A 57,671-nucleotide genomic window follows, 5' to 3' on the forward strand; every position below is an offset into this window, starting at 1 on the left:
GTTTTTGCTGAAATCGTTCTTGTGCTGTTTTCATGGTTTTTTATTTTTTACTCGATGCGTGCCTTTTTGGAAGCGCGGTCTAAAGAGTTTGCGATTTTGCTTCATCTTGGCATGGACCGGAATCAGTTAGGAAAACTGGTGATCATCGAAACAATGACAATCGGGATTTTTTCCTGTATTTCCGGTATTGTTTTCGGGTTCGCGTTTTCGAAGTTTTTCTTTATGATTGTCCGTGAAATTTTAAATTTAAATGCGTTGCCGCTCTATTTGTCATGGGAGCCGTTTGTACTGACTTTATTCGTTTATTTAAGCGCATTTGTTGTCATCTCGACGTTGAGCATTCTGTTTACGCCGGACATTAAAATACGGAACTTCATAAGAGGACCAAAGTTTGTGGATGCTGCAGCGACCTATTCAAAGCGAAATGCCATTTTAGGAATCATCCTCATTTTATGTGGATACGGTCTTGCACTTATTACAACGAAGTCATCTATTTTTTCGTATACGTTACTGATCCCTGTTTTTGTGACATTGGGGACGTACTATTTCTTTTCAGATACGACACTTTATATTATTGACCGGTTGAAGGGGCATAAGCAGTTTTACTGGAAACGGGCACGTATGCTGGCGATCGCTGAACAGGTGCAGATTTTACGTTTTAATTCACGCATGTTTTTCATTGTGACACTCGTCTCGACACTTGCCTTTTTAACGGTCGGTGTTTTATCGGCGATGTCTTCCTATACATCACAGTATGACAAAATCAACCCAATCGGTCTTATGTATAAAGGGGAAATGGATAACCCTTATGAAATTGAACATATTTTATCCATAATCGATGAGCTTGAGTATAATGACATCAGTTATCATATGACGCGCTTTACTGTTATGCGTCAAACATCATCGTATACATCGAATCCGGTGGAAGTTTTCCGGGAAACGGATATTAACCATCTGCTGTTTTCATATAAATATCCTCTAGTGGATTTAAAAAGCGGGGAAGCAATGTTCATCCCATATTCGGAAGATTCGATTGAAAAGCTGGAGAAGACGGAAGTAAAGACGGTGCTGAAGGAAAATAATGTGGACCTGATGATTAACAGTGTGTACCCGAAAATGTTTTTCCCGACAGCTATTATTAGCAGTAACTCCATCATTATTAGTGATGAAGACTTTGAAAAACTGACAAATGAGTTTGAAATGGCACCATATGTCGAGCCTGGCTATCACTTATTTACGTTTGATATTCCTAACTGGACCGAAACGGAAAATGTCGGAATTGATATTCAGCAGATGGTCGCCCGCGATTATCTGATTAACAGTGAATATACGTTGCCGTTTTACTTTGAGAATGCAGGATTAAATTATTCTTATATATTAGCTACGTATTCTTTATTAACACTCATCGGTATATTAGTAGTAGCTGTGTTTCTACTTGCGTCGGGAAGTTTTGTTTATTTTAAAATATATGCAAACTTGGACCGAGAGAAGAAGCAGTTCGATATGCTCATTAAAGTAGGGTTAAGCGGTAAAGAACTGAAGCGCCTTATTACGAGAAATTTAATGATTCAATTTTTCCTGCCATGGGGATTAGCCTTTGTACATAGTGCATTTGCGTTCTACGTTGTGCAAGCTGTACTGAACGATGTCATGAATTTATCAATCGTAAAAGAAGTTGTATTTTCGTTTACAATGTTTGCCCTAATCCAAATTGTCTACTTTTTCCTAATCCGCTGGCGTTATATTTCACATGTGCGCGTGTGAGTTCGAAATAGAGAAAAAATGATTTTAGTACAATATTTGTGAATAAACGAGATTTTCATATTGTTTTATTAATATACTTATTCTATAATGCTAATAGAGTGAATATTTTTTCATTTTACGCATAGGGGGATGGGTGTATTGAATTTAGTTGAAAAGGTAAGACAACAAGCTTTCGAACAACCAGAAAAAACAGCGTACTACTTTTTAGGTAAAGGCACATCTTACGGTGAATTGGAGCAATCGGTTGCACGGTTTGCAGCTGCTTTGGAAGATTTAGGTGTAAAAAAAGGCGACCATATCGCGTTTTTATTAGGCAATACACCGCATTTCATCATCAGTTTATACGCATCAATGCGTATTGGTGCTGTGGCAATTCCGATTAATCCAATCTATACAGCAGATGAAATTTCATACATTATCCAAAATGGTGATGTAAAGGTTGTCATCGCACTTGATTTATTATTACCGCTTGTGGAAGCAGGGGTGCATAGATTCCCACAAGTAGAACAATATATCATTTGCGAAACAACAGAAGACATCGGCGAAAAATATGCCGCGCTTTCAGATGGTGCAAAAGAAAAGACGAAGCTGTTTTCACAAGTATTAGCAACAACAGCACGTACAACGGATCCAGTAGAAGTAGCGCCGGATGATACGGCCATTATTCTATATACTTCCGGTACGACAGGTCATCCGAAAGGTGCCATGCTGACACATAACAATTTATTCTCAAATGCCAGAGATATTGGCGATTACTTAAAAATGACATCAGAAGACCGTATCGTAGCGACATTGCCGGTTTTCCACGTCTTTGCTTTAACGGTAGTTGTCAATTCACCGTTAACACGCGGAGCAACGATCTTATTAGCGCCACGCTTTAGTCCGGGAGAAATTTTCGAGATGATTTCAACTTATAAAGCAACAGTATTTGCCGGCGTTCCGACGATGTACAATTTCCTTTATCAATATGAGAAAGCGGATGTTGCCGCATTCTCGACAATTCGTTTAGCAATTTCAGGTGGTGCTTCATTACCAGTATCATTGCTGCATAACTTTGAGCAAAAGTTCAATGTACGAATTTCTGAAGGATATGGCTTATCTGAAGCTTCACCTGTTACTTGTTTCAACCCAACAGACCGTGAGCGTAAACCAGGCTCAATCGGACAGTCGATCAGCAATGTGGAAAATAAAGTGGTCGACGAAAATGGTGATGAAGTGGGCATTGGGGAAGTAGGAGAGCTGATCGTGCGCGGACCGAATGTCATGAAAGGCTATTACAACATGCCGGAAGAAACAGCCGTTACGATTCGCGATGGCTGGTTATATACAGGTGACTTAGCAAGAAAAGACGAGGAAGGTTACTTCTATATCGTTGACCGCAAAAAGGATATGATAATTGTAGGCGGTTACAATGTTTATCCTCGTGAAGTAGAAGAAGTATTGTTCTCACATGAAGGCATTGTCGAAGCGGCAGTCGTTGGCTTCCCGGATCCGGATTTTGGTGAGGCGGTACATGCTTACGTTGTGTTAAAGGATCCGACTTTAACTATAGAAGCGATTCGCGAATTTTGTGCAGACCGTATTGTGAAATACAAAGTGCCGACTGTTATTGAAATTTTGGACGAGCTGCCAAAAAACACAACAGGCAAAATTCTGCGCCGTTCTTTAAAAGAAATCGCAAGAACATAACATTCCAACACCTGCCATACTTTGTGGCGGGTGTTTTTTGAAAATTGGAAAATAAAAGGGTGCCGGTTGAGGGATTGTCCTCATAAAGCTTCTTATAATGTTCCGGTGGTTATTGGCGGGCTAAGCACAAAAGTCACCAAGCCATGTTGCACATGTCTTTGCGACTTTTCTGCGTGCTTTTTAAGACGCCCGCCAATCATAAAGTACCGTTGTTTCAATCGTTGCTTATATAGGGAGGCGCTGTGCATTCGCAAGGCGCCTACTTTCTCATAAAGTATCTCCTTTTTTAGAAAGGAGAAATATTTTTTGTAACAAGGGCTATCATTTTTTTATAAAGAAAGATTAACTTTGTGCGTAGAACCGGCGCCTACCACTGTAAGCGCCGACTAAAGGGCGTTACGGTTTAGAGCCGGACACTATTGATTTGGCGGGAGTCCCAAGCCGCAATAATAGCAGCAGTAAAGGTTCGACGTTTACGGCGTGCCTTTACTGCTGCTATGCGGCTCCCGCCAAAGAAAACCGGAACTAAATAAGAAGCTCTATGAGAAGAGGATTTAAACTTATATCTTATATATTTATATTTTGAAATTTCAAATAAAAGATGGTACATTATTATTACGGGAATCGAAATAAATGAAGAGGTGTTTTAATGACGAAGTATATTACAAAAGAAAGCTTATTCGAAATTCAATCCATTACAAATCCGGTACTTGCGCCAAATGAGCAAGAGGCGGTATTTATCAGAACAGAGATCAATAAAGAAGAAAATAATTACAATGCCCATTTGTTCCATATCGACTTGGAATCTGAGGAAACAACGCAATGGACTTACGGCAATGAACGTGTGACGAGTCCCGAGTGGTCACCAGATGGCAAACAAGTCGCATTTTTAGCGAAACGCAATGAAAAACAGCAACTATACATATTAAACCGCCGTGGCGGGGAAGCACAGGAAATGACGACACTACCAAACGGCGTCAATTCATTTTTATGGAGTCCATGTGGTGAAAAGGTTTGGATTACGAGCACTATTAAAAAAGGGCTGGATATTACGAAAGAGGAAGAAAAGGAAGACACGAAATTCCCGAAAGCCTATGTCGTGGATAAAATGAAATACAAAGCAGACAGTGTAGGTTTATTAAAACAGAACCGCTATACACAAATTGCTGCTGTTGATTTAGCGACGAAAGAAGTAAGTACATTTACAGAAGGCGATTTTTCACATAGCTTACAAGGCATTTCACATGACGGGAAAACATTGGTGATCGGTGTGAACCGTGAAGAAAATACGGATAATGTATTCCGTACACCGCTATACCTTGTTGATGTAGATACGAAAGCAGAAACAGTTCTAATAGATGAAGATGGCTACTTTGGCGGTGCTGAGTTTTCATTTGATGACCGCTACATTGCATTTGGCGGTTCGGATCATTCATTCAGAAATGCTACACATGGCCATGTTTATATTTATGATACAGAAACGAAAACAACACAAAAGCTGACGGAAATGCTGGACTTGCCGGTTGGCGACTATGCGGTTGCGGATATTCAGCAAGATGTATCAGCTCCATCTGTAGTATGGACGGAAAACGATGATTTGTATTTCCAAGTATCTTCTGAAGGGGATATCCGCTTATATTATGCAACATTGGAGGGCGCACTTTACCCTGCGTCACCGGAAAATGAGCATGTATACGGCTATGCAATCTTTAAAAACGGCAACCGTGCATTATTGACGGTATCCAATGGGACATTCCCTGGGGAGCTGTTTGACTTTGATATTACAACAGGTGAGCGCAAGCAGTTAACAACATTTAACGAAAAGTTTTTAAATGAGACTACGCTGTCAGAACCGGAAGCGATTTCGTATACATCAAAAGATGGTTTGACTGTACATGGCTGGATTATGAAGCCTGCACAGTATACAGAAGGAGAAAAATATCCATTAATTGTTGAAGTACACGGCGGACCGCATACTTTATATGCGAATACGTTTTTCCATGAGATGCAGCTATTGGCGGCGAAAGGGTATGGTGTGCTTTATGTGAACCCACGAGGCAGTCATGGCTACAGCCAGGAATTTGTTGATGGTGTACGCGGTAATTATGGTGATGGGGACTATGAAGATATTATGGCTGGTGTTGATTATGCACTGGAAAACTATGCATGGATCGATGAGTCACGTTTAGGGATTACTGGCGGAAGCTATGGCGGCTTTATGACGAACTGGGTTGTTGGTCATACGAATCGCTTTAAAGCAGCTGTTACCCAACGTTCGATCTCAAACTGGATCAGCTTCTACGGCGTATCGGATATCGGTTATTATTTCTCGGAGTGGCAAATGCTCGCAGATATGAATGATGTGGAAAAACTGTGGCACCATTCACCATTAAAATATGCGGCTAATGTGGAAACACCACTACTTATTTTGCACAGTGAACGTGATTTCCGCTGCCCGATTGAGCAGGCAGAGCAACTTTATATTACGCTTAAGAAAATGGGCAAAGAGGTCGGTTTCGTCCGTTTCCCTGAATGTGACCATAACTTATCACGTACAGGTATCCCGAACTTGCGATTAGAGCGACTTGAGCAAATTACAGGATGGTTTGAGAAGTATTTATAAAATACAAACAGGGTGTCCCATTGGCGGGCACCCTATTTATATGAGTGGGTTTATCTACCTTTAAACTGAGGTGGCCTTTTTTCAGCAAAGGCATTCAGTGCTTCAATGCGGTCTTCAGTAGGGATTGTCAGTTCGTATGCTTTTCGTTCGATTTGAAGACCTGTTTGAATATCTGTTTTCATCCCTTGTTTTACAGCAAATTTAGCTTGCTGTATCGCAATTGGCGCATTGCGTAAAATAAGTGCGGCAAAGTCGGCTGTCACTTCATGTAAACTTTCGACCGGTGCCACTTTCGTAACGACACCATAGTCAAGTGCTTCATGTGCAGTCATCCGTTTTGCAGTCAAAATGAGCTCCAATGCTTTCGCTTCACCGATTAAGCGCGGCAATCGCTGTGTTCCGCCAGCTCCCGGAATAATGCCTAAGCCTGTTTCCGTTAAGCCTAGTGAAACGGTTTCGGCAGCAATACGGAAATCGCAAGCAAGTGCAAGCTCAAGTCCGCCACCAAAGGCATATCCGTTTAATACACAAATCGTCGGTTGCGGTAATTGCTCAATGAGGGAAAATACTTCCCCGAACCGGTTTAAGTTGCGTTTCACAAGTGTATCCGGCAACGTTTTACGTTCTTTTAAGTCCGCACCAACCGAAAAGGCTTTATCACCAGATCCTGTAATGATGACAAGACGAATATCTGGGTGGATTTGAATGGATTCAATAACATTGCGTAATTGTTCCAACATTTCATAATTAAAAGCGTTTAACATATCGGGGCGATCAAGTGTTACATATGCAATAAAGTCTTTTTGCTCGTATTTTACAGTGTTCACATTTACTGCCTCCTTGAATTTTGTTAATCTAGTTTTATAGTACATTGGAAAATTGCAAAATAACAGCTATTTCCATAATAAATAGAGAGAAAATAAACGAGTATTGGGGAATTTACAAAATGGAAGTATTTGTTGGGCGACAACCTATATTTAACAAACATGAAAAAATCGTAGCATATGAGTTGTTGTATCGAAATAATTACACCAACCAGTTTCCGAATATTGATGCAGATAAAGCAACCGTTGAGCTGATCATCAATTCATTTCTTTCGATTGGCATTAAAGAAATAGCGAATGGAAAGCCGTTATTCATTAATTTTACGGAAAACCTGATTATGCAGGAATCCTTGGATATTATTGAGGAGGAACAAATTGTCATTGAAATATTGGAAGATATTCCGATTACAATCGCGTTAATCGAACGGCTCAAACAATTAAAGAACGCGGGAAATAAAATTGCACTTGATGATTTTGTTATGAATAAAGAAGTGCTGATTTATGATGAGCTCTTTCGGTACATTGATTATATTAAAATCGATTTTTTACATACAGGTGAAAATGAGAGAGTGGCAATTGAAAATACGATAAAAACGAAATTTCCTCATATTAAACTATTGGCAGAAAAAGTTGAAACGCGTGAGCAGTATGAAATGGCCAAAGAATCCGGTTATTTTTTATTTCAGGGCTATTTCTTTGAAAAACCGCAAATACTGACGGCTACCGATATACCGGCAAACCTGTTTCAGTATTTCCAGATCATCTCGTTGTTGCGGGATGATGAAGCAAATATTGATGTATTGGCGAACAATATCGAACGGGAAATTTCATTATCCTACCGGTTGCTCAAATTAATCAATGGTTCGTCAAGACGTTCGAAAACGAAAGTTCGCTCGATTAAGCAGGCCATTTTATTACTAGGGTTAACGGAGTTGCGAAGATGGATATATTTACTGGCGATGCGTGAATCCGACGTGAATCGAAATAAAGACGTATTTCAGGAGTTAATGTATGCATCCTTGTTCAGAGCGAAAGTGTGTGAAAAAATTGCCCGCCTGAATTACAAAAAGAATTTCTCGGAGTATTTTTTAGTCGGTCTGTTTTCATTGATTGATTCTTTACTGAAACGGCCGATGAGTGCAATCGTTACGCAGTTGCCGCTATCGGAAACGATTTTGGAAACAATCTCAGGTGAACATACGGAGATGACGCCGTATTTACAGTTTGCTACCGCTTTAAGTAAGTTGGACTGGGAAGGCATTATTCCATTATCCCGGCAATTAAACATACCTGTCGACGGGCTTTTGCCGATGTATGAAGAAGTGACAGTATGGGTTGACGAGGCATTAATAATCCAATAAAAAGCAGAAGAGAATGCGTCCTTTTATGGGGCGCTTTTCCTTTAGTTAGATGAAGTTCTCATTTAATGTAGGATTTGTTATAATTCAATGGAATTTACAAAAGAAGCGAGGATTTGTATGACATATAGCTCACAGAGTTCAGTGAAAAGCAGTGTAATGGAATATGTATTTGTCATTGTCGGCGCAGCAGTCATTGCGTTCGGCTTTAATGTGTTTTTATTTCCAAACCAGGTCGCATCCGGCGGAGTAAGCGGGATCAGTACAATTTTGCATGGTATGTTCGGGTGGAATGCCGGGATTGTTCAGTATGCGTTTAATATTCCTTTGTTTATAGCAGGCGTGCTTGTACTAGGGAAAAAATTCGGGATTAAATCCTTTATTGGTACGATTGCTCTTCCTTTCTTCGTTATATTAACTGAGAGCTGGGATCCTTGGACACTGAACCCGTTATTAGGGGCTATCTTTGGCGGGATTGTAGTCGGTTTAGGGATAGGACTTGTTTTTAAAGGGAATGCTTCAACTGGCGGTACGGATTTACTTGCTCAAATTATTACGAAATATACAGGCTTAACATTAGGGACAAGTGTACTGTTCATCGATGGCCTGATCGCGGTTAGTGCGGCAATTGTATTTGACCTGGAAAAAGGACTGTATGCGTTAATTGGTCTATATGTCACGACAAAAACGATTGATATTGTACAGCTTGGTTTTAGCCAATCAAAAATGGTTTACATTATTACACAAAAAGAAACGGATGTGCGCGATGCGATTTATAAAGAGATTAATCGCGGGATTACTAGGCTTCCGGCATTTGGCGGGTATACAGGTGAGGAGCGCCCGGTATTAATGGTCGTTGTTTATCAAACAGAGTTCACAAGGTTGAAACAAGTATTGAAAACCGTTGATCCTCAAGCATTTGTCATCGTTTCGGACGCCTATGAAGTGCTAGGCGAAGGTTTCAAAAAAGTATAAGTTTGTTATAATCAGTAGTGGAATAAAAGTTCATTTTTGGAGGGGTTCAGAATGAAAAAGAGTTTACTTACATTAGTTTTCGGTTCAGCAATTTTCCTTGCTGCATGCGGTGGAGATGATTCGGCTTCAAACGGCGAAACAGCTGAAATCGACGGGAAAAGTGTTGTTCAGCAATCATGCGCAACATGCCATGGCGGTCAATTACAAGGCGGCAATGCGCCAGCGTTGAATCAATTAGGGGCTAAATATTCGGAAGAAGAGATTTTGGATATTATTTTAAATGGTAAAGACCGTATGCCTGGTGGAATTGTTAAAGGCGAAAAGGCGGAAGCAGCTGCAGAATATTTATCCACATTAAAGTAATTTATACATAAAAAAGATGGAGCTTTATTTGCTTCATCTTTTTTTACCTTTTCAGCGAATGACCAGTTAATGTGATTGATAATTTAAAAAACTAAGCGCGTTATATATTGGAAATGTTATAGACATGATAAAATACAGTGGAGATGCTAGAAGATAGGAGCGTACCAAATTTATGATTCAAGTAATTGCGAAAGATGTTATGGAAAAGTTTAATTTGGAGCTAGTCAGTGGGGAAGCCGGAGTTGGACGATACATAACGACGAGTGATATATCCCGCCCAGGTTTGGAAATGGCCGGCTATTTTACACATTATCCAGCTGACCGTGTTCAGCTGTTAGGTAAAACAGAGCTCTCATTTTTTGAAATGTTGCCTGAAAAGGAAAAAAGAAGCCGGATGAAGCAGCTTTGTTCGGATGAAACACCGGCGATTATTATTTCGCGCGGTTTGGACGTGCCTCAGGAACTGATCGATGCATCGAATGAAAATCATGTCCCGGTGCTCGTTACGAAGCTGACGACTACTAGATTTTCGAGCCGACTGACGAACTTTTTGGAGAGTAAGCTTGCTCCGACAACGGCCATTCATGGGGTGCTCGTTGATGTATATGGCATTGGGGTTCTTATTGTTGGGAAAAGTGGTGTCGGTAAAAGTGAGACGGCACTTGAGCTTGTAAAAAAAGGGCATCGGTTGGTTGCAGATGACAGTGTGGAAATTCGTCAGGAAGGCGAAAACATGCTAGTTGGATTCCCGCCACCATTATTGGAACATCTGCTGGAGATTCGCGGTATTGGAATCATCGATATTATGACACTGTTCGGTGCAAGTGCAGTGCGTCCCTACAAGCGTATTACATTAATAATAGAGCTTGAAACATGGGATCCGGATAAGTTTTATGATCGTCTAGGGCTGGATGAGGAGAAGATGAAAATTATTGATTCAGAGGTAACGAAGCTGACAATTCCAGTACAGCCAGGACGAAATGTATCCGTAATTATTGAAGTAGCTGCGATGAACTACCGTCTGAAGAAAATGGGCGTCAATGCAGCGGAAGAATTTTCACGTCGTCTGGACGATATGCTTGTTTCGAATGATGAAATAGACGATTATTAATAGGTAGTTGAAGGGAGAAGTTTATGGTTACAAATTTATTAGCAATAAATCCGGTAGCATTCCACTTAGGACCAATACCGGTGAACTGGTACGGAATCATTATCGGGGTCGGGATTCTCGTTGCCTACTTCCTGGCACAAAAAGAATCGGTCCGCCGTGGATTAGATCCTGAATTTTTTGCCGACCTGCTCATTTGGGCAATTCCGATTTCAATCTTGTCAGCCCGCGTGTATTACGTTGTGATGAAGTGGGACTACTATAGTCAGCATCCGGGCAGTATCATTCAAATTTGGAATGGCGGTATTGCGATTCATGGTGCATTAATCGGTGCGTTTATTACAGCATACATATTTACGAAAAAACGCAAAGTGAGCTTCTTAAAACTGGCCGATATTGCAGCACCGAGTATTCTCGTTGGTCAAATTATTGGACGATGGGGCAACTTCATGAACCAGGAAGCTTATGGCGGCCCTGTAACACGAGAATTTTTGGAAGGTCTGTTCTTACCGAACTGGCTGATCGAACAAATGTATATACGTGAAGACGGAAACTATGTACACCCGACTTTCTTATATGAGTCATTATGGAATGTAGTCGGTTTAGTCATTTTGCTGTTTGCCCGCAAGTTAAACTGGCGACGCGGCGAAATGTTTTTCTTCTATTTAATCTGGTATTCAATCGGACGTTTCTACATCGAGGGCTTACGTACAGATAGCTTATACTTAGTAGGAGATTTGCGCTCAGCTCAAGTCGTTTCAATCATCGGTATCACAGTCGGCATTATTGCCATTGTTTATCGCCGCATGAAAGTAAAACCGGTTATCCACTATTTAGATGAGGAAAAACCTGCTGCGACGAAAAATAATAATAAAAATAAGAAGAGCAAGAAGAAATAAGCTTTGATATAAAAATTACCCCCATTTGGGGAAATAATAGTTAACACCGTTTGCATTAGTGCGAACGGTTTTTTAAAAGGGAGCATTCTTCAGTATGAAAACAAAAGCATTGCTGTTTGATTTTGATGGCACATTATTAAATACAAATGATTTAATCATCCAGACATTCATGTATATTTTTGACGAAAAATTTCCCGGGCAATATTCGACAGAAGACTGCCTGAGATTCATCGGTCCGTCATTAAAACAGACGTTTGACGAATTAACACCTGGCGAAACCGATGTAATGATCGGGAAATATAAAGAGTGGAACGCAATCAACCATGACCGTTTAGTAACAAGCTATGATGCAGTAGTCGAAACGTTGGAAGAGCTCCACAATTTAGGCATCAAAATGGCGATTGTTTCAACGAAAGCAAGAGAAAGTCTTGCCCGCGGTTTAAAAGTACTTTGTGCGGAACAGTTTTTCGATGTCATTGTCGGTTTTGATGATGTGGAGCATGTGAAGCCACATCCAGAACCAGTTCTATTAGCACTTGAAAAGCTAGGTGTCGGGAAAGAGGAAGCGATCATGATTGGCGACAACTCGCATGATATTGAAGGCGGGAAAAATGCAGGTGTCCGAACAGCGGGTGTTGCTTGGTCTGCTAAAGGAGTCGACTATTTAATGTCCTATGAGCCGACTTATATGCTTCATCATATGCATGATTTATTGGATATTGTGAAAGGGGAGTAGGCATGCGCAGAACAGAACGCTACAAAGTTCAGGGTGCGAATTCATTATGGAAAGTTTATAATACCGTTTCCTTTTGGAAAGTGATGAAATGCTTTATTGTCATCCAAATTGGACGGGTTACCCCGGTTATGGCATGGAAAAACTGGCTGTACCGCTCGTTTTTAAAAATGAAAATCGGCAAAGAGGCATCATTGGCATTGATGGTCATGCCTGATTCCATGTTTCCGGAGCGTATTACAGTCGGCGATAATTCGATCATCGGCTTTAATACGACAATTTTAGCGCATGAATATTTAATCGAAGAATATCGTCTCGGTGATGTCGAAATTGGCAGCAATGTTATGGTTGGCGCAAACTCGACGATTTTACCGGGTGTGAAAATTGGAGATGGGGCAATCGTTTCTGCGGCGACATTGGTGCATAAGGACGTACCGGCAGGCGCAATGGCAGGCGGCAACCCGATGCGCATTATTTTCACTGCAGAACAAATGGCAGAACGGAAAAAGAATGACAAGCCGGTTTGGCAAAATTAAATGTAGAATATCCATTTCCAACTAACGCGGAGATGGGTATTTTTTCATGTCTTTTCCTCCACATAACTGAATTTGGTAAAAGATGATGTATAATATAAAAATATATCAGAAAATTAAATTAACTAAATATTTGTATGAATCCATTGACTACGACCATAAGTAGCAGTAAAATACTTTCATACACTAGTGATTTAACACTCTAGTATACTAAAGTGCAGTATGCAGAATTTAACCAAGTATAAAAATTAGGATGTGTGAAAATGTCATCGATTAAAATGTTTGAAAAGCCACTTGGAATGCGTGACACATTACCGGAAATTTATGAAAAACTTGAATTAATCCGCTCAACTGGACGAACATTGCTACGTGAGCGCGGTTATGAATTTATAAAAACACCATCTGTTGAATATTACGATACGATCGGGAAAGCATCTGCAATTTCCGACGCACGACTTTTTAAATTGGTTGATAGCCAAGGAAATACCCTTGTACTACGACCTGATATGACAACACCGATTGCCCGTGTTGCGACATCGAAATTACTGAAAGAGAAAATTCCACAACGCCTTGCCTATTTTGCAAATGTGTTCCGTGCGCAACAGCGTGAAGGAGGGCGCCCAGCTGAATTTGATCAAATGGGAATTGAACTGATTGGTGACAATTCCGTATATGCCGATGCAGAAGTGATCATGACGGCCATCGATTTAGTAAAGTCCTATCAAATTACAGATTTCAAAGTAACAATCGGACATGCAGGGGTTTTAAGCTGCATTTTAAAGGATTATACAGAAAGTGATGCACAGGCAGATGATTTAAATGAGCTACTTGTACAACGAAATTTTGTCGGGTTTGAAGAAGCGGTACTGGCATTTGATCTGCCGAAAACAAAATCCGATGCCCTGTTAGCCTATATTGAAGATGCAATCAGCCTTCCTTCAATTGAAGCAATCGAAAAATATGTGCGCAAAAATGATGCGCTGGAATATATGCGAAACTTGGGGAGAATTTTGGATGCTGCAGGTTATGAAAAGTACATCGCATTCGATTTCACATTATCAAGTCATATGAGTTATTACACAGGGATGTTATTTGAAGTGTTTGCTTCAGGCAGCGGATTCCCGTTAGGAAATGGCGGACGTTATGACGGCTTAATGCAGCATTTTGGTTCGCAAGTCGGTGCAACCGGTTTTGGTTTACGTGTTGACCGTGTATTTGAAGCAATGCCGAAAATCAACGTCGACAAAGAGGAAGTGCTTGTATTGTTCGCAGCTGAGCGTTTTGCAGAAGCACTGGAGGCAGTACAACTGCTACGTGAACAAGGAAAGCAAGTAACTTTCCAATCATACGAAGGCATCGAAAATATCGAGGCATTAAAAGCTCACTTTAAAATCGTTAATGAATACAATAGCAGGGAGGCGTAAACAAATGACACAGCTAACAATTGCGATGCCAAAAGGCCGTATTTTTGAAGAAGCTTATGAAATGCTGCTGGAGGCTGGCTTTAACCTTCCTGAAGAAGTGGAAATGTCGCGTAAACTTATGATTGAAATACCTGAGGAAAACATTCGCTTTATTTTAGCGAAACCTATGGACGTACCGGTTTATGTCGAGCATGGGGTTGCGGATATCGGAATTGCGGGTAAAGATGTTTTACTTGAGCAGCGCCGAACTGTCCATGAGCTGCTTGATTTGAAAATCAGCGAATGCTATATCGCTTCAGCAGGTTTACCAAATACAACAATTAACGAAATTGCGCCGCGTATTGCGACGAAGTATCCGAATATCGCGATGAAGTATTATAAAGGAATCGGCGAACAGGTTGAGATTATTGAGCTGAACGGATCGATTGAACTGGCACCGATGATTGGTTTGGCCGATCGCATTGTCGATATCGTTTCAACGGGTCGTACACTGAAGGAAAACGGCTTAGTGGAATATGAACATATTGCCGAAGTTTCATCCCGTTTAATCGCGAATCCTGTAAGCTATCGCATGAAGAGTGACCGCATTCAAGATTTAGTTACACGCTTGAAAAAATGTGTGAAATAAGAGGGGCCAACGAGATGAAAATAACAATTTTGGATAACGATATTTCTTTAAAACGCCAACTCGAGCAAGGCAATGAACAGCAGCTGCTAACGGTACGTGAAGTCATTCAGGATGTGCGTACAAAAGGTGATGCGGCGATTAAATATTACAGTGAAAAGTGGGATGGCTTTGCACCGGAAAACTTACGCGTAGCCGAAAGTGAAATCGTTGAAGCGGTTAAAAATTTTGATCCGCAATTATACGGCGATTTACAGGAAGCAGCAGATAATATTTATCGCTATCATAAAGAACAAAAACGTACGGGATTCCAGTTGCCGTTAGAAGACGGATCGTATTTAGGGCAACGAATTACACCGCTTGATGCAGTTGGATTGTATGTGCCAGGCGGATCTGCAGCCTATCCTTCTTCTGTGTTAATGAATGTTATTCCGGCGCAAGTGGCGGGAGTAAAACGCATTGTCATTACATCACCTGCAGGAAATGACGGGAAATTGCCGGAAGCTGTACTCGTTGCAGCACATATTTTAGGTGTGACGGAAATTTATAAAGTAGGCGGCGCACAAGCGATTGCTGCATTAGCATACGGTACGGAAACGATTGCTCCGGTAGATAAAATTACAGGTCCGGGCAATATATTCGTTGCATTGGCGAAGCGTGAAGTATTCGGTGAAGTGGCGATTGATATGATTGCAGGCCCGTCTGAAATTTGTATTTTAGCGGATGAAAGTGCGTATGCCGATGAAATTGCTGCTGACCTGCTATCACAGGCAGAGCATGATACATTAGCATGTGCTGTCCTGATTACAACAAGCGATGACTTGGCGGATGCAGTGGCAGATCAAGTCGAGATTCAATTATCAAAACTGCCGCGACAATCGATTGCACGAAAATCGATTGAAAACTTCGGTCACATTTACGTAGCAGAATCCATTAAAGATGCGGTACGTGCTGTCAATTCATTGGCGCCTGAACATTTGGAAGTCATTACGGATAATGCTGAAAAGGTTTCGGAAATGATTACACATGCTGGTGCAATTTTTATCGGCCGCTATAGCTCGGAGCCGGTAGGGGATTACTTTGCAGGCACGAATCACGTATTACCGACGAACTCAACAGCGCGCTTTGCAAGTGGCTTGAATGTCGATGATTTTATTAAGCGCACGAGCGTTGTTTATTATAGCGAAAAAACTTGGCAACAAAATGCGCCGAAGATTGCGCGTCTTGCACGACTTGAAGGGTTGGAAGGACATGCAAGAGCGGTAGAATCGCGCGGTTGGGATAAAGGAGAAGAATAAATGACACGTTTTGCAAAAATCGATCGCGATACAAATGAAACAAAAATTAAAATAGAGCTCAACTTGGACGGTACAGGTCAAGCCGACATTAAAACAGGTGTTGGCTTTATGGACCATATGCTCGATCTATTTATCAAGCATGGATTATTTGACGGCAAAATATTGGCGGACGGGGATACATGGATTGATGATCACCATACGACAGAAGATATCGGAATTGTGTTAGGACAAGCATTCCGAGAAGCCTTAGGCGATAAAAAAGGAATCAAACGCTACGGTACTGCATTTGTACCGATGGATGACGCATTAGCGCAAGTTGTCGTTGACTGCTCAAACCGTCCGCATTTGGAATACCGCGTTACACCGGAACTCAATGCGAAAGTAGGGAACTTTGATACAGAGCTTGTCCATGAGTTTTTATGGAAGTTTGCACTGGAAGCGCGCATTAACCTGCATGTCATCGTTCCTTACGGCCATAATACACACCATATTATTGAAGCGATTTTTAAAGCTACGGCACGTGCATTGGATGCAGCGGTTGAAATCGATCCACGTGTAAAAGGTGTGCCATCAACAAAGGGGCTGTTAACGTGAAGATAGGTGTAATTGATTATGGAATGGGCAATCTGTTTAGTGTCGAACAGGCACTGAAGCGATTGGATGTACAAGTAATTGTTTCAAGTGATATGGAACAGTTGGAAGCGGCAGATGCTTATGTGCTGCCGGGTGTAGGCGCTTTTCCAGATGCGATGAAACGTCTGGAAGAAACGGGGCTCATCGACTTCATTAAAACGACGAAAAAGCCGTTGCTTGGCATTTGCCTTGGGATGCAGCTGATGTTTGAGGAAAGCGATGAAGTGGCCCAAACGAAAGGTCTTGGCATCTTCAAAGGCCGTATTCAGCGCTTTACTGATGTTACACGTATTCCACATATGGGCTGGAATGAGCTGAAATTAAACCAAACACCAGCATGGTTAAATAATGAAGACTTGCCGCAAGAACGTCATGTCTACTTTGTTCACTCATACTATGCGAGCGGCATCGATGAGATGGAGCTGATCGCCTCAGCTGATTATGAACACGTTCAAGTACCGGGCATTGTGGCAAAAGATAATTTTACAGGTATGCAGTTCCATCCAGAAAAGTCAGGGCCGTTTGGCGTGTATTTATTGACGGCTTGGACACAGGGAGTGAAAGAGGGCGTATGTTAACAAAACGAATTATTCCATGTCTTGATGTGAAAGAAGGACGTGTTGTAAAAGGGGTACAGTTTGTAGAATTGCGTGATGCAGGCGATCCTGTAGAGTTAGCTAAATTTTATGATGAGCAAGGCGCTGATGAGCTTGTATTTCTTGATATTTCCGCTTCGCATGAAGGTCGGGAAACGATGGTCGATGTTGTCCGTCAAACGGCAGCAACATTGGCGATTCCGTTTACAGTAGGCGGCGGAATCCGAACGATTGATGATATGAAGCGTATTTTACGTGCGGGTGCCGATAAAGTATCGGTCAACACATCTGCACTGGAACGCCCGCAGCTTATTAAAGAAGGTGCGGATTACTTCGGGGCTCAATGTATCGTTTGTGCAATCGATGCGAGATACAGTGAAGAAGACGGAACATGGATGGTATATACTCATGGCGGCCGCAATAAAACAGCGTGGACAGCAGTCGATTGGGCGAAAGAAGCGGTACGATTAGGTGCCGGAGAAATTCTTCTTACATCGATGAATCAGGACGGCGAAAAATCAGGCTTTGACCTGGCATTAACGAAAGCGGTACGTGACGCGGTAACAGTCCCTGTCATCGCAAGCGGCGGGGCAGGAAATGCCGAACACTTCCGTGAAATATTGCAGGATGTTGATACAGATGCGGCACTCGCAGCGAGTATTTTCCACTATAAAGAAACGAGCGTAGCAGAAGTGAAAAGCTACTTAAAAGAAAAAGGGGTTCGTGTACGATGAACGTAAAATTTAATGAACAAGGCTTAATTACAGCCGTAGTACAAGATGCACAGTCAAAAGAAGTATTAACAGTAGCTTATATGAACGAAGTATCACTCCAAAAAACGATTGAAACGAATGAAACTTGGTTTTATTCACGTTCTCGTCAGGAGCTTTGGCATAAAGGCGCAACGAGCGGCAACACGCAAAAAGTAGTTTCGATCAAAACAGACTGTGACAAGGATGCACTTGTGATTGAAGTCATTCCAGCTGGTCCGGCTTGTCATAACGGAACGACTTCATGCTTTACTGAAAGCTTGTTAGAAAATGAACGTCCAGGCTCTGTCGCAATTCTTCCGCAGCTTGTAGAAGTGATTAAACAACGTGAAATCGATATGCCTGAAGGGGCGTACACAACGTATTTATTCGATAAAGGAATCGATAAGATCTGTAAAAAAGTCGGCGAAGAGGCTACAGAAGTTGTTATCGGTGCAAAAAACCGCGATGCAGAAGAAGTGAAATGGGAATCGGCAGATCTTCTTTATCACTTATTAGTATTGCTTCAAGAGCAAAAAGTCGATGTTTATGAAGTACTGGATGTATTGCAAAAACGTCATGAAGGAAAGAAGCAGTAACAACCTGAAAATTAACACCGCTTTGTCAGACGTGTTTTTAGTACATATGTGCCGAATATGCTATAATAGTAAGAATTGATTAAGGGACCACACCTGTGCGTTCCTTATTTCTTTGTTTACAAACAAATGACCTGCGTATTTGATGATATAGAATGTATTGAACGGAATGACTCGGAGGAATATTATTGGAAAATAAACGTTTAAAACCAAAAGCTACTAATGTCGTGTCGTTTGTTCCGAATGGTGATTATTATTACAAGAAAGCTTTAAAGGCAATAGAACGAGACGAAATGGATAAAGCATATAAATTTATTAAGCGCGCGGCGGATTTAAGTCCGGATGATGCGCATGTGTTACTACAGTACGGGATACTTGAAATGGAACTGCAAAATTTTGAGCATGCATATGAGTTAATTCACACAGCCTATAGTTTAGAGCCGAATGAATCTGAAATCATTTTCATGCTGGCAGAAGTGTCGGGCTGTATCGGTCACATTGCTGATGCCCAAAAATACGCAGCACAATATTTAGAAATGGAACCTAATGGCGCATATACGGAAGACGCCTCTGAAATATTGGAGTTTGTCGACTATGTTGGCGAAGAAATGGATGACATGGACGAATTTGATGGAGCGAAGCATGTGGCACAAGAAAAGGCCCGCCGCCATATGGAGCAGGGAGATTTTAAGACGGCAATCGAAATGCTGGAGCAGCTCATTGAAGAGTATCCAGACCTATGGAATGCCTATAATAATCTGGCGTTGGCTTATTTTTATGTCGGAGATGCGGAACAGGCACGCGCACTTTTATATCGAGTGCTGCGTGAAAACAAAGGCAATCTTCATGCACTTTGCAACTTGGCCGTATTTGCGTATTACGAAAAGAGCAGTGAAGAGCTGAACGAACTGGTCGGTTTATTGAAGAAAATCCAACCGTTCGATTGGGAAAACCGTTATAAGCTCGGTGCAACATTTGCGTTAATCGGGCAATATGAAGAGGCCTATAAATGGCTGCGTTCTATGAGTAAAAAAGGCTATGACGGAGAGCCTGGCTTTTATTTCTGGCTTGCCCAGTCAGCCTACTTCTCAGGACATGAATCAATTGCAAAAGAATCATGGAAAATGCTCATTCAGTTGGATCCATCAAAAGAAGGAATGGAACCGTGGGCAAAGGGTGAAGGCTCTATTTTACGGAATTCCGCGGAGAACCATCGTGATTTCATCATTCGTCAACTAACAGATGAGCATCTGTCAAGCCGATTATTTGGCATGTTTTTATTGAAGCGGTCTGCACATAAACAAGAGATTGTTGCACACCCTTCTCTTATAAATGTCTCGGATTTTACGGCTATTGAAAAGCTTTGCATGGCGTACGCACTGGACTATGATTTCAGTAACGGCAGCAAGGAAGAGCAGCAATTCCTGCGTTTTATGGAAGTTGCTGAACTGATTACAGAAACGAATGATTCGATTTCATTGGAAGTGGCGCAAGTGTTAAGTACATGGTTTGCACTTGGGGAAATTGCATTCCAACAAGGCTATTCGTTTAAAAATCGCGCGGCGCTTGCTGCTGCTGTTGAATATTCGTTCCATACGGCACTGGAAAACAAAGTGACGAAAAAAGCAGTTGCGGGTAAATATAATATTTCGACTGCAACATTATCGAAATACAATGATGAATTATATGAATTTGTACCATCGGACTTTGAATAGGCAGTATATTTGTATTTACCCAAGCAATCTTATACGATAAAAATATATAAAAGGTATACGCAAGAGGAGGATCAACATGTCTGAAGAAAAAATTTATGATGTAGTCATTATCGGAGCAGGTCCAGCAGGTATGACTGCTGCGGTATATGCATCACGCGCTAACTTATCAACATTAATGATTGAACGTGGGATTCCCGGCGGACAAATGGCTAATACGGAAGCAGTGGAAAACTACCCTGGTTTCGATACAATCTTAGGGCCTGAGCTATCGACAAAAATGTTTGAGCATGCGAAAAAATTCGGTGCTGAATATGCTTACGGTGATGTAAATGAAATCATCGATGGTGAAGAATATAAAATTATCGTTTCAGGTAAAAAACAATATAAAACACGCACGATTATTATTACAACAGGTGCAGAGTATAAAAAACTAGGCATTCCTGGCGAAACAGAGCTTGGCGGTCGCGGTGTAAGTTACTGTGCTGTATGTGATGGCGCTTTCTTCAAACAAAAGAAACTGATCGTAATCGGCGGGGGAGACTCTGCAGTTGAAGAAGGCATTTACTTAACACGCTTTGCGGATAAAGTAACAATTGTACACCGTCGCGATAAACTTCGCGCACAAAAGATTATACAAGACCGTGCATTTGCCAATGAAAAAATCGACTTCATCTGGAATACAACAGTAAAAGAAATTCATGATGTTGACGGTAAAGTAGGGAAAGTGACGTTAGTTTCAACAGTTGACGGCACAGAAACGGAAGAGGATGCGGATGGTGTATTCGTATATGTCGGCATGCTTCCATTAACAGCGCCATTTGCTTCACTGAATATTTTAAATGACGCAGGCTATATCGTAACAAACGAAAATATGGAAACGGCAATTCCAGGTATTTATGCAGCGGGCGATGTTCGTGAAAAAATGCTGCGTCAAATTGTAACAGCTACAGGCGACGGCAGTATTGCAGCTCAATCAGCTCAACATTACGTGGAAGAAATAAAAGAAAAAATAAATCAATAATTCTTTAACATAAATGTAATCATATCGTTACAAAATAAGGGTATACTAAAAGTGGAATTTGTTTTAACCCCCTTATATTTTTATCCTAAGGTTGTTTCAAGCGGTTTACGCTGAAGCAACCTCTTTTTTGTGACTTTCCGGCATAGGTGTTGACATTATAAATGAAACGCTTGCTTTTACTGAATGCATAGGACAAGGTATAATAGAAATAAGCTTTAGAAAAACACAATTGGCTTCACATAGCGAAATTGTGTCTTTACTTATGTGGAATCCGTGAAATATTTTTTTCACTTATCCATTAAATGAAAAAGTTGAGGTGTTGTGTATGCAACGTATTACAAATTTACTCGCTATTAAAGATGGTCAAGTATTATTGTTACAAAAGCCGAGAAGAGGCTGGTTTGTGGCACCAGGTGGGAAGATGGAGCCAGGAGAGTCCATCTATGACTCCGCTATACGCGAATTCCAGGAAGAGACAAATCTAACACCAAAAGACGTTCATTTAAAAGGCGTATATACAATGGTTATAAAAAATGGAGATACAGTCGTCGATGAGTGGATGCTGTACACATTTATTGCAAAAGATGTTGAAGGTACACCATTTGTCGAAACACGGGAAGGCATTTTGAGCTGGTATGAAATTGATCGTTTAAAGGATCTTCCGATGGCAGCAGGTGACCGTACGAATTTATTATTTGCAGCATTAAATCAAGGTACTCAATATGGTACATTTGAATATACAGAGGATTTTGAGCTGATTAGCGAAAAAATTCAAAACTCGACGGAACAAAACTAGAGGAGATGAAATAAGTGGCTAGTTCGAGCTATACACATGAGTTAGTTATTATTACAGGAATGTCAGGGGCGGGCAAAACGGTAGCCGTTCAAAGTTTTGAGGATTTAGGTTATTACTGTGTAGATAATTTACCTCCGGAGCTTTTAACTACTTTTTTAGCGCTAATGAAGGGTTCCGAAAAAAAGATTTCACGTATGGCTGTTGTCATGGATTTACGTGGGAGAGAATTTTTTGGCTCATTGATCGAATCGCTCGACGCACTACTGGACGAAGAAGATATTTTACTCCGTATTTTATTTTTAGAATCCGATGATGCCACATTAGTTCGCCGCTATAAAGAGTCACGCCGATCACATCCGCTTGCACCTCAGGGATTACCGCTGGAAGGGATTCAATTGGAGCGCGAATTGCTCTCTGAAGTAAAAGGGCGCGCCAAATCAATCGTCAATACTTCCAAGTTAAAGCCACGCGAATTACGTGAACGTATCGCCCAGGAATTCAGCAATATGAGCAGTCCTACGTTTTCACTAAACATTATGTCATTTGGATTTAAGCATGGGCTGCCGATTGATGCCGATTTAGTATTCGATGTCCGCTTTTTAAAAAATCCTTACTATGTGGAAGAATTGCGGCATAAAACAGGGCTGCAAACAGAAGTATCCTCTTACGTACTGGCAACGGAAGAAACACAACAGTTAATTGCCAAACTGACTGACTTGTTCACTTTCATGATTCCCCATTACCGTAATGAAGGCAAATCACAGCTTGTCATCGCTTTCGGCTGTACGGGCGGGCAACATCGCTCCGTTACACTTGCTGAATACTTCGGGAAGCTATTGGCAAAAAATGATCAAGTCATCGTTACACATAGAGATATCAATCATAGGAAGGATTGATGAAATGAAAAAAAAGAGAACAAGAATCGTCGTAATTGGCGGAGGGACAGGCCTTTCTACAATTTTGCGCGGTTTAAAGCAACATCCTTTTGATATAACGGCCATCGTTACGGTTGCAGATGACGGTGGCTCTTCTGGGCGTTTGCGGGATGACTATGATATCCCGCCGCCAGGAGATGTGCGAAATGTAATTGCCGCACTTTCAGACGTAGAGCCGTTAGTGGAGCAAATGTTTCAATATCGCTTTTCCCAATCAAACGATTTAGACGGTCATTCGCTCGGAAATTTAATGTTGACGGCTTTAACGGAAATTACAGGTGATTTTAACCATGCGATTGCTGAAATGAGCAAAGTACTGAATGTGCACGGAAAGGTCATTCCAGCAGCGAATAAAAAGGTTACATTACATGCCGAATTAGCGGATGGGTCAGACATTATAGGCGAGTCGAAAATTCCATCAGGCCATGCACCGATTAAACGGGTATACTTGGAGCCTAGTAATCTCAAACCTTTACCTGCTGCAGTTCATGCGATTGAACGGGCAGATTTTATTTTGATTGGACCTGGTAGCCTTTATACGAGCATCATTCCGAATTTATTAGTTAAAGGAATCGGGCAGGCAGTTATTCGTGCGAAATGTGAAAAAATTTACATTGCGAATTTAATGACACAGCAAGGTGAAACGAGAAACTTTACTGCTTCAAAACATATTGAAGCAATCCATGAGCATGTCGGAGAAGCATTTATTCAATCGGTACTGATCAATGAAAAGGAGCTGCCTCCTTCGATTTATGAAAACTATCTTGAAGAAAATGCCGAACCTGTAAAGTTTGATATTGAAAGACTGCAAGAAATGGGCATCAATATTATTCCTAAAGAGATTGCGCTTATTGAAAATGGAACAGTACGTCATGATGCGGTTAATCTCGCTGAATGGCTTTGTGAATATACATTACAGAAAAAACAAACGATGCAAGAATAGTAGTATTGAAGAAACACTACATAGGTTGCTAGGAAAGGGGGAGCGAATCCATGTCATTTGCATCTGAAACAAAGAAAGAACTGACGCAAGTAGAAGCTGGGGATAGTAGTTTAAAGGCTGAAGTCTCTGCCCTTATACGGATGAACGGTTCGTTGAGCTTTGCGAATCGTCAAATAAGCTTGGACGTACAAACAGAAAATGCGGCTATCGCACGTCGGCTTTATACAATTGTAAAGAAGCTTTATCCATATAATGTTGAGTTGCTTGTTCGAAAAAAGATGCGTCTTAAGAAGAACAATGTGTATATATGCCGTGTTCGGGAAGGCGCACGGGAAATTCTTGCGGATTTAGAAATTGTCTCAAATTCATTTGAGTTTAATCATACAATCGCCAAATCAATCATACCGAAAGAAAGTGAACGCCGTGCTTATTTACGTGGTGCCTTTTTGGCGGGAGGCTCGGTGAACAATCCGGAAACCTCTTCCTACCATTTGGAGATTTATTCTTTATATAAGGAGCACGGGGAAGCGTTGGCAGAGCTCATGAACCGATACGATTTAAATGCGAAAACGATCGAACGTAAAAAAGGCTTTGTGACGTACTTGAAAGAAGCCGAAAAGATTTCGGATTTTATGAATTTAGTCGGTGCTGTACAGGCAATGCTAAAGTTTGAGGATGTACGGATAATTAGAGATATGCGTAACAGTGTGAATCGTATCGTAAACTGTGAAACAGCCAACTTAAACAAAACAATAGGCGCGGCGTTGCGGCAAGTGGAAAATATCCGCTATATTGATAATGCGGTAGGCCTTGATCAGCTGCCGGAAAAGTTGCGTGAAATAGCACGTCTTCGTGTGGAATATCAGGACGTGACGTTAAAAGAGCTCGGTGAAATGGTTTCAACTGGCGTTGTCAGTAAATCAGGCGTCAATCATCGTCTGCGCAAAATCGATGAAATCGCGGATGCGCTCCGTCGTGGAGAGAGTATTTAAATTCACATAAAGGTACGGAGCAAGTCGTCGAGGCGTTAAAAGAAAAAATTGGTAACGATTTCATAAAAGATGTTTCCAATTGTTGTTCTTTTCGGACAATTTCGTTAAGATAAACTTAGAAGCGATGAACGGTTGTGAAAGGGAGTATTTCAACATGATTGAAAAACAAGTAGAAGTAAAGTTAAAATCGGGCTTACAAGCAAGACAGGCCGCTTTGTTCGTCCAAGAGGCGAATCGTTATAAAGCAGATGTCTATTTAGAAAAAGGTACGAAAAAAGTGAATGCAAAGTCGATCATGGGCATTATGAGCCTAGCTGTTGCAAAAGGCACAGTTGTCACATTATGGGCAGACGGCCATGACGAAGAAAAAGCAATCGACGCACTACAACTTCTAATTGAAAAAGCGGATTAAGACAAAAGGTTAAAGCGCCCGTTCAACTCCACGTGGGCAAAGCGCCACATCCTTGTGGCATGCCCCCGATGACTCACATCGTATGAGTCCAAGCCTAGGAGGGCCCGACGCAAAAGTAAACGATCCACCACTTTTGCATGAGGGACCTAATGGTGCAAGGAGTTGGTGCTTTATCCTGGACGTGGACAATCATATTATTTAAGCGTTAAACAAAATGCGATAACGAATTTTATTTACAAGACAAAAGCACAGCTGTTCAGTATACATGAATGGGGCTGTGCTTATTTTTTTGGAATACAAAAAAGCATACAAGACGAATCTTGTATGCTTGAATGAATCGATTATTTTAATTGGTTACGCTCGTAAATTTTATCGATAAGACCGTACTCTAATGCTTGCTGTGCAGACATGAAGTTATCACGATCTGTGTCGCGCGCTAACGTTTCATAATCTTGGCCACTGTTTTCAGCCATGATACGGTTTAATTTTTCACGTAAGTGTAAAATACGTTTTGCAGCGATTTCGATTTCAGTTGCTTGACCTTGTGCTCCACCAAGTGGTTGGTGAATCATTACTTCTGCGTTTGGTAATGCAACACGTTTGCCTTTTGCACCAGCAGAAAGCAGGAATGCACCCATTGAAGCAGCCATACCGATACAGATAGTTGATACATCAGGTTTGATGAAGTTCATCGTATCGTAGATTGCCATACCTGAAGTGATAGAGCCGCCTGGTGAGTTAATGTATAGGTAGATATCTTTATCTGGATCTTCAGCTTCTAAAAATAATAGCTGTGCTACGATTGAGTTCGCAACATTATCGTCAATCCCACTACCTAATAAAATGATGCGGTCTTTAAGTAAACGTGAATAAATGTCATATGCACGTTCGCCGCGGTTTGTTTGTTCAATAACTGTAGGAATTAAGTTCATTGAAAAATCCTCCCTTTGTTAAAGCTTATATTCGATAACTTTTGCTGAAAATGACAAATATTTCAGCTGTAAACCTATCATACACGTATTAGTCAGTTATGGTCAAATATAAACTCTGATTTTTACAGTTGAAAATTAGGGGTTCCATCTGTATAATGAAAAAAGTTGCTTATATACTTATTTATATGTCCTCGTGGTGTAATGGATAACACTTCAGATTCCGGTTCTGAGGCTGGGGGTTCGATTCCCTCCGAGGGCGCTTTCTTTTATAAAGATTATTACTGATCAGCATGAAGTAAAAATAATCTTTCTCTTCCATTTTTCTACAGTTTAATTTTGACGCTACACTATAAGTTTCCGAAACGCATCTAATTTAAACGCTCTTCACCTAAAAAATAAAATTTCTTTTTAAAAAAGCACATTTCCTACTTGAAATATAGGTAGAAAATTAGTACATTAGTAAATGTTGTGTTTTTACAAAACTAGTTAGATAGACCATACCATCATGTCCTTTAGGGGGCACCATTTTACTGTTTTAATATACGTTTCAATATCAATTGCAAAAAATCATCTGAGGTTTTTTTGCAATAGAGAATGAAGTTTTATTAGGATAAAAAGAATCACTGTACCGGTTCTTTTTATCCTTCATTCGTTCTCTACCTAAAAATAATAATTCAAGACTGCATAAGAGGGAGTTCCTCTTGTGCAGTCTTTTTTATTTTAGTTAAAAATTACCTATCCAATTAACATATATTATAGATAACAGGGAATATATGTAATGGTATGAGAGTCCTTTTGAAGAGGGGAATACAATAATGAAATAGTAATAGAGTGAATAAATATTAAATTATATGCAAATATACCGTTAATTTTGTTATAATAATTCATTATACTGCAATAATAATCATTTTTTTAAAAATTAAATGTTGTATATTAATTGCGGAATTAATATAATTGAACATGTTATTAACAAAAAAACTACTACATCCAGGAGGATATTCATAATGAGTACTAGAAAACTATTTAAATGGGCAGCACCTTTAGCGGCAGCTTCAATGATTTTAACAGCGTGTGGAGCGGACGAATCTACATCTACAGGAGATAAAGAATATAAGAAAATCGTTGCAGGTACGGAAGCTACATATGCACCATTTGAATACTTAGATGATAAAGGAAATGTTGTCGGCTTAGATTCAGAGATTTTAGCAGCGATTGGCGAAGAGATGGGCATTGAAACAGAAGTGAAAAATGTAGGCTGGGACTCAATGATGAGCCAAGTAACAACTGGTGAAGTGGATATGGGCGCAGCGGCTATTACAATTACAGATGAGCGTAAAGAATCATATGACTTTACAGATCCTTACTATGAAGCGACTTTACTGATCGTGACAAAAGAAGGTTCGACAGTGGCATCGTTGGAAGATATTAAAGACAAAAAAATCGCGGTGCAAATTAATACGACAGGTCATATCGCAGCACAGGAACTGCAAGGTGTTGCCAGCTCGAAGATTTTAGCTTATGAAAACTTCTCTGTTGCTTTAACAGAAGTGCTGACAGGTGCAGCTGATGCCGCAATCGGTGATAATGCAGTAATTTTAGATTACCTTGAAAACAATCCTGATTCAGGCTTAAGAGCGGTAGAGGATACTTCATTTGAGAAAGACTACTTCGGCTTTATGGTGAAAAAGGGCAATAAAGAGCTATTGGACATTTTAAATGAAGGTCTTCAAAAAATTAAAGACAATGGCAAGTTAGCTGAAATTACAGGTACGGAAATCGAATAAGCTACATTTAATTTATTGGAGGGTTTCAGATGGATTTTTTTGATTTTTTCCGTTGGGATATAATCTGGAACTACCGTGAACTATATGCAAAAGGACTTTGGGCGACTATTGTTTTAACAGCATGTGGTTATATTGGTGGTATCATATTCGGTCTAGTTTTAGGATTAGGCCAAGTTTCAACAAAAAAGTGGATTTACTGGCCGGCTAAAATATATGTCGACGTATTCCGTGGTACGCCAATGCTCGTACAATTATTATTAATTCACTTAGCTGTTATTCCAACGATTTTTGGAACTTCACAAGGTTGGTGGGTATCGGGTATTGTCGGACTGATTTTAAACAGTGCCGCATACAATGCAGAAATTTTCCGTGCAGGTATCCAGTCGATCGACAAAGGTCAAATGGAAGCTGCCAGATCTTTAGGGTTAACACAGGGCCAGGCGATGCGCAAAGTTATTTTACCGCAGGCGTTTCGTCGTATGATCCCGCCTTTAGGGAATGAATTTATTGCATTATTAAAAGACTCTTCACTTGTAACGGTAATTGCCGGAGCCGAAATTTTATATGTAAGTAAAGTTGTAGCCGGAACGTATCAGCGTTTCTGGGAGCCGTACTTATTCGCAGCGTTCCTATACCTTGTATTAACGTATGCTGTAACGAAGCTCATTGCATTTATCGAAAAACGAGTTGATATTAATTACAACCCACGTAAGAAAAAGGAGCGCGCGTAAATGATTAAAGTAGAAAACTTACACAAGCATTTTGGCAAGCTCGAAGTGTTAAAGGGGATTGATTATGAAGTACATGAAAAAGAGGTAGTTTGTGTCATCGGGCCATCTGGTTCTGGGAAATCAACGTTTCTTCGCTGCATGAATTTGCTGGAGGAAGTAACGGACGGTGCAATCTATATTGAAGGTACTAAAATTAATGATCCGAAAACAAATATTAACGAAATCCGTACAGAAGTAGGAATGGTGTTCCAGCAGTTCAACTTATTCCCGCATATGTCGGTCATCGATAATATTACGATGGCTCCAATGCAAATTCGCCAACTGAACAAAGCCGATGCCGAAACACTGGCACTGGAGCTATTGGATAAGGTCGGTTTGCGTGAAAAGGCCTATAACTACCCGCAGCAGTTATCAGGCGGTCAGCAGCAGCGTGTAGCGATTGCCCGCGCATTGGCAATGAAGCCGAAAGTGATGCTGTTTGATGAACCAACGTCAGCCCTTGACCCGGAAATGGTAAAAGAGGTTTTGGAAGTAATGAAAAACCTTGCAAAAGAAGGGATGACAATGGTTGTCGTAACACATGAAATGGGCTTCGCACGTGAAGTAGGCGACCGTGTACTGTTTATGGATGGCGGCTACATCGTAGAACAAGGCCACCCGGATGAAGTATTCGGCAACCCGCAAAACGAACGTACAAAAGCCTTTTTAGGAAAAGTACTATAAGAGCGGAGAAACTATCTTCTATTATGATGAGTAGTAGAAGGTAGTTTTTTATATTTAATAGAAGGCACTGTTGGTTGGAGTATAGGCGATGAGGCTCCTTGGAGGTATCTTTATAACCTAAACTATTAGAAGATTCAGAATTACATATTGTGTGGGTCTACTAAAAAATGTATAATCTTAACCAAAATAGAGGGGGTTTTATAATGTTCAAAACGAAGAAGTTTTTAATAACGATGCTGTTAATGGCATTAACAATCATTTTAGCAGCATGCGGTACATCAGACGATGAAACATCAGGAAGCGCAACATCCGGAGAAGGTGGCGGGAAAAAGCTGTTAGTCGGAACAGAAGCAACATTTGCCCCATTTGAATCGATGAACGATAAAGGTGAAATTGTCGGAATCGATGTTGATATTATGAAAGCAATCGGTGAAGAAATCGGTTCTGAAATCGAATTCCGAAATGTAGGTTGGGAGCCGGTATTCCAGCAAATTACGAATGGAGAACTGGATTTAGGTGCATCAGGCATTACCATTACAGATGAGCGTAAAGAAACGTATGACTTCACAGATCCATATTATGAAGCGTCATTAATGATTGTTGTGAAAGAGGATTCTACAATTGAAACATTGGATGAGTTAAAAGATCAAAAAATCTCTGTTCAAATTAATACGACAGGTCATATTGCAGCACAAAACCTGCAAGGAAAATCAAGTTCAAAAATTTTAGCGTATGAAAACCAGCCAGTGGCATTCCAGGAAGTAATCAATGGTGCAACAGCAGCAGCGTTTGGCGATAATGCCGTTGTAATCGAATACTTAAAGAACAATCCGGATTCAGGATTAAAAGCAATTGAATCAGATCAGTTCGAAAAAGAGTATTACGGTTTTATGGTGAAAAAGGGTAACACGGAGTTACTAAACCGTTTAAATGAAGGGTTAGCAAAAATTAAAGAAAACGGTAAATTAGAAGAAATTACTGGTCAGAAAATCGATTAATAGAAAACACAGGCATGAACCCTTTTGAAAAGGAATTCATGCCTGTGTTTTTAGGTTTATATTAGAAAGTTCTTTAACCGAATCGCTCGGGAAAATAAATTTGCGTCCCTCCCCATTTTTGTAGAGGGGTTTTTGTATTGATTTAAACATTGCTGGAAAATTGCGTCACAATATCTTTTATCGTATCCGTATGCATAACAAGCATCATGGTTCAGACAGCAATTATCTACTGCATTCGTTGGTGCACCAGGTCCAGTACATCCCGGTCCACAGTAACGATAACCAGGGAAGCAGAACCCCGTTGCAGGACGTCTCATCATCCCACCTCCTTTTAGTAGGGGTACCATATAGTATGTTCACCTAATAAGAAGAGGAGGGCAATTCTATTGATTTCATCATAAAAACCTTTACTTTACACTAGCAGACTTTACGGGTGAAACCGAAGATTCGGCTACTTTCAATACTGCATTAACAAGGACATCCGCACCTTTTGAACATTCCTCGTAGGAAGTATATTCATCTTCACGGTGACTGTAGCCTTTTGCACTTGAGACGAAAATCATCGTAGAAGGAATGTAACCGGCGATAAATTGAGCATCGTGGCCGGCACCGCTGAACATATGATGGCGTGAAAGCCCGAGTTCATCTGTACTTGCTGCTACAGCATGAACAACTTCCGGTGCGAAATACACCGTATCCCGGCTCCATAGCTTTTTGTAGCTCAGCTCGCAATTTTCGATTTCTTTCGGAAGGTCAAAAATAATTTGCTCCACTTGCTGAATGACTGCCGGGTCTTGGTGTCGGGATTCCAACGAGAAAGTTACGCTGCTCGGGATGACCGTATGAATATTCGGGTAGGCATTGATGCGTCCGATTGTATAAACAAGATCTTCAGGAAGCTGTTTTAATTTATTTTGTAGGATGGAAATGATTTGCATTGCGGCAAACATACTGTCTTTACGCATGGAAATAGGGGTAGTGCCCGCATGGTTCGATTCGCCGGTTAATGTAATGTCATAGCATACCATGCCAAGAACGCCTTCCACGACACCGATCTCTTTTTTATAATGTTCCAGCACGGGACCTTGTTCAATATGAAGCTCCAAATAGGCATGAGCCTCTGTCAGACGGTTTGCGACATCGCCTTCATAGCCACTTTCTTTCAAGGCTTGTTCAAATGTTACCCCTTTACGATCCGTCGAAGCGAGCATCTTTTCCTTTTCGAATTTTCCTGAAAGTACACCTGAAGCCATTAATGACGGTTCAAAACGTGCACCTTCTTCATTTGTGAAGTTTACGATCGTGATAGGGTGATTCAGTTCGAGTTTTTCATCAATAATCGTTTGGACAGCTTCCAGTGCAGTTAAAACACCTAGCACTCCATCGAAGCGTCCGCCTTTAATGACTGAATCCAAGTGTGAGCCGATGACAATCGGTAAATTATCGGAGTTGGAAGGAAGTGTTGCATACATTGTGCCCATATCATCAACCGTTACGATCATACCTAGCTGTTCGCAAATTTCCTTAAACTTGTTGCGGGCGAGAATATCTTCGGGAGATAGGCTTAAACGTGTGACACCATTATTTTCTGTTGCCCCAAATTGGCTAAATAAATCAATAGTATTTTGAAGTCGTTCGCGGTTTGTTTTTAACATAAAATTCCCCCTTAAATTCAATAATATATAAACATTAGCACTAGCATATAACAAATTAATATATACTTAATGTAAAATGATACAATAATTGTATGGACGAATTGTTAATGATAGGGGGCTGCTTATGTTAACCGTAAAAGAAGTTCTAAATCGAAAATACTTTGAATCAGCGAAGGTCGTCGCAGGTCAAACTGGCTTAAGCCATGCGATCAAATGGATTCATATATTGGAAGTTACCGATGTGAAGCAGCTGATAAAAGGAAATGAGCTCATTCTGACAACGGGAGTCATTTTAAAAGATAATGAACAAGGCTTTCTGAATTTTGTAAGGCAGCTTAATGAATTAAATGTAGCCGGGCTGTGTATTGAGTTAGGTATGTACATTCAAACGATTCCGGAAAGTGTCATTAAACTGGCGGATCAATTGGATTTTCCGCTCATCGTTTTTCAGGAAATTGTCCCGTTTGTGGGCATTACGCAAGATTTGCATACAGCAATCATTCATCAGCAATACGATATTTTAAGGCAGCTCGAAGATTACTCCCAGAAGATTAACAACTATGTTCTGAAGGTGAATGACAAAGTAAAGATTTTGCAGTATATGCAAAAGTATTTGAATGTGGATATTTATTTTGATGTGAAAAAAGGAACAAGTCTCGCAATCCCGGATAAAAAGATTGAAAATTGCAAAAAGTATATTGACCGTTTAGGTAGTAAACATAAAGCGAAGATTGAAGTGAATTTATTTGACCAGTTGTACGGTACTGTCTATATATACTCCGAAAAAAGAGAAATGACGGAGTTGGATTTGCTTATTTTGGACCGCACTGTTGTCACGCTGTCACAGTTTATTTTAAGAGATTTATATATTGAAGAAAAACTCGAAAGCGAAAACCGAAAGTTCTTTGAAAAGTGGCTTGAAGGTGAAAACAGCGATGATGAGCTGCTTTATTTTATCGAGGAGATTGATCAGAAGTTGAAGCATAACGGCTGGATGGTTATGATTCATCAGCTCAGAAGGAAAAATGCGAAAAAAGATTTAACGAATTACAAAATCAATCTTCGTCAGGCATTGCAGAAGGAAGGGTTTTACACATTTATTGTCGAGCAGTCCCAATATTTGATTTTCATTGTAAACGATCTGGCGCAGGGGGCTACGTATAAAGAACGGATGAACCGCGTGATGAATGAGATGATCCAGCAAAATAAACAGGACATGCTTATTGCTGTTGGAAAATATGTTTCGCATTACAATGAATTGAAAGAAAGCTATCAAACAGCGCAGGAAACCCTTCAGATCAGGATGAAACATATGGAGCATTCATATTTCTACGATGAACTGGTGCTGTACCATATGGTGAAAGTTCTGCAAAACAACAGCAGTCTTATGCAGGCGGCGAAGGAAAAAATCGAAAAGCTTAGCCAGTATGACAGCAAGCACAATGCGAATCTGATCCAAACGCTTGATGTGTATTTTCAGTGTAACGGACTAAAAAAGGAAACAGCCGAAAAACTGTTCATCGTCCGCCAAACCCTTTATCACCGCCTGGAAAAGGTGGAGCAGATCATCGGCAATGATTTTATGAAATACGAAAACCGTCTCTGCCTGGAAATCATGCTACTCATGACGAAGCATAATTATTATGAAGGTGTGAAGGTTTAGGTGCCATGATTTAGAAAGCTCTTTGACCTAAATGTGAAATTGAGGCGAACATCCATTTTACACTATGTATAATGCCCTTAATCTTCCAATAAGCGAAAATAGAAATAGAGTTTAGGAATGTAGGAGGGAAATGCATGAGCCAATATGTAGAGTATAACTGGAAAGCAAATGACGAAAAACATGTATGGCACTCGATGAAGCCTTATAACCCGGAAGCAACATTTATCGTTGAACGAGCGGAAGGTGCTTGGCTGACAGACATCGATGGCAATAAATATTTGGATGCAATGGCAGGGCTTTGGTGTACGAATATTGGTTATGGTCGTAAGGAAATTGCTGACACAGCTTACGAGCAAATGCTTAAGAATTCATATACACCGCTGACGAATGGGCACACACCAGCAATTTTACTGAGCCAGAAAATCAGTGAGCTGCTTGGTGACGAATATGTCGTCTTCTATTCGAACAGCGGATCGGAAGCAAATGAAGTGGCGTTTAAAGTGGCAAGACAATATCATCAGCAAAAAGGTGATACGAACCGCTATAAAATCATTTCCCGCTACCGTGCTTATCATGGAAGTTCAATGGGCGCGTTGGCAGCAACAGGCCAAGCGCAGCGCAAATATAAATACGAGCCGCTTGCACCGGGCTTTTTACATGTGGCACCACCTGATCAGTACCGGAATCCGGAAGAGGCGGTAAACGGCGATGCTAAAACATTGCCTAGTGTGAAAAACATCGACCAGGTGATGACTTGGGAAATGTCAGAAACGATCGCCGCGGTTATTATGGAGCCGATTATTACAGGTGGCGGTGTCATTGTACCGAATGAAGATTACTTGAAAGGCGTAAAGGAAGTGTGCGAGAAACACGGTGCGCTCTTAATCGTTGACGAGGTAATCTGTGGTTTCGGACGTACAGGTACAGCGTTCGGTTTCCAAAACTATGGCATTAAGCCGGATATTGTGACGATGGCTAAAGGTTTAACAAGTGCTTACATGCCATTATCAGCAACTGCAATACGCCGCGAAATTTACGAGCAGTTTGTCGCGAATGGGGACTATGAATTTTTCCGTCATATTAATACATTTGGCGGGTCACCGGTCGCATGTGCAGTTGCATTGAAAAACATTGAAATTATGGAGCGCGAAAATTTATTCGAGCAATCCGTTGTACTCGGAGAATCGCTTAAGCGCACATTAAAAGAAAATTTAGAGGATCATCCTTTCGTGGGCGATATTCGCGGCAAAGGATTATTAATCGGTATTGAGCTTGTTGAAAATAAGGAAACGAAAACACCGCTTGATGTTGAGCGCGTAAATGCAGTGATTGCCTACTGTAAAAAGAAGGGCGTCATTATCGGCAAAAATGGTGTAACGGTAGCGAACTTCAACAATATATTAACGCTGTCACCACCGCTTTCAATTTCATTGGAGGAAAAGGACCTGATTGCCAATACAGTGATTGAAGCAGTAAACAGTATTAAATAAAGGGGGATCTTCATAATGACAGAAGCAGTTTCGGTAAAAAAATTAACACATTTTATCAATGGTGAATTGGTCGAAGGGAAGAGCAACAACTATTCGAAAGTTTATAACCCGACGACAGGCGAAGTAATTGCCGAAGTTCCGATTGCGACAGCTGAAGAAACACGTGAAGCCATTGCAGCAGCAAAAGCGGCTTTCCCGGCATGGCGCGATCTGTCTGTTGCGAAGCGTGCGGAAGTATTGATGCGTTTCCGATTTTTACTGACAGAAAATATGGATCAGCTATTGGATATTATTTGTACGGAGAGCGGGAAAACGTTGGAGGATGCGCGCGGTGAAGTGACACGTGCCTTGGAATCGGTTGACTTGGCAATCGGTGCACCTCATTTAGTGAAAGGGGAATATTCGGTAAATGTAGGTGGTCAAATTAATGCCTATTCTGCGAAGTACCCTTTAGGTGTTGTTGCAGCAATTTCGCCATTTAACTTCCCGATCATGGTGCCGTTAGCGCAAACGTCGATGGCAGTCGCTGTTGGGAATGCTGTTATTTTAAAAGCATCAGAAAAGGTGCCGATGACTTCGCTGTTTGTCAGTGAATTATGGAAAAAAGCAGGATTGCCGGACGGGATCTGGACAGTAGTAAACGGCAGTAAAGATGCAGTAAATGAGCTGCTGGAAAATCCGACTGTTCAAGCGATTTCATTTGTCGGTTCGACACCTGTTGCGAAATATATTTACGAAACGGGTTCGAAATACGGTAAGCGCGTTACGGCTTTAGGCGGCGGGAAAAATAATATGGTTGTTATGCCGGACGCTGATTTAGAGCAAGTGGCGAACGCGTTTATCGGTGCAGCATATGGTGCGGCTTCCCAACGTTGTATGGCGATTTCTACAATTATGCCGGTTGGTGAAGAGACGGCTGACCGACTAGTGGCGATTTTGAAAGAGAAGATCAGCAACTTAAAAGTGGGCAGCTATAAAGAAGAGGGGACGGATTTTGGTCCTGTCATTTCAAAAGAGTCGAAAGAGAATATTTTGAAAGCAATTGATTTAGCTGAACGTCAAGGTGCGACAGTTGTAGTGGACGGCCGCGAACTGGATATTGTGAAAAACTCGGAAGGCTTCTTCGTCGGTCCGACGTTACTGGACAATATTACGAAGGAGATGGAAATTTTCGATGAGGAAGTTTTCGGTCCGGCTCGTAATGTTGTGCGTGTAAACTCGCTTGCGGAAGCGATTGATTTCATTAACGGTCAGGATCTGGCAAATGGGGTCACGATCTTCACGAACGACGGTGCGGCAGCGCGCAAGTTTACAACGGAGATTGATGTAGGTATGGTCGGCGTCAATGTGCCGATTCCAATCCCTGTCGGCTATCATAACTTTGCCGGCTTTAAAGGTTCGCGCTTTGGTGAAGGGCATATGTTTGGTCCGGATCAGGCCCGATTCTTTACGAAAACGAAAACAGTATCGGAACGCTGGCCAGATACAACAGAAACGACAGCATCGACATTCGCTTTCCCTAGCAACAACTAAAATCTATGCAGAAACAGCCTGATTCCAGATATGGGGTAAGGCTGTTTTTTTATTGGAATAGTGATGGCGGATATTAGAAGAAGTTCGTCGGTAAGGCGGTTCGCGGAAGCGGGTTTATGCTCGGGTAGAGGCAGGGCTATATTTTATTAGAACATTTGTTATGAATATCAGAAGAAGTGATCCGCTTATTAGAACAGTTCGCGTGTTTATTAGAAGATAAGGTGGTAAGGGGGTTGGTGGATGCTGATTTAGACCGGTGAGTAAGCAGATTTATAGTTTTATTAGAACATTGACGACGGATATTAGAAGAAACGCGATGGATATTTGAAGATCGGAAGGGGATATTAGAACATTGCATATACATAGTAAAACAATAGAACGATATATTAGAAAATCCAACTCTTATTAGAATAAATAAAAATATATTAGAACATGCTCACAATATATTAGAAAACTTATGAAAGAACCTCACGCTTATTAGATACCCGACAAAAACAATACATTATGTTAGGAAAACTTACATAAAAATAGTATATTTCCTTACAACTTTTAACCTTTTGTCTAAAATATTTACGGAAAAAATTACCTTTTGTATATTAAATTTAGTCGAAATATTCAGTAAAGTTATGTATATGAAGCAATCGCAAGGATTTTAGCAACGGAAAATATTTATTTAATTTTTTTCCGTTATTTAGATATTATGTTACTAATTGTTACATATAATACTATATATTAAATTATATGCTTAAAAACTAGTAAATATTCTCAAAAGTTAGTAGTACTAGGACGCACTTTGGTTTTTCATTTTTTCAATAGAAATTACTAGAAAACTAGGAGGGTTTATATGAAAAAGATTATTACTGGGGGAACAATTGTTACTGCTGCGGATACGTTTAAAGGGGATGTGCTGATTGAGGATGGGATCATCACTCAAATTGCAGTAAAAATAGATGATGCGGAAGCGGAAATTATTGATGCAACAGGAAAGCTTTTATTCCCGGGTGGTATTGACCCTCATACCCATCTCGATATGCCTTTCAACAACACGGTAACAGATGATGACTGGCAATCAGGAACAATTGCTGCAGCATACGGAGGAACAACGACAATTATCGATTTCTGTATTAGTGCGGGCTCACCGACATTAATGGATGCGATCGATACGTGGCACGGCAAAGCAAAAGATAAAGCCGTAATCGACTATGGTTTCCACTTAATGATCGGTGATTTAAATGAACAGCGCCTGCAGGAATTACCGGAAGCATTGGAACGAGGCGGGATCAGCTCGATTAAAGTATTCCTTGCTTATGCGAAGGAATTCCAGGCGACGGATCGAACATTATTCCAGGCGTTTAAAGTCGGGAAGAAGCTTGGCGCAACAGTTATGGTCCATTGCGAAAACGGATCGGTTATCGATGAATTAGTAGAAGAAGCGAAAGCGAATGGTCAGACGGAGCCGATTTATCATGCGCTTACTCGTCCGCCTGAAGTAGAAGGGGAAGCGACGAAACGTGCGATTGAGCTGGCAAACTTGGCTGGAGCGCAATTATATGTCGTGCATGTTACGTGTAAAGAAGCGGTCGATGAAATCATTTCTGCACGTAATAAAGGCTACAACGTGTTAGGTGAAACTTGTCCGCCGTATTTAGTGCTTGACCAGACAGCATTGGAAAAGCCGAACTTTGAAGGTGCGAAATATGTATGGTCTCCGCCGTTACGTCCTGTGGAGCATCAGGAAGTATTGTGGAATGCATTGAAGGCGAAGCAGCTGCAAACGATTGGTTCAGACCAATGTTCATTCAGCTTCAACGGCAAGAAAACATTAGGGAAGAACGACTTCTCGAAAATTCCGAATGGCGGGCCGTTTATTGAAGACCGTTTCTCTGTACTTTATTCAGAAGGTGTTGCAAAAGGGCGCATTACGGAAAACGAGTTTGTTGATATGATTTCAACGCAGTCTGCGAAGATTTTTGGGCTATTCCCTCAAAAAGGAACAATCGCGGTTGGTTCGGATGCGGATATCGTATTATTCGATCCGACAGTAAAACGTACAATCTCTGCGGAAACACATCATATGAATGTGGACTATAACGCATTTGAAGGGCTGGAAGTGACGGGCGAGCCGACAAGTGTGCTCGTGCGTGGTGAATATGTCATTCAAGATAAAAAATTCGTCGGACAGCTTGGAAGTGGCAAGTATATCCGTCGTGAAGTAAAGGGTTCCACTAAAGTAACTTCATAACAAGGTCAATTACGATTTTCCGTAATTGCGTCCGGATTCGTGGGTCAGTCAGCCTTTGTCGCACGACGCGTCGATTTAGGCTGACGTCAATTCCATTAAAAAATCTGTGACATCCACCGGGGCTTATCTTCATTCAGTGGGTGGTTGGGAAATCGGCTGGATGAAGATATCAATAGCTAAAAGTAATAACAAATCAAACTGGAGAGGGTTGTTATGAAATGAGCAATAGTTTAGCGAAGAACTTTGAAGAGATATTTGATGGTTTAACAACATACGCGGCAACTGTTGAAGCGAATCGTTGTTTGTATTGCTATGATCCACCTTGTGTAAAGGCATGTCCAACGAGCATTAATATTCCGAGCTTTATCAAGAAAATTGCTTCGAATAATATGAAAGGTTCTGCTCGTGTCATTATGGAATCAAATCCGGTTGGCGCAAGCTGTGCGCGTGTTTGTCCAACGATCGAGCTTTGTGAGGGGGCTTGTGTGTTGAACAGTGAAGAAAAACCGATTCAAATTGGTCATCTTCAACGCTATGCAACGGACTGGCTGCGTGAGTCGAATGTCAATCTGTTTACGCCACAACCTGCTAACGGAAAGAAAGTCGCGATTATCGGAAGCGGGCCGGCGGGATTATCTGCTGCACGTGAACTGGCATTGCTAGGGTACGGAGTGACGATTTTCGAAGCAGATGAAAAAGCGGGTGGCCTGAATTACTACGGCATCGTTTCATTCCGTCTGCCGCAAGATGTTGTGGAGTGGGAAGTGCAGCAAGTACAAAACCTTGGTGTTGAAATTAAAACGAGCACGAAGATCGGCGAAGATGTATTAGTTGATGAACTGCTTGAAAACTATGACCGCATCATTGTAGCGGTTGGTATGGGCAAAGTACCGATGCTTGGCGTTGAGGGCGAAAATTTGGACGGTGTGTATGATGCGATTGATTTTGTAAAGGAATCAAAATCTTCGTTCACTGATCGCGTGCTGGGCAAAAAAGTGCTAGTTATCGGTGCCGGTAATACAGCGATTGATGCAGCGACATGTTCTGTAAGATTGGGTGCTGAGCAGGTGCAAATCGTTTACCGTCGTACATCAAACGAAATGACGGCATATGATTTTGAATTTGATTTTGCGAAGCAGGATGGTGTTGAATTCAGATGGCTGACATTACCGAAACGCATTATTGGCGATGATAACGGTAAAGTAATCGGGATGGAATGCATCAAAATGAAACTGACGGATATCGAAAATGGAAAAGGGACATTAATGGAGATTCCTGGTTCTGAATTTGTGATTGAGGCGGATGCGGTGATTCGGGCGATCGGCCAAACGAAGCAGTATGAGCTGATTGAGCATTTAGGATTAGCTAATACACGCGGTGTGATTGATGTGGATCACAACAGCCTGAAAACATCAAATCCGAAAATTTACGCTTGCGGTGATGTGATTTACGGTAACGGGTACGGTGAGGCGACAGTTGTATCGGCGGCGCAGCAGGGCAAAGATTCGGCTTACGCGATTCATTATGAACTAAACGCAAATTCAGAAATTGCATAGGGGGAATTGAAATGGCAGATTTACGAATAGATTTTGCTGGTATTAAGTCACCTAATCCTTTTTGGCTGGCATCGGCACCACCTACAAACTCCGGCTATCAAGTGCAGCGTGCATTTGAAGCGGGGTGGGGCGGCGCTGTATGGAAAACGTTGGGGGACCCTATTTTAAACGTTTCCTCACGTTTTGCTGCTGTTAGTTTTAACGGTCAAAAAGTAGCGGGTTTCAATAATATTGAGCTCATCACAGACCGACCGCTGGAAGTGAACTTAAAGGAAATTTATGAAACGAAAAAGCGATTCCCAAACCATACGATTATCGCTTCGTTAATGGTGGAGCCAAAAGCTGAAAAATGGCATGAAATCGTGAAAAGAGTCCAGGATGTTGGGGTAGATGGCTTCGAATTAAACTTCGGCTGCCCACATGGTATGGCGGAACGTGGCATGGGAGCCGCTTCGGGTCAAGTGCCTGACCTGGTGGAAAAGCAGACATATTGGGCGAAAGAATATGCTGAAGTACCGGTCATCGTCAAACTGACACCGAATATTACGGACATTACTGTAACGGCGGAAGCAGCGGTGCGCGGCGGTGCTGATGCGATTAGTATGATCAACACAATCAATAGTCTGGCGGGCGTTGATCTGAACTCTTGGAACACAATTCCGCATGTTGGCAATAAAGGGGCACACGGAGGTTATTGCGGACCGGCCGTGAAACCAATTGCACTGAACATGGTGGGCGAGTGTGCAAGAAGTCCGTATATCAATTTACCGATTTCCGGAATTGGCGGTATTTCAAACTGGCAGGACGCTGCTGAGTTCATCTTAATGGGTTCTACTAGTGTGCAAGTTTGTACGGCGGCAATGCACCATGGCTTCAGCATTGTTGAAGATATGATCGATGGTTTAAGCAACTATTTAGACGATAAAGGCTTAACATCGGTTATGGATTTAGTCGGCAAAACAGTACCGAAATATTCGGATTGGGGAGATTTAGACTTAAATTATAAAGTTGTTGCAGAGATCAATAATGATGTTTGCATTAACTGTAATAAATGCCATATTGCCTGTGAAGATACGTCCCACCAATGTATCGATCTGTATACAGAAGATGGCCGTCCAATGCTGAAAGTGCGCGAGGAAGACTGCGTAGGCTGTAATTTATGTTCGATTGTCTGTCCGGCAGAAGGTGCAATTAAGATGAAGGAACTTGTTCCGACACAACCGCCGATGACGTGGAATGAAAGACAGAAACTAATTGCAGGATTTGCTCCAAGCAGTTCAAGTATTGCGAGGTAGTTGGCAAAATTCTTTTAAAGCAATGGATATCAGTCTAACAGCGTCGCATTGTATGACAACGGGTGACTGACCCAACTCCTCTGTAAAACCAAAAAACTGAATAAAGAGAGGTGTAGCGATGTCAGACAGAAAAGACACAAATAGTAACTATTTAAAATCACCAGATTTACTTCCTGTCACACACGAAAACCGCAGTATTAGTATGATGGGCTTTGGCGTCATCTGGGTTGGGATGGCCATCGTACTTGCGGCATTTGCGATCGGTGCAGGAGGAATTGTTAATCTAAGTATGCCGATGCTCATCATGGCGACATTGGTCGGCTCGATTCTAATCGGGATTTTCATGGTCGTCATCGGGGATATCGGTGTTGAACACGGATTATCGTTTCCTGTTTATATGCGTGCTCCATTCGGAACAATCGGCACGCACTTCCCGTCATTTGCCCGTGCGTTTACAGCATCGTGCTGGTTCGGGATCAACACGTATTTCGGGGCATTGGCGATCAACGGTATTCTGAACATTCTGGTCGGCTTTGACAACTGGTTTATCTGCTTCCTAGTATTTGCGACGTTGCAGTTGTTCAACGTATCACTGGGGATTAAATCAATTGAACGTTTCGCGGATTTCGCTGCACCTGTCATTATCTTTATTTCAATTTGGATGTATTTGCAATTATCTGCTGAAGCGAAAGAGCAAGGCAAAGCGGTATGGTCATGGGTGGAAGCGCCGCAAACAGGTTTTGAACAGTTTACGGCATTCATGGTAGTCGCTACTGCAATCATGGGCTTCTGGGCTACATTGGCTGCAGATATGCCGACACTTTCTCGTCACTTCAAAGCGCCTAAAAATGAGCGTAACTGGTTCAAACGAAATAAAACACAATTACTAGGTTCACTAATAGTTCAGCCGATTTTCAATACACTGATGATCGTCATTGGTGCGGTTTGTTATATGTCGACTGGTTCTGGTGACCCGATCAACGCACTTCAGCAAGCGGCGGGCGGTATTGTCCTAGTGATGCTGTTATCGATGATCGTATTGGCTCAATGGTCGACAAATACTTCTGCGAACGTTATTCCGGCTGCGACGATTTTCTCGAATATCGGCGGACCGAAAGTACCGTTCTGGGTTGGTGTAGTCATTGCCGGTATTGTCGGAACACTTGTTCAGCCTTGGAGTTTGTTCGATATTTTAAATAGCGTTCTGCTCGTTGTCGGCGGTATCCTTTCTTCGATTGTTGGTATTTTATTCGCCGACTATTACTTGCTCCGTAAGCGCCGAGTAAATGTAAAGGACCTTTATGAGGCGGAAGGGCAATATCGTTATTTAAAAGGTGTCAATGTAGCGGGAATTATTGCTTGGGTGCTTGGCGGTCTGATCGCGAATATTTGGCCATCGTTCTCTTCACTTATCGGCTTCTTTGTAGGGGCAGCAATCTATTATGTGCTGGCGAAATATTGGTGGTTCAAGAAGTATCCGCAAGCTGAAATCGTAAACCCGAGCGATGATGAATATTTAGGTATTACAGCAGGACGCAGCTGGGAAATTGACGCTGTTCCAGAACCGATTGGTGTAGAGCAAACAGCTTCCACAGATTAAATGTAAATGAGGTGCGATCATGTCAGAATTTCAGTTTGTAGAAAAAGAAATTCAGCAAATTAATGAACTGCTCGCTGAAGACTATATTATTAAAACGATCGATGAGAATCTGGAAGGAGCTTTCGTTACGTTTATCAATCCAGCAACTCATGAGGAGCGTTTACTGCATATTAAAATGGCAGACACAAGAAAATATTTCTCCAGTAAATTATTGGAACAATTAAGCAGTTGAAAATTTAAAGCGGCAGGCGCATTTCCTTATGGGATGCGCTTTTTTTATTTCATAAAATTAAACCGGAGAATTAATAACAAAGGCATATTTCGACATGGAAATACATATTGTGAAGAAGAACAAGTGGATGCACCAGTTGAATCCAGAAAAATTTCTGATCGAAGTGGAGGGTTTTTATGGGTGATGGGAAAGGCACATTTCAGAAATGGAGGAAGAAAGTCAACAAGAAGGTGACAACGCTTAGCAGTAAAACGTCTTTTGCGGTCGACCGGTCCAAACTGCGAAAACAAATCAATGGAATTGAAGAAGAAATCAGAGTGCTGAAACAGCAAATCGGGGAAATCGTCAACTTGAACCGCAACAGCCTGTTTTCAGTCAGCATGGTGAATTATCAGCTCGCGCAAATTGAGGCGAAAGAAAATACGATTGCGCAGCTGGAAAGAGATATTGAAGAATTAAATGAACTGAGTAAATTAGCGGGTGTCGAAGAGGAGGAAATATTGCCCGATCTGAAAGCAAAGCAAACGATTGACGATATTACAGCGTCCTATATATATAATTGCGCCAACTGTAATGAAGTCTACGATGAACCAAAAAAGTTTTGCGAGGAGTGTGGTTACAGCATGGATTAAAGTGGGCTGAAGGAATTTGGCCTTTAGCTCAAGGTGCAGGGGGTGAGCTGGCTAACAAGAAGCGATACTATAAGTCACCTTAAAGGAGCGATCATAAGAAAATATACAGGGTTTTACATGAAGAGTTCCACTAGATCTTTCGGTGAAATTACCATCTTATGAGGAATGCACAGCTTGTAAAAAAAGATGTTTTAATAAAATTCCATAACATTTAGCACAAACACTGATTTAATAGCGTTTGTGCTTTTTTTGATTGTTCATTAATCCGCATTAGACCTTGAAAGGGTATAATGGTTAAACTCTTGCTGAATCAGTTCCCAATAGTATTGGGCGTCATAAAGCATCAATAATTGATTAGCCTTTTCTAAGGGGTTTGCGCCTGCTTTTTCCTGTAAATTCACTCTACAAATGGCTTCTCTTGAATAATGAAGAGACAAAATCGTATAACTCATGTTCTTTTTATCAGTTCGAAGTGATTCTTCGATTATTGCAAGTGCCTTTGCATAATCTTTATTTTTTATAAGTATCAGGGAGAGGTTAATTTTAAATGCGATCTTTAGTCTTTCAGCATCCTGAAAATCTTTATACATATTCAGTCTAGTTAATACTGTTTGTGTAAATTCAATCGCGATATCTGCAGGAAATAAAAATAAAATGGTATTGATTATGCGGATATCATTTAAATACCACTGTTCGTATTTTGACATCTCTTTCCAAATAGGCTTCACTATATTTCGGGCTACATCTATACTTTTTGTATCATGAAGTTGTATAAATGCCTCACATATCAGGTAGATTTCCTCTATATCCTCGTCACGCTGCTCTTGTAAAAAGTTGACGGTTTGTTGTTTTAATTTATGTAAACTCGCGATGTGATTGTAATCTAAAGAAAATAGCTTGTGAATCAGTTTTTGCTTCCGTCCGTAATTATAGTCATTCCGAATATAATCAAACTCTTCCGCTGAAATATTCAAGCGGTGAAGTAATTGAAGGTAGATACTCGCGTCTACATCCCTTATTCCAGCCTCAAACTTAGAATAGGTACTTTGAGAAATTATATTGCTTGCCACTTCCACTTGGCTATATGTTTTATTCTTTCTTATGCTTTTTAAATCATTACCTAAATTCATACCTATCCCTCCAACGAAATATTCCATATGGAATAATATGTCGTATAGTCCAGTATATCCTTTATAGTAGCTATTAGAAAGAATGGGAGGTTGATCTAAATGATTATAAAATACTTGGATCGTTACGCAATTTCGGTAAGTCTATTCGTATTGTTATTAGTCCTTTCTCCAGTATTTACTGGCTTTTTTTCTAGTAATGTTATTCCATATGCTTTTGCAGCAACTGTATTAAGTGGGTCGAGCTTTTTCTTCGAATACTTATTCAACAAAGCCGGAAATGAAAGGCAAGATAAAGGCAGGAAAATGTATTTTTATGTGATTCCAGCAAATATGATAATTTTTGTGGGTATTGTTTTACTGTTATTTAATTAATTAGTGCGATAAAAAAGCCGGCCATAAAGAACCGTAAAGATTCTTTAAGCCAGCTTTTTCTAAGCAGGATATTCTGCCATTACTTACGATGTTCTACAAGGTCAATTGCTCCTAATACAATATGGGCAAGACCGAAACCGAAAATGGTATTGGCAAGCATTTTGTTCGTACCGATTTTTTGTTTCATTGCATACCCTGTTGCAGTGACAGCTGATCCAAGTACAGTCGGAATTAAACCTTCACGAATATTTTTCATAAAAGCCCCTCCTTCATCGTAGTAGGTGAAACGAGCACCGTTCTTATTGTTTGTATTTCTGCGTGAAATATTTATTGTAAATATTGGATAAATTATTTGAAAATTGAAACTATACGATGATTCGTTCATATAGTTTATTGGGCATACTAGTTAGGCATATTTTTCGCTTGATCTGCTTTGCCATACATATTGAGCATTGCGCTCATGTCCTGTGGAGAAAGTTGTGGCACTTGATAATAGCCTTTTTTGTTTTGGTACAATGAAATTTCATAGGCCATTTCAATGCAGTTTGGTACTGAATCTTGTAGCACGCGACGTACTACCGGGTTTGTGCTTTCTAAAGCAGCACCTGTTTTTCCTGTAGCCCCAGCTTTATGGCAGCTGAGCAAGAAACCTGAAATAATGCCATCATTAATTTCACTTGCCGAAGTGATTGGCTTTTTCGGCTCACCTGGTTTTAAGCCGTAAATAGTATCGTTGCCCATATTCATATTGTAGGTGCGTGTAGGATGTTTTGGATCATGACCTGTTTTAAAGGCCTCCACAGTAATATTATACTCATCAAGCATAAACGCATACTGGCGATCCATAATAGAAAGAAGCTCGCTATCTTGAACTTGGTCGCGAAGTAAAACATATTGGTTTAATCCGCCGATCATAGCGCTTAGTACTTCATGAACATCCAGAAGTTCATGGGCACCATGATTTGTTGAAAGGGGCATTTGATTGTCTTGAGATTGAGATGATTGGGTATACATTAATAAAAACCTCCATAGTAAGAAATTTCGTACGCTCTTATTGTGGAAACGAACCGTAATTTTATACGCTAATTTTAAAAAAGAGAGGATGGGGCAAATGTTAAAAAAAAATGAACGAGGCAGTGCCGTATTGGTCGCCCTTATTGCAATTGTTGCGTTGATCGTCATTGCGGCAATGCTTGTCGTGCCAAAATACAACAAACTGGTAACAGGTGAAGAAACGGTGGACGCAGCATGGGCGCAAGTCGAAAACCAGCTGCAACGTCGATTTGATTTAGTGCCGAACTTAGTAAATACGGTTAAAGGCTATGCCGAACATGAGGAAGAAATTTTCACTCAGATTGCAGATGCCCGAACACAATACGGGAATGCCAATACAGTAGAAGAAACGGCGGACGCAAATAATGAGCTGTCTTCTGCATTAGCCCGTTTACTTGTTGTAGTTGAAAACTATCCGAATTTAAAAGCGGATGTACAATTTACACGATTAATGGATGAACTGGCAGGGACGGAAAATCGCTTAACGGTAGCGCGTAAAGATTACAATGACACGGTTCAGCAGTTTAATAATGACGTTCGCCGCTTCCCAGGAAACTTAATCGCGGGCATGTTCAGTTTTGATCAAAAAGACTACTTCGAAATTAAAGAAGGTGTTGAAGAAGCACCGGCTGTCGATTTTGGCGATTAATAATGGGAGTAATGAAGCTGTCGGCAATGACCGAAGCTTCTGAAAGGGGGGACTGTATGTGAGATTAATGGTATCGCTTCTTTTATGGTTAATGCTCATACCACTCCAAGCGATGGCAGCCATACCGGAAAAACCGGCCTACAATTCTTACGTGTACGATTATGCGAATGTTCTATCCGATGACGTAGAACAGAACCTGATTCAGTCGGCAAAAGCGCTCGAAGGTTCAACGGGAAATGTCATTGTCATGATGACTGTTGATACAATCGATGGAATGGATGCGTTTGAGTTTGGTACGGAGACGATGCGCAGTTGGGGAATCGGTGATGAAGCGCTTGATAACGGCATGCTTATTTTTGCAACAACTGAGCAAGGACCGGGGCAAAATGATGTGTGGATTACGGTCGGTGGTGGTCTGGAAGGAGAATATCCGGACGGAAAGCTCGGCGGCATGATCGATACGTATATGCTGCCATATCTAGCTGATGGTGATTATACGAATGCGTTCGCCAGTATCTTCTCCGTTTTTTATGAAGAAATGGGTGGTGAAGCAGGCGGTGCGGATTTAGTACAGCCTGTTGCGTCAAATGATGATGATGGGATTTCAATCGGCTTCATCATATTGATCATTATTATTTACTTTATCATTACAAAGTTCGGCGGTGGCGGTGGCCCAGGCGGACGCCGACGCACAGCACGCCGAGTATATCGCAGTGGCGGTTTCGGTGGCTTCGGAGGCGGTGGCTTCGGAGGCGGTGGCTTCGGAGGTGGTGGCGGTTCATCGGGCGGCTTTGGCGGTTTCGGTGGCGGCGGCTCATTCGGCGGAGGCGCGGGCAGGAAGTTCTAGGTCGAGGGGAAGGCATCTCACTTTTTGCGGGTGGGGTGCTTTTTTTCGTGGTAGTACGGGAGAGAGGCATAACCCGGAAAAGATCTAATAAAACGCGGAGCTTCTAATATAAGTTGCTGAAGTTCGAATAAGTGGAATGAATCTTCTAATAAAATCACCGCCCACCCTCGCCCGAACTTCGCTTATAATAATTAAAAAGGGAGGAACTGCCAATGATTATCAAATTTTATTCAAAACCGGACTGCGGACTTTGCGTTGAAGGGCTCCATACGTTAAAAATTGTGCAGGAAGACATCGATTTTACGATTGAGCATTATAATATAGAAGAAGACGATGAAGCGCATGAAAAATATATGCTGATGATCCCGGTTGTTGAGTATAACGGCGACGTTGTGCAATACGGGCAGCTGGATTATGCGACATTGTACGAGGCGCTGGTGGACTAGACATCGGTGCCGGTTCGCTATTTTTTGCGAATAATTCCGTCATAAAAGTTGCAAATCACTCCGAGTCGATCTATAATGAAGACAGAAATTCTTTTTTTTACCCCATGTGGGACATAAAATATTCATGTGGGACATATATTGTCCAACAGGATAAATCGGGTAGGTGGTTTTTTGACGGATATTTCATTTTTTGCAGCTGAGCGTAAACTAATGCCTGAAATTGATGCTCTTTTTCAAAAGAGATTTCGAGTTTTACAAGCAATTGCGACATTTAGCCCGATTGGCAGACGTGCTTTAGGAGAACAGCTACAGATGACAGAGCGTGATATCCGGAATGAAACAACGGTCCTGAGCGAGCAGCAATTGATCTTGATTCAAAAAAAAGGCATGATTTGCACGCCAAAAGGGTATGAAGTAATAGAACAGCTTTACGAACTGTATCGTGAGCTTTCCGGTATTGTAGCGATGGAACAGCAGCTTACAAACATCTTTGGCATCGCAAATGTCATCATTGTGCCAGGTGATGCCGAACAGGATGAAACGGTAAAGCAGCAGCTCGGAAAAGTTGCGGCACAAGTATTACAGCAAATCGCACCTGCAAAAGCCAATATTGCGGTTACAGGCGGCAGCAGTGTTGCATCGATGAAGGAATATTTATCGGACTGCCCGGTGCTGAGCGACGCGAAATTTATTGCGGCACGCGGTGGTATGGGTGATGAGATGACATTCCAGGCGAATACAATTGTTTCGAAGTTTTCAAAAAGATGCGGGGCAACATACCGCACATTGTTTTTGCCGGAGCATTTAAGTGAGCAGGCGTATGAAGCGATGAAGGATGAACCGATTATTCGGGAGATGATTACACTTTATGAACAGGTGGACATCGTTATTCACGGAATCGGTGCAGCACAGGAAATGGCGCTTCGACGTAAAAGTTCACAGCATGAGCAGCAATTACTTGAAGAAAAAGGCGCGGTTGCCGAAGCATTTGGCTATTATTTCAATGCAAATGGCGACACGGTTCATCATCTGAGGACAATTGGTATTCAGCGTGATCAGGTAAACAAAGCGAAGCATGTTCTTGCCATTGCGGCAGGCAGAAATAAGGCAGCTGCGATTCAGGCGTATTTTAAAAATGCCGCATCGCAAACGATTTTGATTACAGATGAGCAAACCGCAAGTACAATTCTTGAAAATTAAACATGTTTTTAAAAGTATGATTTTACACATACTATTTTAATAATAAAGTTATTGGAGGAATTACACATGGCATTACAATTAGCAATCAATGGATTTGGACGAATCGGACGTTTAGTATTCCGTGAAGCAATGAAGCACGAGGAATTTGAAGTAGTTGCAGTAAATGATTTAACTGATGCGAAACAGCTTGCACATTTATTAAAATATGACTCAGTACATGGAGTGTATGATGCAGACGTTCAAGCAGAAGATGATGCATTTATCGTAAACGGCAAACGCATTCAAGTGCTTTCTGAAAAAGATCCTGCAAATTTACCATGGGGTGAACTTGGTGTAGATGTTGTTTTAGAATGTACAGGTAGATGGCGTTCAATGGAAGAAGTATCAAAACATATCGAAGCCGGCGCGAAAAAAGCAATCCTTTCTGCACCAGCACAAGGCGATATGCCAACATATGTAATGGGTGTTAACCATACGGAATATGACCCAGCGCAAAATGTTATTTCAAACGCTTCTTGTACAACAAACTGTCTAGCACCACTTGCAAAAGTGTTGGATGAAAAGTTCGGCATCAAACGCGGTATGATGACAACAATTCACTCATATACAAATGACCAACGTATCCTTGACTTCCCGCACTCTGACCCACGTCGTGCACGTGCAGGCGCGGTATCAATGATTCCGACAACTACTGGTGCAGCAATCGCAGTATCAAAAGTATTGCCACAATTAAAAGGCAAATTGGACGGTTTCTCAATGCGTGTTCCAACACCTAACGTTTCATGTGTTGACTTAGTTGTTGAATTGGAAAAAGACGTAACAACAGATTCAATTAACGCAGCATTAAAAGAAGCATCTGAAGGCGACTTAAAAGGTGTTCTTGCTTACAACGAATTACCATTAGTATCAATCGACTACAATGGTAACCCGGCTTCATCTACAATTGACGGTTTATCAACAATGGTAATGGAAGGTCGTATGGCGAAAGTTGTTTCTTGGTATGACAACGAAATCGGCTACTCTACTCGTTTAATGGATTTAGCTTTATATATCGCAGAACAAGGTATCGAAAAAGCGTAATAAACCGATGAAATGTGACATACTTTTTAAAAATTGAAGAAAAAGTGTGACATATTAAAAGGAAACGGGCATAAAAAGTATAGCCTTTAATACACGTAAACCTTATAATTAATAAGGGTAAAAGAGCGGCAGGGACTTACCCGGACCGCTCTTTTTTCGGATATAAGGAAAATATACAAAACAGAGGCGATATCAAGACAGCCTGATCGAATTTTGTTACTATTTTAACTAGCGAGTATACGATTCACACTAATTGACGAACGACTATGAAGGAGGATTTTCAGTATGTTTTTAAAGAAATCAATGAACGATGTAGATGTAAAAGGAAAACGCGTATTTGTGCGTGTCGATTTTAATGTGCCGATGGATGAGGGCCGCATTACCGACGAAACGCGTATTCGTGCAGCTATTCCAACAATTGAACAACTAGTAAACGCTGGAGCAAAAGTAATTTTAGCTTCACATCTTGGCCGTCCAAAAGGCGAAGTAAATGAGGACATGCGCTTAACAGCAGTCGGCGAGCGTCTTTCGGAATTAATGGACAAGCCAGTTAAAAAATTGGATGAATCAATTGGTTCAGATGTGGAAGCAGCGGTTAACAATATGCAAGACGGCGAAATAATCCTGCTTGAAAATGTTCGTTTCCATAAAGGCGAAGAGAAAAACGACGAAGCATTGGCAAAAGAGTTTGCAAAATTAGCGGACCTTTATGTAAATGATGCGTTCGGCGCAGCTCACCGTGCACACGCTTCAACAGAAGGTATTGCAAAACATGTACCGGCTGTATCAGGCTTGTTAATGGAGAAAGAGCTGGACGTACTAGGTAAAGCTTTATCCAATCCAGAGCGTCCGTTCACAGCAATTATTGGTGGAGCGAAAGTTAAAGATAAAATCGGTGTTATTGAAAACTTATTGGATAAAGTGGATCACCTGATTATCGGCGGCGGTTTAGTATTTACATTCGTCAAAGCGATGGGCCACGATATTGGGAAGTCATTGCTGGAGGAAGATAAAATCGAGCTGGCAAAAGGCTTTATCGAACAAGCAAAAGCAAAAGGTGTACAACTGCATATGCCGGTTGATGCTGTCGTAGCAAACGAGTTTTCGAAAGATGCGGAAACAAAAGTTGTGGCAATCGATGCAATTCCATCTGACTGGATGGGACTGGATATCGGGCCGAAAACTGCTGAAAACTATGCAGAAGTCATTAAACAATCAAAATTAATCATTTGGAACGGACCAATGGGTGTATTCGAAATGGAAAAATTCGCAAACGGTACGAAAACAGTTGCGGATGCAATGGCAACAACAGACGGCTACACAATTATCGGCGGCGGTGACTCAGCTGCAGCGGTAGAAAAATTCGAAGTCGCTTCGAAAATGGACCACATTTCAACAGGCGGCGGTGCTTCATTAGAGTTAATGGAGGGTAAAGAATTACCGGGAATTGTTGCGTTAAACAATAAATAGATCGTTTATAGGCTAAAATATCTGTTGAAACAGTTGATGGTAGCGAAGGCGGAATGGACGAGAAATGCGTCCTCCTTAGCAGAAATCAACGGGAACAGAATCTTTTAAAAACGGAGGGTTTTGAATGAGAAAACCGATCATAGCAGGAAACTGGAAAATGTATAAGTCCTTTGATGAGGCAGTTGATTTTATCGAAGAAATCCAACAAGAAGTCCCTTCTCCGGATAAAGTTGATGCGGTCATCTGTGCACCTGCATTATATTTACCGACACTTGTCGTAGGGGCAGAAGATTCAAGCCTGGCAATTGGTGCGCAGAACATGCACTTTGAAGACGAAGGCGCATACACAGGGGAAATCAGCCCGAAAATGCTTTCGAATGTCAACGTTGATTATGTTATTTTAGGGCATTCGGAGCGCCGTGAGCTATTTAATGAAACTGACGAAGCGATCAACAAAAAAGTCCGAGCTGCTCTTAATTATGGTATTGTACCGATTATTTGCTGCGGGGAAACATTGGAAGAGCGTGAAGCGGATCAAACCGAAGCAAAAGTAGCACGCCAAATTACAATGGCGTTGAAAGACTTTGCTCCAATTGAAGTAGAGCATATGGTCATTGCATATGAGCCAATCTGGGCAATCGGAACAGGGAAAACAGCTACTGCGGAAGACGCAAATACAGTATGCTGTGCAATCCGTCTGGCGATTGAAACATTATACGGAAAAGATACAGCTGAAAAAGTGCGCATTCAATACGGCGGCAGTGTAAAGCCTGAAAACATTGAAGAGCTTTTATCACAAGAGCATATCGATGGCGCTTTAGTAGGAGGAGCAAGCCTACAACCAGCATCATTCATGAAATTATTGGAGGCGGCAGCAAATGCCTAAACAACCCGTTGCATTAATTATTCTAGACGGCTTTGCCTTTCGCGATGAAGTGAAAGGTAATGCCGTAGCACAAGCAAATAAACCAAATTTTGACCGTTACTGGCATGCATATCCACATTCGACTTTAATAGCAAGTGGTGAAGCAGTAGGTCTACCGGAAGGTCAAATGGGGAACTCTGAAGTTGGACACTTAAATATCGGGGCTGGACGCATTGTGTACCAGTCCCTGACACGTATCCACAAATCAATTCGTGATGGAGATTTCTTCCGTAACGAATCATTTTTGGCAGCAGTAGAACATGCAAAAGCACATGGTTCAAAGCTCCATTTAATGGGACTGCTTTCAGATGGCGGTGTCCATAGTCACTATGAGCATTTGTTTGCCTTATTGAAATTGGCAAAAGCAAATGGTCTTGAGCAAGTATATGTTCACGGCTTCCTGGATGGACGCGATGTCGGTCCAACGACAGCACTTGGATATATTCTTGAAACAGAGAAACAGATGAAAGAAATCGGGATCGGTAAGTTCGCATCGATTCATGGTCGCTATTATGCAATGGACCGTGACCGCCGCTGGGAACGTGTCGGCTTAACGTACAATGCATTAGTTGATGGAATTGGACAAACTGCCTCTTCCGCAACAGCAGGTGTTGAGTCTTCGTATGAACGTGAACTGCATGATGAATTCGTTGTACCGTTTGTCGTGACAGAAGAAGGACGACCTGCCGCAACGATCAGCACGAACGATGCAGTCATTTTCTTCAACTTCCGTCCGGACCGTGCGATTCAATTGTCGTCTTTAATGACGAATGAAAAATTTGACGCAATGCCACGCTCTGAAAACCATCCGACGAATCTGAAATTCGTTACGTTTACACATTACAGTGATGATGTCATAGCGGATGTGGCATATGAAAATGACAACTTAGTTAATACGGTCGGTGAAGTGATTTCAAAAGCAGGCAAAACTCAGCTGCGTATTGCGGAAACGGAAAAATATCCGCATGTCACATTCTTTATGAGTGGTGGTCGTGAAGATACATTTGCAGGAGAAGAGCGTATTTTAATCGCATCTCCAAAAGTGGCGACTTACGACTTGAAGCCTGAGATGAGTGCGTATGAAGTGACGGATTCATTACTGGAAGCTATTGCAGGAGAGAAGTTCGATGCGATTATTTTAAACTTTGCGAACCCGGATATGGTCGGACACTCAGGGATGCTTGAACCGACAATTAAAGCAATCGAAACGGTGGATGAGTGCTTAGGGAAAGTCGTTGATGCGATCACAGCTAAAGGCGGTTATGCAATCATTACAGCTGACCATGGTAACTCCGATGAAGTGGTGACACTAGATGACAAGCCGATGACAGCACATACGACAAACCCGGTACCGGTGATTGTCACAAAGCCTGGTGTCATGCTTTATGAAGACGGCATTCTAGCCGATCTGGCACCGACAATGCTTGAATTACTTAATATTGCCCAGCCTGCAGAGATGACAGGAAAATCGTTAGTTATGCCAAGCGAACAGTAATTGATCGCGCGGTTAATTATATAGCTTGTCCTTGTGCAAGCACCTACTAAATTTATCAATAGAGGAGTTTTTTATTATGCCATTCATTACTCAAGTATATGCTCGTGAAGTATTAGATTCTCGCGGTAACCCAACAGTAGAAGTAGAAGTATTCACAGAATCAGGCGCATTCGGCCGTGCAATCGTGCCATCTGGTGCTTCAACTGGTGAATATGAAGCAGTGGAATTACGTGATGGAGACAAAGGCCGTTACTTAGGTAAAGGTGTTGAAAAAGCGGTAGAAAACGTCAACACAATTATCGCGGAAGAACTTGAAGGTCAATATTCTGTATTGGACCAAGTTGTTATCGACCAAGCGTTAATCGAACTTGATGGAACAGAAAACAAAGGTAAATTAGGTGCAAACGCAATTTTAGGTGTGTCAATGGCAGTAGCGCACGCAGCAGCTGACTACTTAGACATTCCTTTATACCAATACTTAGGTGGCTTCAACTCGAAGCAATTACCAGTACCAATGATGAACATCTTAAACGGTGGTGCACACGCGGACAACAACGTGGACATCCAAGAATTCATGGTAATGCCAGTAGGTGCTAAATCATTCAAAGAAGCGTTACGTATGGGTACAGAAATCTTCCATAACTTAAAAACAGTATTAAAAGAAAAAGGCCACAACACAGCTGTAGGTGACGAAGGCGGATTCGCTCCAAACTTAGGTTCAAACGAAGAAGCAATTACGGTGATCATCGAAGCAGTTGAAAAAGCCGGCTACAAAATGGGCGAAGAAATCCGTTTAGCAATGGACGTTGCTTCTTCTGAGCTTTACAACAAAGAAACAGGCAAATACGTTTTAGCTGGTGAAGGCGTAGAAAAAACTTCTGAAGAAATGGTTGCTTGGTACGAAGAGCTGACTTCTAAATACCCAATCATCTCAATCGAAGACGGTTTAGACGAAAACGACTGGGCTGGCCACAAGCTATTAACAGAGCGTATCGGTGACCGTGTACAATTAGTAGGTGACGATCTATTCGTTACAAACACAACGAAATTATCTCGCGGTATCGAAGAAGGCGTTGGCAACTCAATCTTAATCAAAGTAAACCAAATCGGTACTTTAACAGAAACTTTTGAAGCAATCGAAATGGCGAAACGCGCTGGCTACACAGCAGTAATTTCTCACCGTTCAGGCGAATCAGAAGATAACACAATCGCTGACATCGCTGTTGCTACAAACGCAGGTCAAATCAAAACAGGTGCACCATCTCGTACGGACCGCGTTGCGAAGTACAACCAATTACTACGCATCGAAGACCAATTAGGCGCAACTAGCCGTTTTGAAGGGTTAAAATCTTTCTACAATATTAAATAATTGTTTTAGGATTAGGTAGGGCACTCGCTTTTGGGCGGGTGTCTTTTTTTGTGTGGGCCTGAGCTTTATTAGAACATATCCGAAACACTTATTAGCACTTCGGGCATTTATATTAGAACATTTAGGATTTTATTAGGAAATCTGGGGGATAATTTGTTGAAAGTTTGTGAACGTTGGCATCTCGTTATTATATAAGCGACAGAATATGTGATATGTTTAATCTATTCAAATTTAACTGCACATACTTGGTTAAAATTAGACCAGTTGTTATAGATGGTGAGGGAACGGTATGTCTAATCAAACGAAAGATAAAATTTTAGAAACAGCGACACGGTTGTTTTACTTTCAAGGTTTTCACGGGACCGGTTTAAATCAGATTATAAAAGAATCCGGATCACCAAAAGGGTCGCTGTATCACTATTTTCCTGAAGGTAAAGAGCAGCTTGCCGAAGAAGCGATTGTATTGTCAAAACGGCGGATTGGAGCAGTTATTCAGCATTATATGAATGAGTTTGAGGATGTGGAGGCAGCACTGAATGCCCATATTTTAGCGATGGCTGATTTATTTGATTTGGACAATGGACTTGAGGAGCGTTCCTATACGATGATGCCATTCGGACTGCTTGCGGCGGAATCAGCATTTATGAATGAGCGTTTGCGGAAAGTATGCGGCGACACGTATAAGTACTGGGAATCGATCTATTACACAAAATTGATTGCCAACGGGTTTAGTGATGAAGCGGCTGTCACACTGAGTAAAGCGGTAAGCGCAATGATTGAAGGGGCGGTTACATTGTCATTGTCCCAGCGTTCGAATGAGCCGTTATTAAATATAAGCAAAGTCATCCCTGCGTTGCTTGCGCAGTATAAGTAAAGGCTTGTCCGGAATGTGATTTCTGGACAGGCTTTTTTGTTGTTCACAATTAGCCGAAGTTTTGTAATAAGTATGTGGAAAACTATTGCAA

The 57,671-nt window shown here is 41.4% G+C and carries 55 protein-coding genes and 1 tRNA gene (1 of these 56 cut by a window edge); 49 read left to right on the forward strand and 7 right to left on the reverse strand.

The features are described from left to right. From AC6CH1_RS12700 to AC6CH1_RS12710, 3 genes are all read left to right on the forward strand, one after another. Positions 1–1,764 carry the 3' portion of an FtsX-like permease family protein gene (locus tag AC6CH1_RS12700; protein WP_498317838.1) on the forward strand. Its footprint begins 171 nt before the window's first position, so only the last 1,764 of its 1,935 coding nucleotides appear in the window; the start codon falls outside the window, past its left edge; it ends in the stop codon at positions 1,762–1,764. A 138-nt stretch (positions 1,765–1,902) separates the two neighbouring features. Continuing rightward, entirely contained in the window at positions 1,903–3,453 is a 1,551-nt protein-coding gene (locus AC6CH1_RS12705; RefSeq protein WP_498317840.1) for a fatty acid--CoA ligase family protein, read from the forward strand. 649 nt (positions 3,454–4,102) lie between these two features. Beyond that, positions 4,103–6,076 (forward strand): S9 family peptidase, encoded by a 1,974-nt coding sequence (locus AC6CH1_RS12710; RefSeq protein ID WP_498317842.1) that lies wholly within the window; start codon positions 4,103–4,105, stop codon positions 6,074–6,076. Between the two features lie 50 nt (positions 6,077–6,126). On the opposite strand, the gene AC6CH1_RS12715 is transcribed toward AC6CH1_RS12710, so the two are convergent. Further along, a complete protein-coding gene (locus AC6CH1_RS12715) occupies positions 6,127–6,903 on the reverse strand; it encodes an enoyl-CoA hydratase-related protein (RefSeq protein WP_498317844.1) in 777 nt (258 codons plus the stop codon). A gap of 119 nt (positions 6,904–7,022) precedes the next feature. On the opposite strand from AC6CH1_RS12715, the gene AC6CH1_RS12720 reads away from it, so the two are divergent. The 21 genes from AC6CH1_RS12720 (at position 7,023) to AC6CH1_RS12820 (ending at position 25,604) form a co-directional block, all read left to right on the forward strand. Then, positions 7,023–8,261, forward strand: a complete 1,239-nt coding sequence (locus tag AC6CH1_RS12720) for an EAL and HDOD domain-containing protein (protein ID WP_498317845.1) — start codon at positions 7,023–7,025, stop codon at positions 8,259–8,261. A gap of 117 nt (positions 8,262–8,378) precedes the next feature. After that, positions 8,379–9,233 (forward strand): YitT family protein, encoded by an 855-nt coding sequence (locus tag AC6CH1_RS12725; protein ID WP_251690347.1) that lies wholly within the window; start codon positions 8,379–8,381, stop codon positions 9,231–9,233. A gap of 51 nt (positions 9,234–9,284) precedes the next feature. Then, positions 9,285–9,596, forward strand: coding sequence for a cytochrome c551 (gene cccB, locus AC6CH1_RS12730; protein WP_014822762.1), 312 nt, complete (start codon positions 9,285–9,287; stop codon positions 9,594–9,596). Positions 9,597–9,768: 172 nt separating this feature from the next. Beyond that, the gene (gene hprK, locus AC6CH1_RS12735; RefSeq protein WP_251690346.1) at positions 9,769–10,707 is read left to right on the forward strand and encodes an HPr(Ser) kinase/phosphatase; all 939 of its coding nucleotides are present in this window, start codon (positions 9,769–9,771) and stop codon (positions 10,705–10,707) included. 23 nt (positions 10,708–10,730) lie between these two features. After that, positions 10,731–11,603, forward strand: a complete 873-nt coding sequence (lgt, locus tag AC6CH1_RS12740) for a prolipoprotein diacylglyceryl transferase (RefSeq protein WP_498317847.1) — start codon at positions 10,731–10,733, stop codon at positions 11,601–11,603. 94 nt (positions 11,604–11,697) lie between these two features. Continuing rightward, on the forward strand, positions 11,698–12,339 hold the full coding sequence (gene ppaX / locus AC6CH1_RS12745) for a pyrophosphatase PpaX (RefSeq protein ID WP_498317848.1): 642 nt from the start codon (positions 11,698–11,700) through the stop codon (positions 12,337–12,339). A 2-nt stretch (positions 12,340–12,341) separates the two neighbouring features. Beyond that, complete coding sequence (locus AC6CH1_RS12750) at positions 12,342–12,872, forward strand: acyltransferase (protein ID WP_251690342.1); 531 nt, start codon at positions 12,342–12,344, stop codon at positions 12,870–12,872. Between the two features lie 260 nt (positions 12,873–13,132). Beyond that, the gene (locus AC6CH1_RS12755) at positions 13,133–14,293 is read left to right on the forward strand and encodes an ATP phosphoribosyltransferase regulatory subunit (RefSeq protein ID WP_498317849.1); all 1,161 of its coding nucleotides are present in this window, start codon (positions 13,133–13,135) and stop codon (positions 14,291–14,293) included. A 4-nt stretch (positions 14,294–14,297) separates the two neighbouring features. Further along, a complete protein-coding gene (gene hisG / locus AC6CH1_RS12760) occupies positions 14,298–14,921 on the forward strand; it encodes an ATP phosphoribosyltransferase (RefSeq protein WP_079524445.1) in 624 nt (207 codons plus the stop codon). A gap of 14 nt (positions 14,922–14,935) precedes the next feature. Beyond that, a complete protein-coding gene (gene hisD / locus AC6CH1_RS12765) occupies positions 14,936–16,216 on the forward strand; it encodes a histidinol dehydrogenase (protein WP_251690339.1) in 1,281 nt (426 codons plus the stop codon). After that, complete coding sequence (hisB, locus tag AC6CH1_RS12770) at positions 16,217–16,810, forward strand: imidazoleglycerol-phosphate dehydratase HisB (RefSeq protein WP_251690337.1); 594 nt, start codon at positions 16,217–16,219, stop codon at positions 16,808–16,810. Beyond that, positions 16,807–17,427, forward strand: coding sequence for an imidazole glycerol phosphate synthase subunit HisH (hisH, locus tag AC6CH1_RS12775; protein ID WP_353056580.1), 621 nt, complete (start codon positions 16,807–16,809; stop codon positions 17,425–17,427). The genes hisB and hisH overlap by 4 nt, the downstream gene beginning before the upstream one ends. Next, a complete protein-coding gene (gene hisF, locus AC6CH1_RS12780; RefSeq protein ID WP_498317851.1) occupies positions 17,421–18,179 on the forward strand; it encodes an imidazole glycerol phosphate synthase subunit HisF in 759 nt (252 codons plus the stop codon). The genes hisH and hisF overlap by 7 nt, the downstream gene beginning before the upstream one ends. Further along, complete coding sequence (gene hisIE, locus AC6CH1_RS12785) at positions 18,176–18,793, forward strand: bifunctional phosphoribosyl-AMP cyclohydrolase/phosphoribosyl-ATP diphosphatase HisIE (protein WP_498317852.1); 618 nt, start codon at positions 18,176–18,178, stop codon at positions 18,791–18,793. The genes hisF and hisIE overlap by 4 nt, the downstream gene beginning before the upstream one ends. 185 nt (positions 18,794–18,978) lie before the next feature. After that, positions 18,979–20,505: a tetratricopeptide repeat protein gene (locus AC6CH1_RS12790; RefSeq protein WP_251690333.1), complete on the forward strand. Its 1,527-nt coding sequence runs from the start codon at positions 18,979–18,981 to the stop codon at positions 20,503–20,505. 76 nt (positions 20,506–20,581) lie between these two features. Further along, complete coding sequence (trxB, locus tag AC6CH1_RS12795; protein WP_427713407.1) at positions 20,582–21,526, forward strand: thioredoxin-disulfide reductase; 945 nt, start codon at positions 20,582–20,584, stop codon at positions 21,524–21,526. 325 nt (positions 21,527–21,851) lie between these two features. Then, positions 21,852–22,322, forward strand: a complete 471-nt coding sequence (locus AC6CH1_RS12800) for an 8-oxo-dGTP diphosphatase (RefSeq protein WP_498317854.1) — start codon at positions 21,852–21,854, stop codon at positions 22,320–22,322. A gap of 14 nt (positions 22,323–22,336) precedes the next feature. Further along, on the forward strand, positions 22,337–23,218 hold the full coding sequence (rapZ, locus tag AC6CH1_RS12805) for an RNase adapter RapZ (RefSeq protein WP_340716338.1): 882 nt from the start codon (positions 22,337–22,339) through the stop codon (positions 23,216–23,218). Positions 23,219–23,222: 4 nt separating this feature from the next. Then, positions 23,223–24,200, forward strand: coding sequence for a gluconeogenesis morphogenetic factor MgfK (gene mgfK, locus AC6CH1_RS12810; RefSeq protein ID WP_498317856.1), 978 nt, complete (start codon positions 23,223–23,225; stop codon positions 24,198–24,200). A gap of 50 nt (positions 24,201–24,250) precedes the next feature. After that, positions 24,251–25,192 (forward strand): DNA-binding protein WhiA, encoded by a 942-nt coding sequence (gene whiA, locus AC6CH1_RS12815; protein ID WP_251690326.1) that lies wholly within the window; start codon positions 24,251–24,253, stop codon positions 25,190–25,192. Between the two features lie 154 nt (positions 25,193–25,346). Beyond that, positions 25,347–25,604 (forward strand): HPr family phosphocarrier protein, encoded by a 258-nt coding sequence (locus AC6CH1_RS12820; RefSeq protein WP_251690324.1) that lies wholly within the window; start codon positions 25,347–25,349, stop codon positions 25,602–25,604. 341 nt (positions 25,605–25,945) lie between these two features. On the opposite strand, the gene clpP is transcribed toward AC6CH1_RS12820, so the two are convergent. Continuing rightward, positions 25,946–26,536: an ATP-dependent Clp endopeptidase proteolytic subunit ClpP gene (gene clpP / locus AC6CH1_RS12825; RefSeq protein WP_251690323.1), complete on the reverse strand. Its 591-nt coding sequence runs from the start codon at positions 26,534–26,536 to the stop codon at positions 25,946–25,948. 187 nt (positions 26,537–26,723) lie between these two features. On the opposite strand from clpP, the gene AC6CH1_RS12830 reads away from it, so the two are divergent. From AC6CH1_RS12830 to AC6CH1_RS12850, 5 genes are all read left to right on the forward strand, one after another. Further along, positions 26,724–26,795: transfer RNA gene (locus AC6CH1_RS12830), tRNA-Arg, on the forward strand. A gap of 745 nt (positions 26,796–27,540) precedes the next feature. Next, entirely contained in the window at positions 27,541–28,320 is a 780-nt protein-coding gene (locus AC6CH1_RS12835; RefSeq protein ID WP_065216733.1) for a basic amino acid ABC transporter substrate-binding protein, read from the forward strand. Between the two features lie 29 nt (positions 28,321–28,349). After that, positions 28,350–29,051 carry an amino acid ABC transporter permease gene (locus AC6CH1_RS12840; protein ID WP_008406394.1) on the forward strand — a complete coding sequence of 234 codons (702 nt, stop codon included), beginning with the start codon at positions 28,350–28,352 and terminating at the stop codon, positions 29,049–29,051. After that, positions 29,052–29,774, forward strand: a complete 723-nt coding sequence (locus tag AC6CH1_RS12845) for an amino acid ABC transporter ATP-binding protein (protein ID WP_251690321.1) — start codon at positions 29,052–29,054, stop codon at positions 29,772–29,774. Between the two features lie 203 nt (positions 29,775–29,977). Then, entirely contained in the window at positions 29,978–30,772 is a 795-nt protein-coding gene (locus tag AC6CH1_RS12850) for a basic amino acid ABC transporter substrate-binding protein (protein ID WP_427713417.1), read from the forward strand. A gap of 56 nt (positions 30,773–30,828) precedes the next feature. On the opposite strand, the gene AC6CH1_RS12855 is transcribed toward AC6CH1_RS12850, so the two are convergent. Next, entirely contained in the window at positions 30,829–31,089 is a 261-nt protein-coding gene (locus tag AC6CH1_RS12855; protein ID WP_353056579.1) for a Parvovirus coat protein VP1-like protein, read from the reverse strand. 90 nt (positions 31,090–31,179) lie between these two features. Then, positions 31,180–32,427 (reverse strand): Zn-dependent hydrolase, encoded by a 1,248-nt coding sequence (locus AC6CH1_RS12860; RefSeq protein WP_498317858.1) that lies wholly within the window; start codon positions 32,425–32,427, stop codon positions 31,180–31,182. Between the two features lie 124 nt (positions 32,428–32,551). Here AC6CH1_RS12860 and AC6CH1_RS12865 point away from each other — a divergent pair, with 124 nt between their 5' ends. The 9 genes from AC6CH1_RS12865 to AC6CH1_RS12905 all read left to right on the forward strand — a co-directional run bounded on the left by AC6CH1_RS12865 (position 32,552) and on the right by AC6CH1_RS12905 (position 44,670). Beyond that, positions 32,552–34,090, forward strand: coding sequence for a PucR family transcriptional regulator (locus tag AC6CH1_RS12865; RefSeq protein WP_251690316.1), 1,539 nt, complete (start codon positions 32,552–32,554; stop codon positions 34,088–34,090). A gap of 134 nt (positions 34,091–34,224) precedes the next feature. After that, complete coding sequence (locus tag AC6CH1_RS12870; RefSeq protein ID WP_251690314.1) at positions 34,225–35,580, forward strand: aspartate aminotransferase family protein; 1,356 nt, start codon at positions 34,225–34,227, stop codon at positions 35,578–35,580. Positions 35,581–35,595: 15 nt separating this feature from the next. Continuing rightward, positions 35,596–37,113 (forward strand): CoA-acylating methylmalonate-semialdehyde dehydrogenase, encoded by a 1,518-nt coding sequence (locus AC6CH1_RS12875; protein ID WP_251690313.1) that lies wholly within the window; start codon positions 35,596–35,598, stop codon positions 37,111–37,113. A gap of 844 nt (positions 37,114–37,957) precedes the next feature. Then, the gene (gene hydA / locus AC6CH1_RS12880; RefSeq protein WP_251690312.1) at positions 37,958–39,355 is read left to right on the forward strand and encodes a dihydropyrimidinase; all 1,398 of its coding nucleotides are present in this window, start codon (positions 37,958–37,960) and stop codon (positions 39,353–39,355) included. A 218-nt stretch (positions 39,356–39,573) separates the two neighbouring features. Beyond that, positions 39,574–40,911 (forward strand): NAD(P)-dependent oxidoreductase, encoded by a 1,338-nt coding sequence (locus AC6CH1_RS12885; RefSeq protein WP_498317860.1) that lies wholly within the window; start codon positions 39,574–39,576, stop codon positions 40,909–40,911. Positions 40,912–40,922: 11 nt separating this feature from the next. Then, a complete protein-coding gene (preA, locus tag AC6CH1_RS12890; RefSeq protein ID WP_498317862.1) occupies positions 40,923–42,206 on the forward strand; it encodes an NAD-dependent dihydropyrimidine dehydrogenase subunit PreA in 1,284 nt (427 codons plus the stop codon). A 118-nt stretch (positions 42,207–42,324) separates the two neighbouring features. Beyond that, on the forward strand, positions 42,325–43,806 hold the full coding sequence (locus AC6CH1_RS12895) for an NCS1 family transporter (RefSeq protein WP_498317863.1): 1,482 nt from the start codon (positions 42,325–42,327) through the stop codon (positions 43,804–43,806). Between the two features lie 19 nt (positions 43,807–43,825). Then, positions 43,826–44,038, forward strand: a complete 213-nt coding sequence (locus tag AC6CH1_RS12900) for a hypothetical protein (RefSeq protein WP_251690306.1) — start codon at positions 43,826–43,828, stop codon at positions 44,036–44,038. 176 nt (positions 44,039–44,214) lie between these two features. After that, positions 44,215–44,670 (forward strand): PilN family protein, encoded by a 456-nt coding sequence (locus tag AC6CH1_RS12905; RefSeq protein WP_251690305.1) that lies wholly within the window; start codon positions 44,215–44,217, stop codon positions 44,668–44,670. 260 nt (positions 44,671–44,930) lie between these two features. Here AC6CH1_RS12905 and AC6CH1_RS12910 read toward each other — a convergent pair whose 3' ends face one another. Next, the gene (locus AC6CH1_RS12910; protein WP_498317865.1) at positions 44,931–45,800 is read right to left on the reverse strand and encodes a helix-turn-helix domain-containing protein; all 870 of its coding nucleotides are present in this window, start codon (positions 45,798–45,800) and stop codon (positions 44,931–44,933) included. 99 nt (positions 45,801–45,899) lie between these two features. On the opposite strand from AC6CH1_RS12910, the gene AC6CH1_RS12915 reads away from it, so the two are divergent. Beyond that, positions 45,900–46,172: a hypothetical protein gene (locus AC6CH1_RS12915; RefSeq protein WP_498317867.1), complete on the forward strand. Its 273-nt coding sequence runs from the start codon at positions 45,900–45,902 to the stop codon at positions 46,170–46,172. Between the two features lie 79 nt (positions 46,173–46,251). On the opposite strand, the gene AC6CH1_RS12920 is transcribed toward AC6CH1_RS12915, so the two are convergent. Continuing rightward, positions 46,252–46,428, reverse strand: a complete 177-nt coding sequence (locus AC6CH1_RS12920) for a hypothetical protein (RefSeq protein ID WP_008406370.1) — start codon at positions 46,426–46,428, stop codon at positions 46,252–46,254. 146 nt (positions 46,429–46,574) lie between these two features. After that, positions 46,575–47,186, reverse strand: coding sequence for a spore coat protein (locus tag AC6CH1_RS12925; RefSeq protein ID WP_008406368.1), 612 nt, complete (start codon positions 47,184–47,186; stop codon positions 46,575–46,577). Between the two features lie 97 nt (positions 47,187–47,283). Here AC6CH1_RS12925 and AC6CH1_RS12930 point away from each other — a divergent pair, with 97 nt between their 5' ends. The 10 genes from AC6CH1_RS12930 to AC6CH1_RS12975 all read left to right on the forward strand — a co-directional run bounded on the left by AC6CH1_RS12930 (position 47,284) and on the right by AC6CH1_RS12975 (position 57,580). Beyond that, positions 47,284–47,874 carry a LemA family protein gene (locus tag AC6CH1_RS12930; protein WP_251690302.1) on the forward strand — a complete coding sequence of 197 codons (591 nt, stop codon included), beginning with the start codon at positions 47,284–47,286 and terminating at the stop codon, positions 47,872–47,874. 67 nt (positions 47,875–47,941) lie between these two features. Further along, positions 47,942–48,721, forward strand: a complete 780-nt coding sequence (locus AC6CH1_RS12935) for a TPM domain-containing protein (RefSeq protein ID WP_498318112.1) — start codon at positions 47,942–47,944, stop codon at positions 48,719–48,721. 212 nt (positions 48,722–48,933) lie between these two features. Continuing rightward, positions 48,934–49,167 carry a glutaredoxin family protein gene (locus AC6CH1_RS12940; RefSeq protein WP_251690301.1) on the forward strand — a complete coding sequence of 78 codons (234 nt, stop codon included), beginning with the start codon at positions 48,934–48,936 and terminating at the stop codon, positions 49,165–49,167. 171 nt (positions 49,168–49,338) lie between these two features. After that, positions 49,339–50,367 (forward strand): sugar-binding transcriptional regulator, encoded by a 1,029-nt coding sequence (locus tag AC6CH1_RS12945; RefSeq protein ID WP_498317870.1) that lies wholly within the window; start codon positions 49,339–49,341, stop codon positions 50,365–50,367. A 66-nt stretch (positions 50,368–50,433) separates the two neighbouring features. Continuing rightward, the gene (gene gap, locus AC6CH1_RS12950; RefSeq protein ID WP_251690299.1) at positions 50,434–51,447 is read left to right on the forward strand and encodes a type I glyceraldehyde-3-phosphate dehydrogenase; all 1,014 of its coding nucleotides are present in this window, start codon (positions 50,434–50,436) and stop codon (positions 51,445–51,447) included. Between the two features lie 285 nt (positions 51,448–51,732). Next, positions 51,733–52,917 (forward strand): phosphoglycerate kinase, encoded by a 1,185-nt coding sequence (locus AC6CH1_RS12955; protein ID WP_498317871.1) that lies wholly within the window; start codon positions 51,733–51,735, stop codon positions 52,915–52,917. Positions 52,918–53,041: 124 nt separating this feature from the next. Beyond that, a complete protein-coding gene (tpiA, locus tag AC6CH1_RS12960; protein WP_251690296.1) occupies positions 53,042–53,803 on the forward strand; it encodes a triose-phosphate isomerase in 762 nt (253 codons plus the stop codon). Continuing rightward, positions 53,796–55,337, forward strand: coding sequence for a 2,3-bisphosphoglycerate-independent phosphoglycerate mutase (gene gpmI, locus AC6CH1_RS12965; RefSeq protein WP_251690295.1), 1,542 nt, complete (start codon positions 53,796–53,798; stop codon positions 55,335–55,337). The genes tpiA and gpmI overlap by 8 nt, the downstream gene beginning before the upstream one ends. 76 nt (positions 55,338–55,413) lie before the next feature. Beyond that, positions 55,414–56,706 (forward strand): phosphopyruvate hydratase, encoded by a 1,293-nt coding sequence (gene eno / locus AC6CH1_RS12970; protein ID WP_008406351.1) that lies wholly within the window; start codon positions 55,414–55,416, stop codon positions 56,704–56,706. A 289-nt stretch (positions 56,707–56,995) separates the two neighbouring features. Next, positions 56,996–57,580 (forward strand): TetR/AcrR family transcriptional regulator, encoded by a 585-nt coding sequence (locus AC6CH1_RS12975; protein ID WP_498317873.1) that lies wholly within the window; start codon positions 56,996–56,998, stop codon positions 57,578–57,580. The last annotated feature ends 91 nt before the right edge of the window (positions 57,581–57,671 follow it).

Source organism: Solibacillus sp. GQ1 (assembly GCF_059758555.1).

Coding starts and splice junctions, on each gene's coding strand:
- AC6CH1_RS12710 (WP_498317842.1), top strand. CDS start 4,103: ATGACGAAGTATATTACAAAAGAAAGCTTATTCGAAATTCAATCCATT.
- AC6CH1_RS12720 (WP_498317845.1), top strand. CDS start 7,023: ATGGAAGTATTTGTTGGGCGACAACCTATATTTAACAAACATGAAAAA.
- AC6CH1_RS12725 (WP_251690347.1), top strand. CDS start 8,379: ATGACATATAGCTCACAGAGTTCAGTGAAAAGCAGTGTAATGGAATAT.
- cccB (WP_014822762.1), top strand. CDS start 9,285: ATGAAAAAGAGTTTACTTACATTAGTTTTCGGTTCAGCAATTTTCCTT.
- hprK (WP_251690346.1), top strand. CDS start 9,769: ATGATTCAAGTAATTGCGAAAGATGTTATGGAAAAGTTTAATTTGGAG.
- lgt (WP_498317847.1), top strand. CDS start 10,731: ATGGTTACAAATTTATTAGCAATAAATCCGGTAGCATTCCACTTAGGA.
- ppaX (WP_498317848.1), top strand. CDS start 11,698: ATGAAAACAAAAGCATTGCTGTTTGATTTTGATGGCACATTATTAAAT.
- AC6CH1_RS12750 (WP_251690342.1), top strand. CDS start 12,342: ATGCGCAGAACAGAACGCTACAAAGTTCAGGGTGCGAATTCATTATGG.
- AC6CH1_RS12755 (WP_498317849.1), top strand. CDS start 13,133: ATGTCATCGATTAAAATGTTTGAAAAGCCACTTGGAATGCGTGACACA.
- hisG (WP_079524445.1), top strand. CDS start 14,298: ATGACACAGCTAACAATTGCGATGCCAAAAGGCCGTATTTTTGAAGAA.
- hisD (WP_251690339.1), top strand. CDS start 14,936: ATGAAAATAACAATTTTGGATAACGATATTTCTTTAAAACGCCAACTC.
- hisB (WP_251690337.1), top strand. CDS start 16,217: ATGACACGTTTTGCAAAAATCGATCGCGATACAAATGAAACAAAAATT.
- hisF (WP_498317851.1), top strand. CDS start 17,421: ATGTTAACAAAACGAATTATTCCATGTCTTGATGTGAAAGAAGGACGT.
- hisIE (WP_498317852.1), top strand. CDS start 18,176: ATGAACGTAAAATTTAATGAACAAGGCTTAATTACAGCCGTAGTACAA.
- trxB (WP_427713407.1), top strand. CDS start 20,582: ATGTCTGAAGAAAAAATTTATGATGTAGTCATTATCGGAGCAGGTCCA.
- AC6CH1_RS12800 (WP_498317854.1), top strand. CDS start 21,852: ATGCAACGTATTACAAATTTACTCGCTATTAAAGATGGTCAAGTATTA.
- mgfK (WP_498317856.1), top strand. CDS start 23,223: ATGAAAAAAAAGAGAACAAGAATCGTCGTAATTGGCGGAGGGACAGGC.
- whiA (WP_251690326.1), top strand. CDS start 24,251: ATGTCATTTGCATCTGAAACAAAGAAAGAACTGACGCAAGTAGAAGCT.
- AC6CH1_RS12820 (WP_251690324.1), top strand. CDS start 25,347: ATGATTGAAAAACAAGTAGAAGTAAAGTTAAAATCGGGCTTACAAGCA.
- clpP (WP_251690323.1), bottom strand. CDS start 26,536: ATGAACTTAATTCCTACAGTTATTGAACAAACAAACCGCGGCGAACGT.
- AC6CH1_RS12835 (WP_065216733.1), top strand. CDS start 27,541: ATGAGTACTAGAAAACTATTTAAATGGGCAGCACCTTTAGCGGCAGCT.
- AC6CH1_RS12840 (WP_008406394.1), top strand. CDS start 28,350: ATGGATTTTTTTGATTTTTTCCGTTGGGATATAATCTGGAACTACCGT.
- AC6CH1_RS12845 (WP_251690321.1), top strand. CDS start 29,052: ATGATTAAAGTAGAAAACTTACACAAGCATTTTGGCAAGCTCGAAGTG.
- AC6CH1_RS12850 (WP_427713417.1), top strand. CDS start 29,978: ATGTTCAAAACGAAGAAGTTTTTAATAACGATGCTGTTAATGGCATTA.
- AC6CH1_RS12855 (WP_353056579.1), bottom strand. CDS start 31,089: ATGAGACGTCCTGCAACGGGGTTCTGCTTCCCTGGTTATCGTTACTGT.
- AC6CH1_RS12860 (WP_498317858.1), bottom strand. CDS start 32,427: ATGTTAAAAACAAACCGCGAACGACTTCAAAATACTATTGATTTATTT.
- AC6CH1_RS12865 (WP_251690316.1), top strand. CDS start 32,552: ATGTTAACCGTAAAAGAAGTTCTAAATCGAAAATACTTTGAATCAGCG.
- AC6CH1_RS12870 (WP_251690314.1), top strand. CDS start 34,225: ATGAGCCAATATGTAGAGTATAACTGGAAAGCAAATGACGAAAAACAT.
- AC6CH1_RS12875 (WP_251690313.1), top strand. CDS start 35,596: ATGACAGAAGCAGTTTCGGTAAAAAAATTAACACATTTTATCAATGGT.
- hydA (WP_251690312.1), top strand. CDS start 37,958: ATGAAAAAGATTATTACTGGGGGAACAATTGTTACTGCTGCGGATACG.
- AC6CH1_RS12885 (WP_498317860.1), top strand. CDS start 39,574: ATGAGCAATAGTTTAGCGAAGAACTTTGAAGAGATATTTGATGGTTTA.
- preA (WP_498317862.1), top strand. CDS start 40,923: ATGGCAGATTTACGAATAGATTTTGCTGGTATTAAGTCACCTAATCCT.
- AC6CH1_RS12895 (WP_498317863.1), top strand. CDS start 42,325: ATGTCAGACAGAAAAGACACAAATAGTAACTATTTAAAATCACCAGAT.
- AC6CH1_RS12900 (WP_251690306.1), top strand. CDS start 43,826: ATGTCAGAATTTCAGTTTGTAGAAAAAGAAATTCAGCAAATTAATGAA.
- AC6CH1_RS12905 (WP_251690305.1), top strand. CDS start 44,215: ATGGGTGATGGGAAAGGCACATTTCAGAAATGGAGGAAGAAAGTCAAC.
- AC6CH1_RS12910 (WP_498317865.1), bottom strand. CDS start 45,800: ATGAATTTAGGTAATGATTTAAAAAGCATAAGAAAGAATAAAACATAT.
- AC6CH1_RS12915 (WP_498317867.1), top strand. CDS start 45,900: ATGATTATAAAATACTTGGATCGTTACGCAATTTCGGTAAGTCTATTC.
- AC6CH1_RS12920 (WP_008406370.1), bottom strand. CDS start 46,428: ATGAAAAATATTCGTGAAGGTTTAATTCCGACTGTACTTGGATCAGCT.
- AC6CH1_RS12925 (WP_008406368.1), bottom strand. CDS start 47,186: ATGTATACCCAATCATCTCAATCTCAAGACAATCAAATGCCCCTTTCA.
- AC6CH1_RS12930 (WP_251690302.1), top strand. CDS start 47,284: ATGTTAAAAAAAAATGAACGAGGCAGTGCCGTATTGGTCGCCCTTATT.
- AC6CH1_RS12935 (WP_498318112.1), top strand. CDS start 47,942: ATGGTATCGCTTCTTTTATGGTTAATGCTCATACCACTCCAAGCGATG.
- AC6CH1_RS12940 (WP_251690301.1), top strand. CDS start 48,934: ATGATTATCAAATTTTATTCAAAACCGGACTGCGGACTTTGCGTTGAA.
- gap (WP_251690299.1), top strand. CDS start 50,434: ATGGCATTACAATTAGCAATCAATGGATTTGGACGAATCGGACGTTTA.
- AC6CH1_RS12955 (WP_498317871.1), top strand. CDS start 51,733: ATGTTTTTAAAGAAATCAATGAACGATGTAGATGTAAAAGGAAAACGC.
- tpiA (WP_251690296.1), top strand. CDS start 53,042: ATGAGAAAACCGATCATAGCAGGAAACTGGAAAATGTATAAGTCCTTT.
- gpmI (WP_251690295.1), top strand. CDS start 53,796: ATGCCTAAACAACCCGTTGCATTAATTATTCTAGACGGCTTTGCCTTT.
- eno (WP_008406351.1), top strand. CDS start 55,414: ATGCCATTCATTACTCAAGTATATGCTCGTGAAGTATTAGATTCTCGC.
- AC6CH1_RS12975 (WP_498317873.1), top strand. CDS start 56,996: ATGTCTAATCAAACGAAAGATAAAATTTTAGAAACAGCGACACGGTTG.